At 67.0% G+C, this 56,607-nt stretch carries 57 protein-coding genes (1 of these 57 running past the window's edge); 19 read left to right on the top strand and 38 right to left on the bottom strand.

Annotated features, from left to right (window positions below):
• Positions 1-65: 65 nt before the first annotated feature.
• Complete coding sequence (locus P9A17_RS06955; protein WP_278037834.1) at positions 66-1,091, bottom strand: DUF3152 domain-containing protein; 1,026 nt, start codon at positions 1,089-1,091, stop codon at positions 66-68.
• Between the two features lie 236 nt (positions 1,092-1,327).
• Here P9A17_RS06955 and P9A17_RS06950 point away from each other — a divergent pair, with 236 nt between their 5' ends.
• Entirely contained in the window at positions 1,328-2,002 is a 675-nt protein-coding gene (locus P9A17_RS06950; protein ID WP_278037833.1) for a TetR/AcrR family transcriptional regulator, read from the top strand.
• A 70-nt stretch (positions 2,003-2,072) separates the two neighbouring features.
• Here the strand turns inward: P9A17_RS06950 and P9A17_RS06945 are convergent, their stop codons facing one another.
• Positions 2,073-2,327 (bottom strand): DUF3107 domain-containing protein, encoded by a 255-nt coding sequence (locus P9A17_RS06945; protein WP_278037832.1) that lies wholly within the window; start codon positions 2,325-2,327, stop codon positions 2,073-2,075.
• 255 nt (positions 2,328-2,582) lie between these two features.
• Here P9A17_RS06945 and P9A17_RS06940 point away from each other — a divergent pair, with 255 nt between their 5' ends.
• Entirely contained in the window at positions 2,583-3,377 is a 795-nt protein-coding gene (locus tag P9A17_RS06940) for a hypothetical protein (RefSeq protein WP_278037831.1), read from the top strand.
• A gap of 8 nt (positions 3,378-3,385) precedes the next feature.
• Here P9A17_RS06940 and P9A17_RS06935 read toward each other — a convergent pair whose 3' ends face one another.
• Positions 3,386-4,099 carry a ferritin-like fold-containing protein gene (locus P9A17_RS06935; protein ID WP_278037830.1) on the bottom strand — a complete coding sequence of 238 codons (714 nt, stop codon included), beginning with the start codon at positions 4,097-4,099 and terminating at the stop codon, positions 3,386-3,388.
• A gap of 256 nt (positions 4,100-4,355) precedes the next feature.
• On the opposite strand from P9A17_RS06935, the gene P9A17_RS06930 reads away from it, so the two are divergent.
• Entirely contained in the window at positions 4,356-5,849 is a 1,494-nt protein-coding gene (locus tag P9A17_RS06930; RefSeq protein ID WP_278037829.1) for a DEAD/DEAH box helicase, read from the top strand.
• A gap of 8 nt (positions 5,850-5,857) precedes the next feature.
• Positions 5,858-7,066: a hypothetical protein gene (locus P9A17_RS06925; RefSeq protein ID WP_278037828.1), complete on the top strand. Its 1,209-nt coding sequence runs from the start codon at positions 5,858-5,860 to the stop codon at positions 7,064-7,066.
• Here P9A17_RS06925 and P9A17_RS06920 read toward each other — a convergent pair.
• Positions 7,063-7,866 (bottom strand): AAA family ATPase, encoded by an 804-nt coding sequence (locus P9A17_RS06920; RefSeq protein ID WP_278037827.1) that lies wholly within the window; start codon positions 7,864-7,866, stop codon positions 7,063-7,065. The genes P9A17_RS06925 and P9A17_RS06920 overlap by 4 nt on opposite strands.
• 80 nt (positions 7,867-7,946) lie before the next feature.
• Here P9A17_RS06920 and P9A17_RS06915 point away from each other — a divergent pair, with 80 nt between their 5' ends.
• Genes P9A17_RS06915 through P9A17_RS06905 form a run of 3 tightly spaced genes read left to right on the top strand, consistent with a single transcriptional unit; the run spans position 7,947 to position 10,137 of the window.
• Positions 7,947-8,558, top strand: coding sequence for an acid phosphatase (locus tag P9A17_RS06915; protein WP_278037826.1), 612 nt, complete (start codon positions 7,947-7,949; stop codon positions 8,556-8,558).
• Positions 8,555-9,652, top strand: a complete 1,098-nt coding sequence (locus tag P9A17_RS06910) for an isochorismate synthase (RefSeq protein WP_278037825.1) — start codon at positions 8,555-8,557, stop codon at positions 9,650-9,652. The genes P9A17_RS06915 and P9A17_RS06910 overlap by 4 nt, the downstream gene beginning before the upstream one ends.
• Complete coding sequence (locus tag P9A17_RS06905; RefSeq protein ID WP_278037824.1) at positions 9,649-10,137, top strand: GNAT family N-acetyltransferase; 489 nt, start codon at positions 9,649-9,651, stop codon at positions 10,135-10,137. Before P9A17_RS06910 ends, P9A17_RS06905 begins: the two co-directional genes overlap by 4 nt.
• Here P9A17_RS06905 and P9A17_RS06900 read toward each other — a convergent pair.
• Both P9A17_RS06900 and aroQ read right to left on the bottom strand, forming a co-directional pair.
• A complete protein-coding gene (locus P9A17_RS06900) occupies positions 10,083-10,499 on the bottom strand; it encodes a hypothetical protein (RefSeq protein ID WP_278037823.1) in 417 nt (138 codons plus the stop codon). The two genes, P9A17_RS06905 and P9A17_RS06900, sit on opposite strands and share 55 nt — an antisense overlap.
• Positions 10,496-10,939 (bottom strand): type II 3-dehydroquinate dehydratase, encoded by a 444-nt coding sequence (gene aroQ, locus P9A17_RS06895; RefSeq protein WP_278037822.1) that lies wholly within the window; start codon positions 10,937-10,939, stop codon positions 10,496-10,498. Before aroQ ends, P9A17_RS06900 begins: the two co-directional genes overlap by 4 nt.
• 89 nt (positions 10,940-11,028) lie before the next feature.
• Between aroQ and P9A17_RS06890 the strand changes: the two genes are divergently transcribed.
• Both P9A17_RS06890 and whiB1 read left to right on the top strand, forming a co-directional pair.
• Complete coding sequence (locus tag P9A17_RS06890; protein ID WP_278037821.1) at positions 11,029-11,985, top strand: diacylglycerol kinase family protein; 957 nt, start codon at positions 11,029-11,031, stop codon at positions 11,983-11,985.
• Between the two features lie 279 nt (positions 11,986-12,264).
• Positions 12,265-12,519 (top strand): transcriptional regulator WhiB1, encoded by a 255-nt coding sequence (whiB1, locus tag P9A17_RS06885; RefSeq protein WP_260757742.1) that lies wholly within the window; start codon positions 12,265-12,267, stop codon positions 12,517-12,519.
• A 107-nt stretch (positions 12,520-12,626) separates the two neighbouring features.
• Here the strand turns inward: whiB1 and P9A17_RS06880 are convergent, their stop codons facing one another.
• The 4 genes from P9A17_RS06880 to P9A17_RS06865 all read right to left on the bottom strand — a co-directional run bounded on the left by P9A17_RS06880 (position 12,627) and on the right by P9A17_RS06865 (position 15,687).
• Positions 12,627-14,117, bottom strand: a complete 1,491-nt coding sequence (locus tag P9A17_RS06880) for a sensor histidine kinase (RefSeq protein WP_278037820.1) — start codon at positions 14,115-14,117, stop codon at positions 12,627-12,629.
• A gap of 40 nt (positions 14,118-14,157) precedes the next feature.
• Positions 14,158-14,373 carry a biotin/lipoyl-binding carrier protein gene (locus tag P9A17_RS06875; protein ID WP_024448589.1) on the bottom strand — a complete coding sequence of 72 codons (216 nt, stop codon included), beginning with the start codon at positions 14,371-14,373 and terminating at the stop codon, positions 14,158-14,160.
• Positions 14,374-14,722: 349 nt separating this feature from the next.
• Positions 14,723-15,025, bottom strand: a complete 303-nt coding sequence (rsrA, locus tag P9A17_RS06870; RefSeq protein WP_278037819.1) for a mycothiol system anti-sigma-R factor — start codon at positions 15,023-15,025, stop codon at positions 14,723-14,725.
• Positions 15,022-15,687: a sigma-70 family RNA polymerase sigma factor gene (locus tag P9A17_RS06865; protein WP_278038634.1), complete on the bottom strand. Its 666-nt coding sequence runs from the start codon at positions 15,685-15,687 to the stop codon at positions 15,022-15,024. Before P9A17_RS06865 ends, rsrA begins: the two co-directional genes overlap by 4 nt.
• Positions 15,688-15,924: 237 nt before the next feature.
• On the opposite strand from P9A17_RS06865, the gene ybaK reads away from it, so the two are divergent.
• Positions 15,925-16,416: a Cys-tRNA(Pro) deacylase gene (ybaK, locus tag P9A17_RS06860; protein WP_278037818.1), complete on the top strand. Its 492-nt coding sequence runs from the start codon at positions 15,925-15,927 to the stop codon at positions 16,414-16,416.
• A 9-nt stretch (positions 16,417-16,425) separates the two neighbouring features.
• Entirely contained in the window at positions 16,426-17,271 is an 846-nt protein-coding gene (locus P9A17_RS06855; RefSeq protein WP_278037817.1) for an NAD(P)-dependent oxidoreductase, read from the top strand.
• A 22-nt stretch (positions 17,272-17,293) separates the two neighbouring features.
• Here P9A17_RS06855 and P9A17_RS06850 read toward each other — a convergent pair whose 3' ends face one another.
• Positions 17,294-18,829 carry an aldehyde dehydrogenase family protein gene (locus P9A17_RS06850; protein ID WP_278037816.1) on the bottom strand — a complete coding sequence of 512 codons (1,536 nt, stop codon included), beginning with the start codon at positions 18,827-18,829 and terminating at the stop codon, positions 17,294-17,296.
• A gap of 57 nt (positions 18,830-18,886) precedes the next feature.
• Positions 18,887-19,609, bottom strand: coding sequence for a DUF2071 domain-containing protein (locus P9A17_RS06845; RefSeq protein ID WP_278037815.1), 723 nt, complete (start codon positions 19,607-19,609; stop codon positions 18,887-18,889).
• A gap of 25 nt (positions 19,610-19,634) precedes the next feature.
• Here P9A17_RS06845 and P9A17_RS06840 point away from each other — a divergent pair, with 25 nt between their 5' ends.
• Positions 19,635-20,405 carry a class I SAM-dependent methyltransferase gene (locus tag P9A17_RS06840; RefSeq protein WP_278037814.1) on the top strand — a complete coding sequence of 257 codons (771 nt, stop codon included), beginning with the start codon at positions 19,635-19,637 and terminating at the stop codon, positions 20,403-20,405.
• Here the strand turns inward: P9A17_RS06840 and P9A17_RS06835 are convergent.
• Positions 20,381-21,898 carry a methyltransferase gene (locus P9A17_RS06835; protein WP_278037813.1) on the bottom strand — a complete coding sequence of 506 codons (1,518 nt, stop codon included), beginning with the start codon at positions 21,896-21,898 and terminating at the stop codon, positions 20,381-20,383. The two genes, P9A17_RS06840 and P9A17_RS06835, sit on opposite strands and share 25 nt — an antisense overlap.
• The gene (locus P9A17_RS06830) at positions 21,895-22,662 is read right to left on the bottom strand and encodes an SOS response-associated peptidase (RefSeq protein ID WP_278037812.1); all 768 of its coding nucleotides are present in this window, start codon (positions 22,660-22,662) and stop codon (positions 21,895-21,897) included. Before P9A17_RS06830 ends, P9A17_RS06835 begins: the two co-directional genes overlap by 4 nt.
• Positions 22,663-22,698: 36 nt before the next feature.
• Between P9A17_RS06830 and aroA the strand changes: the two genes are divergently transcribed.
• From aroA to P9A17_RS06810, 4 genes are all read left to right on the top strand, one after another.
• Entirely contained in the window at positions 22,699-24,015 is a 1,317-nt protein-coding gene (gene aroA, locus P9A17_RS06825; protein ID WP_278037811.1) for a 3-phosphoshikimate 1-carboxyvinyltransferase, read from the top strand.
• The gene (gene rsgA / locus P9A17_RS06820) at positions 24,012-24,992 is read left to right on the top strand and encodes a ribosome small subunit-dependent GTPase A (RefSeq protein WP_278037810.1); all 981 of its coding nucleotides are present in this window, start codon (positions 24,012-24,014) and stop codon (positions 24,990-24,992) included. Before aroA ends, rsgA begins: the two co-directional genes overlap by 4 nt.
• Positions 24,993-25,113: 121 nt before the next feature.
• Positions 25,114-25,962 (top strand): aldo/keto reductase, encoded by an 849-nt coding sequence (locus tag P9A17_RS06815; RefSeq protein ID WP_278037809.1) that lies wholly within the window; start codon positions 25,114-25,116, stop codon positions 25,960-25,962.
• A gap of 137 nt (positions 25,963-26,099) precedes the next feature.
• Positions 26,100-27,359 (top strand): NADH:flavin oxidoreductase, encoded by a 1,260-nt coding sequence (locus P9A17_RS06810; RefSeq protein ID WP_278037808.1) that lies wholly within the window; start codon positions 26,100-26,102, stop codon positions 27,357-27,359.
• A 53-nt stretch (positions 27,360-27,412) separates the two neighbouring features.
• Here the strand turns inward: P9A17_RS06810 and P9A17_RS06805 are convergent, their stop codons facing one another.
• The 6 genes from P9A17_RS06805 to P9A17_RS06780 form a co-directional block, all read right to left on the bottom strand.
• Positions 27,413-28,669, bottom strand: coding sequence for a fatty acid desaturase (locus tag P9A17_RS06805; protein WP_278037807.1), 1,257 nt, complete (start codon positions 28,667-28,669; stop codon positions 27,413-27,415).
• A gap of 69 nt (positions 28,670-28,738) precedes the next feature.
• Positions 28,739-29,881 carry a ferredoxin reductase gene (locus P9A17_RS06800; protein WP_278037806.1) on the bottom strand — a complete coding sequence of 381 codons (1,143 nt, stop codon included), beginning with the start codon at positions 29,879-29,881 and terminating at the stop codon, positions 28,739-28,741.
• Between the two features lie 98 nt (positions 29,882-29,979).
• Positions 29,980-30,447: a hypothetical protein gene (locus P9A17_RS06795; protein WP_278038633.1), complete on the bottom strand. Its 468-nt coding sequence runs from the start codon at positions 30,445-30,447 to the stop codon at positions 29,980-29,982.
• Between the two features lie 74 nt (positions 30,448-30,521).
• Positions 30,522-31,343 carry a polyphosphate kinase 2 gene (gene ppk2, locus P9A17_RS06790; RefSeq protein ID WP_278037805.1) on the bottom strand — a complete coding sequence of 274 codons (822 nt, stop codon included), beginning with the start codon at positions 31,341-31,343 and terminating at the stop codon, positions 30,522-30,524.
• Positions 31,344-33,071, bottom strand: a complete 1,728-nt coding sequence (locus P9A17_RS06785) for a BCCT family transporter (RefSeq protein ID WP_278037804.1) — start codon at positions 33,069-33,071, stop codon at positions 31,344-31,346.
• A gap of 58 nt (positions 33,072-33,129) precedes the next feature.
• Positions 33,130-34,539 (bottom strand): wax ester/triacylglycerol synthase family O-acyltransferase, encoded by a 1,410-nt coding sequence (locus tag P9A17_RS06780; RefSeq protein ID WP_278037803.1) that lies wholly within the window; start codon positions 34,537-34,539, stop codon positions 33,130-33,132.
• A gap of 168 nt (positions 34,540-34,707) precedes the next feature.
• Between P9A17_RS06780 and P9A17_RS06775 the strand changes: the two genes are divergently transcribed.
• On the top strand, positions 34,708-35,238 hold the full coding sequence (locus tag P9A17_RS06775) for an Rv3235 family protein (protein WP_278037802.1): 531 nt from the start codon (positions 34,708-34,710) through the stop codon (positions 35,236-35,238).
• Here the strand turns inward: P9A17_RS06775 and secA are convergent, their stop codons facing one another.
• The 10 genes from secA to P9A17_RS06725 form a co-directional block, all read right to left on the bottom strand.
• Positions 35,239-38,040, bottom strand: coding sequence for a preprotein translocase subunit SecA (gene secA / locus P9A17_RS06770; protein ID WP_278037801.1), 2,802 nt, complete (start codon positions 38,038-38,040; stop codon positions 35,239-35,241).
• Positions 38,041-38,196: 156 nt separating this feature from the next.
• Complete coding sequence (gene raiA, locus P9A17_RS06765) at positions 38,197-38,880, bottom strand: ribosome-associated translation inhibitor RaiA (RefSeq protein ID WP_278037800.1); 684 nt, start codon at positions 38,878-38,880, stop codon at positions 38,197-38,199.
• Positions 38,881-39,167: 287 nt separating this feature from the next.
• Positions 39,168-39,791, bottom strand: coding sequence for a ComF family protein (locus P9A17_RS06760; protein WP_278037799.1), 624 nt, complete (start codon positions 39,789-39,791; stop codon positions 39,168-39,170).
• A 7-nt stretch (positions 39,792-39,798) separates the two neighbouring features.
• On the bottom strand, positions 39,799-40,698 hold the full coding sequence (locus P9A17_RS06755; RefSeq protein ID WP_278037798.1) for a hypothetical protein: 900 nt from the start codon (positions 40,696-40,698) through the stop codon (positions 39,799-39,801).
• Between the two features lie 116 nt (positions 40,699-40,814).
• Positions 40,815-41,219 (bottom strand): Rieske (2Fe-2S) protein, encoded by a 405-nt coding sequence (locus P9A17_RS06750; RefSeq protein WP_278037797.1) that lies wholly within the window; start codon positions 41,217-41,219, stop codon positions 40,815-40,817.
• A gap of 58 nt (positions 41,220-41,277) precedes the next feature.
• The gene (lpqB, locus tag P9A17_RS06745) at positions 41,278-43,014 is read right to left on the bottom strand and encodes an MtrAB system accessory lipoprotein LpqB (RefSeq protein WP_278038632.1); all 1,737 of its coding nucleotides are present in this window, start codon (positions 43,012-43,014) and stop codon (positions 41,278-41,280) included.
• A 17-nt stretch (positions 43,015-43,031) separates the two neighbouring features.
• The gene (mtrB, locus tag P9A17_RS06740) at positions 43,032-44,678 is read right to left on the bottom strand and encodes an MtrAB system histidine kinase MtrB (protein ID WP_278037796.1); all 1,647 of its coding nucleotides are present in this window, start codon (positions 44,676-44,678) and stop codon (positions 43,032-43,034) included.
• Between the two features lie 10 nt (positions 44,679-44,688).
• Positions 44,689-45,375, bottom strand: coding sequence for a two-component system response regulator MtrA (gene mtrA / locus P9A17_RS06735; RefSeq protein WP_024448556.1), 687 nt, complete (start codon positions 45,373-45,375; stop codon positions 44,689-44,691).
• Between the two features lie 53 nt (positions 45,376-45,428).
• On the bottom strand, positions 45,429-46,100 hold the full coding sequence (locus P9A17_RS06730) for a hypothetical protein (RefSeq protein ID WP_278037795.1): 672 nt from the start codon (positions 46,098-46,100) through the stop codon (positions 45,429-45,431).
• Positions 46,101-46,183: 83 nt separating this feature from the next.
• Positions 46,184-46,816, bottom strand: a complete 633-nt coding sequence (locus P9A17_RS06725) for a dTMP kinase (protein WP_278037794.1) — start codon at positions 46,814-46,816, stop codon at positions 46,184-46,186.
• Between the two features lie 99 nt (positions 46,817-46,915).
• On the opposite strand from P9A17_RS06725, the gene P9A17_RS06720 reads away from it, so the two are divergent.
• A complete protein-coding gene (locus tag P9A17_RS06720; RefSeq protein WP_278037793.1) occupies positions 46,916-49,267 on the top strand; it encodes an alpha/beta hydrolase fold domain-containing protein in 2,352 nt (783 codons plus the stop codon).
• On the opposite strand, the gene P9A17_RS06715 is transcribed toward P9A17_RS06720, so the two are convergent.
• Genes P9A17_RS06715 through ahcY form a run of 3 tightly spaced genes read right to left on the bottom strand, consistent with a single transcriptional unit; the run spans position 49,268 to position 51,643 of the window.
• On the bottom strand, positions 49,268-49,699 hold the full coding sequence (locus P9A17_RS06715) for a hypothetical protein (RefSeq protein ID WP_278037792.1): 432 nt from the start codon (positions 49,697-49,699) through the stop codon (positions 49,268-49,270).
• Entirely contained in the window at positions 49,699-50,145 is a 447-nt protein-coding gene (locus P9A17_RS06710) for a hypothetical protein (protein ID WP_278037791.1), read from the bottom strand. The genes P9A17_RS06715 and P9A17_RS06710 overlap by 1 nt, the downstream gene beginning before the upstream one ends.
• Positions 50,146-50,182: 37 nt before the next feature.
• On the bottom strand, positions 50,183-51,643 hold the full coding sequence (ahcY, locus tag P9A17_RS06705; RefSeq protein WP_278037790.1) for an adenosylhomocysteinase: 1,461 nt from the start codon (positions 51,641-51,643) through the stop codon (positions 50,183-50,185).
• Positions 51,644-51,938: 295 nt separating this feature from the next.
• Here ahcY and P9A17_RS06700 point away from each other — a divergent pair, with 295 nt between their 5' ends.
• The gene (locus P9A17_RS06700) at positions 51,939-53,189 is read left to right on the top strand and encodes an MFS transporter (RefSeq protein WP_278037789.1); all 1,251 of its coding nucleotides are present in this window, start codon (positions 51,939-51,941) and stop codon (positions 53,187-53,189) included.
• On the opposite strand, the gene P9A17_RS06695 is transcribed toward P9A17_RS06700, so the two are convergent.
• The 5 genes from P9A17_RS06695 to P9A17_RS06675 all read right to left on the bottom strand — a co-directional run.
• Positions 53,168-53,797: a TetR family transcriptional regulator gene (locus tag P9A17_RS06695; protein WP_278038631.1), complete on the bottom strand. Its 630-nt coding sequence runs from the start codon at positions 53,795-53,797 to the stop codon at positions 53,168-53,170. The genes P9A17_RS06700 and P9A17_RS06695 overlap by 22 nt on opposite strands.
• A 104-nt stretch (positions 53,798-53,901) precedes the next feature.
• A complete protein-coding gene (locus P9A17_RS06690; RefSeq protein ID WP_278037788.1) occupies positions 53,902-54,087 on the bottom strand; it encodes a rubredoxin in 186 nt (61 codons plus the stop codon).
• The gene (locus tag P9A17_RS06685) at positions 54,084-54,257 is read right to left on the bottom strand and encodes a rubredoxin (protein WP_278037787.1); all 174 of its coding nucleotides are present in this window, start codon (positions 54,255-54,257) and stop codon (positions 54,084-54,086) included. The genes P9A17_RS06690 and P9A17_RS06685 overlap by 4 nt, the downstream gene beginning before the upstream one ends.
• Positions 54,254-55,486, bottom strand: a complete 1,233-nt coding sequence (locus tag P9A17_RS06680; protein ID WP_278038630.1) for an alkane 1-monooxygenase — start codon at positions 55,484-55,486, stop codon at positions 54,254-54,256. The genes P9A17_RS06685 and P9A17_RS06680 overlap by 4 nt, the downstream gene beginning before the upstream one ends.
• Before the next feature lie 396 nt (positions 55,487-55,882).
• Positions 55,883-56,607: the 3' end of an amino acid permease gene (locus tag P9A17_RS06675; RefSeq protein WP_278037786.1), read on the bottom strand. It continues 757 nt past the right edge of the window; only the last 725 of its 1,482 coding nucleotides appear in the window; its start codon lies off the right edge, out of view; its stop codon occupies positions 55,883-55,885.

Genomic DNA, 56,607 nt, shown 5'->3' with positions numbered 1-56,607 from the left:
AGGTACGGGATTTGCGGCGCGTCAGCGTACAAACACGTGCGCTCGCGGTGCAGGTCTTGCGGAAATCAGGCGATCGGATACGGCCACGGATTGAAACGGCATGTCAGCCCGTCGGCCGTCACCGTGCCGGGGTCGAACTTCGCCGCATCGTTGTTGGCCGTGGAGAACGTCTGCTGCATCATGATCGGCGCCAGCGCGCCGTTCTCCAGGCACTGCTCGTGCCGGGCGTATCCCATGGCATGGCCGACCTCGTGGTTGATCACATACTGCCGATACGAGCCGATGTCCCCCTGGAACGGCACCGCGCCGCGAACCCAGCGCGCCTCGTTGAGGAACACCCGCGACTCCCCCTCGAACGCCGGGTTGTAGCAGGACGCCTCGAGCTGGATGTCGTAGCCGCAGCCGTCGCGGATCGTCATCGGTGACGTGAGCGACACCCGGAAATCGGGATCCACCCCTGATGCGGCGTCAACTCGCGTGAACGCGAACTCGGGGTTGTGCGTCCAGCTCTTCGGGTTGGTCAGCGTCTCATCGACCATCCGGGCGAAACCTTCGTCGCCGCCGAAGCTGGTCGTGTCGATGCCGTCCTCGACCTCGACGGTGTAGGTGAAGACCTTCGTGGTGCCCTGCCCGATCTGCGGGTAGCCGCCCGGCACGACATGCCAGGTGCGGGCGCCGGCCTCGGTGAACGCACCGCCTTGCGGCAGGATCCCCGTCGGCAGGCTCGCATCGAACTCCGTGAGCCCCTTGGGCGGTGCACCGACGATCGCAGTACTGGCCATGCCGATCGTCGGCGGCCCCTGCACTGGCCCTTCCTCATCGACGGCCGGCGGCGCGCTGGTGCCGGTGATCGTCTGATAGATGACGACCACGGTCAGCACCACCAGAAGCGGCAGTGCATACGCCCGCCATCCGTAGGTGGAGACGAAACGTCCGATCCAGGTCTGCTTGCGCCAGTGCGCGCGCTCGTCCCGGTTGGCGCGGACCCGGCCCGGCTGCTCGGCCAGCGGGTCCCGTTGCGCGCGAAGCGGCTCCCGCCACTCGTCATGCAGCACCGGTGCGCGGCTGTTCCCCGGGCGCCCCGGACCCACGTCCCCTCCTCGCGTGCGGGGGTCGTAGGTCACCGAGACAGGATGACACAGGTCAACAGAGTTGCTGCTCTGGCGCGCCACCGAAGCGGACTCCCAACTGCCACAGAACGCAGGTCCGAACGTCGCGGAGCGACGGGGCCAGCTGTCCTGCGGCGTATGGTCAGCCAACGGTAGTACTGTCATTCGAAGCGAATTCATGACGCCGGTCGCGCCGGTGAGTAGATCTCGAGGTTCTGATGAGGGAAGTCGCCAAGACGGCGCAGCGGCGCGGAGGCCAGCCGGCGAACGGCACCGGTTCCCCCGCCGTGGCCCGGCGCGGCAACCGTCTGCCGCGTGACGAGCGCCGTGGGCAGCTGCTGGCTGCCGCCAGCGAGGTTTTCGTCGATCGCGGCTATCACGCCGCAGGCATGGACGAGATCGCCGACCGCGCAGGCGTCAGTAAACCCGTTCTCTACCAACACTTCTCGTCCAAGGTCGAGCTGTACCTGGCCGTCCTGAACCGGCACGTCGACAATCTCGTCTCCGGTGTGCGGCAGGCGTTGCGGACCACCACCGACAACCGTCAGCGTGTCCGCGCAGCCGTGCAGGCGTTCTTCGACTTCATCGAGCACGACAGCCAGGGCTACCGGCTGATCTTCGAGAACGATTACGTGACCGAACCCCAGGTCGCCGCGCAGGTCAAGGTCGCGACCGAGTCCTGCACCGATGCGGTGTTCGACCTCATCAGCCACGATTCCGGGCTCGAGCCACACCGTGCGCGGATGATCGCCGTCGGGCTGGTCAGCATCAGTGTCGACTCGGCGCGGTACTGGCTCAACAACGAGCGCCCGATCGAGAAGGACGACGCCGTCGAAGGCACTGTGCAGTTCATCTGGGGCGGGTTGTCACACGTCCCCATGACGCGGTCCTGATCCCGCCAGTTCGCCGAAGCTGCGTTCCCGCAGCGCTTCTCGTGAGTACGCGCCGCGGGAACGCCGTCGGCTAGCCCTTCGTGACCTCAGCGCCCAGCGCGTTCACACCGAACCCGACGCGACGCGAATCGGCGGCACCGATCTCGACGTAGGCGATCCGCGCGGACTGCACGAGGAACCGTCGCCCCTTCTCGTCGGTGAGACCGAGGACGGCGGGTTCGCCACTCAGCGCGTCGGTGACCAACTTCTCCACCTCGGCCGGCGTCTGTGCGCTGGCGAAAACCAGCTCGCGCGGGCTGTCGGTGACACCGATCTTGACCTCCACGGTGAGAACCCTTCTGTTCGTGTGCTCGTCTACTCCAAGGAGGCTAGTGGACGTCGGCGAAATAGGCCGCCGCCGGGCGGCCTCGTACGCGGCCAGCGAACGGCGTCGTCGCGCACCCGCTGTCGCGGCCATAACAGCGCGGCGACCGAACCGAGTCCCGACCGTGACCGCGATGAAGGCGCGTCAGTCCCACTGGTCACTTCCGTCTCAGTAGCATCGGCCACGAAAACGGATTCAGGCAACTGGGAAAGTGGCATGAACAGGTCTTATACCGCGCAATCACCGTATTCTCTGACGCCGACGGAGCGCATCCGCACCCCGCGAGGCAGCGGCCGGCGCGGCAGCTACGGGACGGATCCAGACGGCTACGACGACCTGGACACCGACGCGCTGCCCCCGTACCCCGGCGACGGCTACGACGCCGCGGAGAATTACGACGACTACATCGACGAGGCCCGGCTCGACCGTCGGTGGATGTGGATCGGCGGCGTGGCAGGCGCGATCCTGTTCGTCGCCGTGATCACCGCCAGCATGATCCTGGGTGGCGGCGACAGCGGTTCGGTGTCGGCGACGGTCGCGTCCCCGCTGCCGACCTCCAGCGCACCCGAACCGTCAGCGGCGCCGGCCCCGCGCGCTGCCGCCCCGGCTGCCCCGTCCCTGCCCGCGGAGACGGTGACCACCGTGACCCCGAGCGCTGAGGCCCCCGTGGTCGCCGCGCCCGCCGCACCGGCTCCTGTGCTGCCTGCACCGCAGGCCGCGCCGCCGCCGGCAGCCGCCGTGCCCGGAACCGTCACCTACCGGATCACCGGCAATCGCGCACTGCTCGACCTCGTGACGGTGATCTACACCGACGCGCAGGGCGCACTGCAGACCGATGTGAACGCGGCGCTGCCGTGGACGAAGACGATCGTGCTGAACCCGGGCGTCTCGCTGAGCTCGGTGACCGCGACCAGCGTGTCGGGTCAGCTCAACTGCGCGATCCTCGACGCCAACGGTTCATTGATCGCCGTGCAGAACAACAACTCGATCATCACCAACTGCACGCGATAGGCCTGACGTCAGGCCAGGCCGAGTTCCTGCATGCGGCTGCTGTGGGTCTGCTGCAGCCGTTCGAAGAAGCCGGTCATCTGCGACAGTCCCCCGCCTGCCATGACCAGGTCGACGAGTTCGTCATGGTCGGCCAGGACGAACTGGGCCTGGGTGATCGCCTCGCCGAGCAGCCGCCGCGACCACAGCGCCAGCCGGTGGCGCTGACGGTCGCTGGCCGTCACCGCCGCCCGGACCTCGGCGACGACGAACTGCGAATGTCCCGTCTCGGCCAGCACCGAACGGACCACGTCGGCGACCTCGTCGGGCATCACGTCGGCGATCTCCAGATAGAAATCCGCGGCGAGCGCATCCCCGACATAGGTCTTGACCAGCGCCTCCAGCCATGTGCTCGGCGTGGTCAGGCGGTGATAGTTCTCCAGCGCGGACGCGTACTTCGTCATCGCCGGGACGATGTCGACACCGCGCCGCTCCAGCGCGTCGCGAAGCACCTCGTAGTGGTTCATCTCCGCGGCCGCCATGCTCGCCATGTTGATCCGGCCGTTCAGGTTGGGCGCCATCCTGGCTTCTTCGGTCAGCCGGTAGAACGCGGCGACTTCGCCGTAGGCGAGGAGCGCGAACAGCTCGTTGATGCCGTCGTGGCCGAGCGACACACGGGGTCCGTCCGCCCCCTCGGGCTCGCCCGCAGAAGCGGATGCAGCGGCCGCAGGCGGCGTCGAAGTCATGGCCCAACTCTAATGGCCACCCGCGGCGATGCCGCTTCTGAGCAGGCGACCAGCTACCATGGCGGTGGTGTCGGTGCGAATACCGACGGATCAACCCAGGTCACGCCGGCAGCTCTCGCCGCAGACACCTTGGAAATGTGCGTGCATGTAGGCGGCCCGCCCCCTCAGCGCAGGGCCCGGAAGTTCTCACTTCACAACTTCATGCGCGCGTGGAAACGCATGAGGATTGAATAGTGAAAGGCTTCGTTTACCGAGCATGACTCCCGTAACCCCGCATCCCACCCCGACATTCGCCGAACTCGGCGTCCGCGACGAGATCGTGCGCGCGCTCGCCGAGAAAGGCATCGAACACGCCTTCGCGATCCAGGAGCTGACACTGCCCCTGGCGCTGGCCGGCGACGACCTGATCGGCCAGGCCCGCACCGGCATGGGCAAGACCTTCGCCTTCGGCGTGCCGCTGCTGCACCGGATCAGCACCGACACCGAGCGTCCCCTGACCGGGATCCCGCGCGCCCTCGTCGTCGTCCCCACCCGCGAACTCTGTATCCAGGTGTACGAAGACCTCGTCGGCGCGTCGAAGTACCTCATGGCCGATGAGTCCCGCAAGCTGACCGTGACCTCGATCTACGGTGGACGCCCCTACGAGCCGCAGATCGAAGCGCTGCAGAAGGGCGTCGACGTCGTCGTCGGCACCCCCGGCCGCCTCCTCGACCTCGCCCAGCAGGGCCACCTGCAGCTCGGCGGGCTCTCGACGCTGGTCCTCGACGAGGCCGACGAGATGCTCGATCTGGGCTTCCTCCCCGACATCGAGCGGATCCTCAAGCAGATCCCGGACAAGCGTCAGGCGATGCTGTTCTCGGCGACCATGCCGGACCCCATCATCACGCTGGCCCGCACGTTCATGACCCAGCCGACGCACATTCGCGCGGAGGGCGTTCAAGGCTCGGCCACACACGACACCACCGAGCAGTTCGCCTACCGGGCGCACGCACTCGACAAGGTCGAGATGGTCAGCCGCATCCTGCAGGCCGAGGGCCGCGGCGCCACGATGATCTTCACCCGCACCAAGCGCACCGCCCAGAAGGTCGCCGACGAACTCGGCGAGCGCGGCTTCAAAGTCGGCGCAGTGCACGGCGACCTCGGCCAGGGAGCGCGCGAGAAGGCACTCAAGGCGTTCCGTACCGGCCAGGTCGACGTTCTGGTCGCCACCGACGTCGCGGCCCGCGGTATCGACATCGACGACATCACCCACGTCATCAACTTCCAGATCCCCGAGGACGAGCAGTCCTACGTGCACCGCATCGGCCGCACCGGCCGCGCCGGCAAGACCGGCATCGCCGTCACGCTCGTCGACTGGGACGAGCTTCCGCGCTGGACGATGATCGACAAAGCCCTCGGGCTGGAAACACCCGACCCCGCCGAGACGTACTCCAGCTCGCCGCACCTGTACGAAGAGCTGAAGATCCCGACCGACGCCGGAGGGTCGATCGGGAAGCCGAAGCGCACCGCCGACAAGGAGCCCCGCGAGCCGCGTGAGCCCCGCGAGGCGCGTGAGAAGCCCGCACGCAATCGCAACCGTCGGCGCACCCGTGGCGGCCAGTCCGTCAGCGGCCACGTCGAAGGGACGACCGAGCAGCCCGCATCCGAGGACACCGACGCCGGTGCCGAGACGACCGAGGGCGGTGCGCGTCCCGCGCGTCGTCGCCGTCGCCGCCGGCCGAGCAAGGCCGCGGCCGCAGGCACCAGCTAACGGCCCACGTGGTCAAACCCGAACGCCGCACTCGGGCGGACCTGATGGTGGCGGGGGCGATCGTCGTGGTCGTCGCCGTCGTAGCAGCCGTCGTGTGGTGGACCAGCGATGCCAGAGCCACCGTCAACCGTCCCGCCGCGGAGCCGGTGCCGAGCCTGAAACCTGCCATCTCCGTTCCCGATTCGCTCGAGCAGAAGTGGACCGCTCCGAGCGGGAAGACCACGCAGCCGCTCGTGGTCACCGGGGCAGTCGTCACCGGTGACGGCAACGGGATGGAGGGCCGAGACCCGGCCACCGGCGACGTCCTGTGGAGCTACACCCGCGACCTCGAGCTGTGCGGCGTCACCTACGTCTACAACTACGCGGTGGGCGTCTACCCCGATGTGCGCGGGTGCGGACAGGTCAGCACCGTCGACGCCAAGACCGGTCTTCGTGGCCCGTCGCGAACCAGCTACTCCGATCCCCGCGTCACGTTGTCGGGCGACGGCTCGACCGTGCTGTCGGCCGGTGAGACACGGTTGGAGATGTGGCGTTCCGACATGGTGCGGATGCTCAGCTACGGGGCTCTCGACGCGCCGATCAAACCCGGGGTGCCGGCGTCGCCGCTGTGCCGCTTCGTATCCGCGGGCGCGAGCTCCAGCTCGGTGTCGGTGTTGGAGGCCTGCGACAACCAGGATCTGCGTCTGACGCTGCTGCGTCCGTCCGACGAAGAAGACAGCCCCGAGGTGAAGTACGCGCAGCAGAACGGCGTGGCCGACGGCACCGGAGCCAGGGTCGTGGCGGTGACCGACACCTACACCGCGCTCTACGTCCCGACACCCAAGCCGCGGCTCGATGTCATCGACGACACCGGCGCGACGGTCGACACCACGATCGTCGACGGCCTTCCCTCGGCCGGGGCGACGGCCTCGCGGGCCGGCGATCTCATCACGTGGTGGACGGGCAACGCGCTGATGGTGTTCTCCGCCAACAACCTTCAGTACAAATACACCGTCGCGGCGTCGGGAGACGACGCACCGGTGGGGCCGGCCACTCTCATGGCCGGCAAGCTGCTCGTGCCCGTCACCACCGGCTACGACGTCTTCGACCCGGAGACGGGGACCGGCGACAAGCACATCGCGGTGCAGCGTCCCCCCGTGGACGGTCCCGTGGTGCCGGCAGTGGCCGGGTCGACGTTGCTCGAGCAGCGGGGCTCAGAACTCGTGGCCCTGGGTTAGACCTCGGGGGTGAACGTCGCCAGTGCTTTGCCGGTCTTCCAGTGCTTCAGCAGTGCCGAGGCGAACTCCCGGTAGGCCACCGCACCCTTGTTCTTGCGGCCGGTGAGCACCGATGCACCCGAGGCGCTGGCCTCGGCGAAGCGGACGGTGCGTGGGATCGGCGGGGCGAGCACCGGCAGGTTGTAGCGGTCGACCACGTCGAACAGCACGTCCCTGCTGTGTGTGGTGCGGGAGTCATAGAGCGTCGGCAACGCACCCAGCATCGTCAGATTCGGGTTGGTGATCGCCTGCACGTCGGACACCGTGCGCAGGAACTGACCCACGCCTCGGTGCGCGAGCGTCTCACACTGCAGCGGTACGACGACCTCGTCGGCGGCGGTCAGCCCATTGAGCGTCAGCACGCCCAGCGAGGGCGGGCAGTCGATGATCACGACGTCGAAGTCGGCACTCACTTTGTCGAGCGCCCGCTTGAGCGCGTGCTCGCGGCCGGCGCGCATCAGCAGCATCGCCTCGGCCCCGGCGAGGTCGATGTTGGCGGGCAGCAGTGTCATGCCTTCCGGCGTCTGGACCAGGGCCGCGTCGGGTTCCACGTCACCGAGAAGAACCTCGTGCACGGAGACCGGCAGTTTGTCCGGGTCGTGCCCCAGCGAGAAGGTCAGCGAGCCCTGCGGGTCGAGGTCGACAAGCAATACCTTCTTGCCCTGCTCGGTCATTGCTGCGCCCAACGACGCCACCGTCGTCGTTTTGGCAACTCCACCTTTTTGATTGGCGACCGCAAGTACCCGCGTCACAATCCACATCCTGACATTTGTTGTCCTCCCCTGTGCATCTTCGCCCGCACGCACCGAGGAATCTGCGGCGTACGGCAGAATCGAGCGTTGTGGGCCTTCTGCAGCACCGCCTGATCCTGCTCCGGCACGGCGAAACCGAGTGGTCGAAATCGGGCAAGCATACGAGCACGACCGAACTCGAGCTCACCGAGCATGGCCGTGTCCAGGCCGAGGCCGCCGCAGACACGCTGAAGCAGATGCAACTCGATGACCCGTACGTCATCAGCAGCCCCCGGATTCGCGCCAGGACCACCGCGGAATTGGCGGGTCTGACCGTCGACGAGATCAGCCCGTTGATCAGCGAATGGGATTACGGCGACTACGAAGGCACCACCACCGCCGACATCCGCAAGGCGGTACCCAACTGGCTGGTGTGGACGCACGGTTGTCCCGGCGGCGAGACCTCAGCGGAGGTCTGCGAACGCGCCGACCGTGCCATCGACGTGGCGTTGCAGCACATGGAATCCCGCGACGTCGTGTTCGTCGGACACGGGCACTTCTCCCGCTCGGTGATCACCCGGTGGATCGAGCAGCCCGTCTACGAGGGCATCCGGTTCGCGATGCCCGCCGCATCCATCGCGGTGTGCGGTTTCGAACACGGTGTCCGCCAGCTCAGCGCGCTCGCGCAGACCGGCCATCCCAATCCCGCCGTGTCGACGTGACGCGCGAACCCACGTTCGTCTTCGACGGCCCCGACGGGGCGGTCGTTGCTGACGGTGTGCACACCGCCTTCCCGCACATTGCCGAGGCACGAGCCGCCTTGGCTTCGCACAGCGCACCAATTGTGCTGGGCGCCTTGCCTTTCGACTTGACCCAGCCAGCTGCGCTCATCAGGCCGCAGTCGGTGCGGTTCACCGATGCGCTGCCGGAGTGGCCGCTGCGCGACCTGCCCACCGTGGAGGTCACCGAGACCACGCCCGACGCCGACGAGCACCGTCGGCGTATCCGAACCGCGCTGGCCCGGTTGGGCGATCCGGCCGACGACCTGCACAAGGTCGTACTTGCGCGCGCACTCCGGCTGACCGCCGACGGCAGGCTGGACGCCAGGACGGTGCTGCACCGACTGGCGGCCAAGGACGCGCAGGCCACCAAGTATCTCGTGGATCTATCGGCGGCGGGCGACGGTTACTCGGGAACCGTTCTGGTGGGGGCCAGCCCCGAGCTGCTGGTGGCCCGTCGCGGCCCGCAGATGTTCTGCCGTCCGTTCGCCGGTTCGGCCCCACGCCGGGCGGACCCCGACGAGGACGCGGCCGGCGGCGCGGCGCTGGCCGATTCGGCGAAGAACCGCCACGAGCACCAACTGGTGGTCGACGCGCTGCGCGCCGCACTCGAACCGTTGTGCACGGACCTGGAGATCGCCGAACGACCCGCCCTCAGCAAGACCGCCGCGGTCTGGCACCTGTACACCCCGATCTCCGGACGGGTTCGCGAAAAGTCAACCACCGCACTGGATCTCGCTGTCGCCCTGCATCCCACACCCGCGGTTGGCGGCTCCCCCACCGATCAGGCCGTCGCGTTGATCGACGACATCGAGGGCGACCGCGGCTTCTATGCCGGCACCGTGGGGTGGTGCGATCAGCGCGGCGACGGACGCTGGGTGGTGTCGATCCGGTGTGCGCAACTGTCCGCCGACCGGCGTACCGCCACGGCGCATTCCGGTGGCGGCATCGTCGCCGAATCCGATCCCGACGACGAAGTCGACGAGACCACCACGAAGTTCCGGACCATCCTGTCGGCGCTGGGAGTCGAATCATGAGTGAACACGTTCGCCCCGTCCGCCGCGGCGACGAGACCGAACTGTCGGCGATGATCCACGAGCTCGCCGAGTTCGAGCATGCCGCAGACGAGTGCACGGTGACCGAAAGTCAGCTGGCAGACGCGCTTTTCGGGCCGGACCCCACCGTCCGCGGACATCTGGTCGAGGTGGACGGGCAGGCTGCGGCGGCAGCGCTGTGGTTCCGCAACTTCTCCACGTGGGACGGTGTGGCCGGGATCTACCTTGAGGACCTGTTCGTCCGTCCCCAGTTCCGCAGACGTGGCCTCGCCCGCAAGCTTCTCGCCACCCTGGCCCACGAATGCGTCGAAAACGGCTACACGCGGCTGAGCTGGGCGGTCCTCGACTGGAACGTCAACGCGATCGCGCTGTACGACGCCGTCGGCGGGAAGCCGCAGAGCGAGTGGATCACCTACAGGGTGTCGGGACCCGAACTGTCGGATCTGGCGGCCGAGTCCGGCGCCTGAGTCAGCCACTGCAGTCCCGACGGGCTGAACAGACACGCCAGCACCGTAACGGCCACAGCCGCCACCACGACGGCGATCAGCAACCAGCCTGAAGTGAACACATACCAGGCCACCGGCAGCAGAATCAGGTTCGCGAACACGGCGATGCCACGCCCCCACCGGCGACCGGTGACCAGCGCCCAGCCCGACGCCGCCACACCCGAGCCCATGATCGCGAACCAGGCCGCGGTGCCGTAACCACTGATCGCGACCTCGTGATGCCCGGCGGCTTCCCGCACGACCAGCACGATCGCCATCACGATCGCCAGAACGCCTTCCAGAGCGGCGATTCCGCCCGCGACGCGAACCGGACGGGGCGTCACTCGGCGAGCCTGCTCACGAGGTACTCGACGGCCATCCGATAGCCCAGGGGCCCTGCGCCGGCCACCACCATGTCGGCGACGGCGGATACGTACGAATGGTGCCGGAACTCTTCGCGGGCGTGGATGTTGCTCAGGTGCACCTCGGCGACAGGCAGGTCGACCGACCGCAGCGCGTCCGCGATGGCCACGGAGGTGTGGCTGTATGCGGCGGGGTTGATGATGATGCCGACACAGTCGGTGCGCGCGGCCTGGATGGCGTCGACGAGCTCACCCTCGTGATTGCTCTGCATCGCGCGCACCTTGAGGTCATGCGCAGCGGCGGCCTCGGTCACGCTCGCCTCGATCTCGGCCAGCGTCGTCGAGCCGTACACCTCGGGTTGCCGGGTGCCCAGCAGGTTGAGGTTCGGGCCGTTGACGAGGAGCAGTCGGCGTTCGGTCACCGTTGTACGGTACCGGCGCAGTGTGTCGGAACGGCTGCTTGATCGCTCCATGAGCTGCTGCGCCTGCGGCCCCGTTAGGCTGGGGCCCCGTGCGTGCCGTGCTGATCGTCAACCCCAATGCGACCTCGACGACGCCTGCCGGGCGCGATCTGTTGGCCCACGCACTGGAAAGCCGCGTCCGCCTGACCGTCGCCCACACCGACCATCGAGGCCATGCCATCGAGATCGCACAGCGGGCCGCGCGCGACGGCGTCGACGTGCTGATCGTGCACGGCGGGGACGGCACGGTGAACGAGGTCGTCAACGGGATCCTCGGGGAATGCGGGCCCGGCACCGCCGGCCCGGCGGTGGGTGTGGTGCCCGGCGGTTCGGCGAACGTCTTCGCCCGCGCTCTCGGCATCAGCCCGGACCCGACGGAGGCGACCAACCAGCTCGTCGACCTGCTCGGCGACTACCGGCGCGGCGGGACCTGGCGGCGGATCGGCCTGATGGACTGCGGCGAACGCTGGGGTGTTTTCACCGCGGGCATGGGTGTCGACGGCGATGTCGTCGCCGCCGTCGAGGCGCAGCGCGAGAAGGGCCGCAAGGTCACCGCGTCCCGCTACGTCCGGGTCGCGATCCGTGAGGTGCTGGCCAGCGCGCGCAGGGAGCCGCATCTGACGCTGCATCTACCCGGCCAGGAGCCGGTTTCCGGCGTGCATTTCGCATTCGTGTCGAATTCCAGCCCCTGGACCTACGCCAATTCGCGGCCGGTGTGGACGAACCCGGACACGACCTTCGAGACGGGCCTGGGCGTGTTCGCGACGACCAGCATGAATGTCTGGGCGAATCTGGGCCTGGTACGGCAGATGAACTCGCGCAGGCCACGCCTGGAAGCCAAGCATCTGATCCGTGACGACAGCCTCGCCTGGCTCACGGTGAGCAGTGACACCCCCGTGGCCTGCCAGATCGACGGAGATTTCGTCGGCAAGCGCGAAAAGATGGAGTTCACCTCGGTGCCCGACGCTCTCGCCGTCGTCGCACCCGCGCGAAAATTCGGTAAATAAGAGGTTTGAACTGCGCAAACCGCGGTTACCAGGTCATTGCCAGGGCCGAATCAGGGCGCAGCTGGATTGAGTGTAGTACAACGGAGTTAGGGGTCCGGTAACGGTCCTAGGCAGTGACATTGCCCACGTGTTAACCAACTGCTATTGACATCTGTTCAGCCTGTGAAAGCATCTCATGCAACAGCGCAGAAACATTTGGTGCGCTTGCGTTAACAGCCGAAGTAAAGCTCGTGCGCCTTTGTCGCGCGCACACCTGATGATTAAGAGGAGTTAGATCTTATGGATTGGCGCCACAAGGCGGTCTGTCGCGACGAGGATCCGGAACTGTTCTTCCCCGTGGGGAACAGCGGCCCGGCCCTTGCCCAGATCGCTGACGCGAAGCTCGTCTGCAACCGCTGCCCCGTGACGGCGGACTGCCTGAGCTGGGCTTTGGAGTCCGGCCAGGATGCGGGCGTGTGGGGCGGCATGAGCGAGGACGAGCGTCGCGCCCTCAAGCGTCGCAATGCGCGGACCAAGGCCCGCACCGGAGTCTGAGCCCCGAACCGACTTAACAAAGTGACGGCCCCGACGAAAGTCGGGGCCGTCACTTTGTGTTCTGAATTACACCGAATTGCATTCGTTAGCGAAATTAGCCAGTGCGGTCAGTATTGGCTGACGCGAACGCGTCTACCGATCGGTACGCGCAGCACGACGTCCGTCCCGCCGTCGGCGCCGTCGTGCATCCCCAATGACCCGTCCAGCTCCGCCGACACCAGCGTGCGGACGATCTGAAGACCGAGCCGGTCCGACTTCTCCAGGCTGAATCCGTCAGGGAGACCGCGTCCGTCGTCGTGGACGATCACGTCGAGCCACCTCGCGGACCGCTGGGCGCGAATCGTCACGCAACCCTGCGGCGCCGTGGCGTCGAAGGCGTGCTCGATGGCGTTCTGCACGAGTTCGGTGATGACCATGATCAGCGCGGTCGCCCGGTCCGCGTCGAGGACACCGAGATCGCCGGCGCGATTGATGCGGATCGGGGAGTCGACGGCAGCGACGTCGTTCATGATCGGCAGGATGCGGTCGATCACCTCGTCGAGGTTGACCTCCTCGTCGACCGACATCGACAGTGCGTCGTGCACCAGAGCGATGGACGACACCCGTCGCACAGATTCCATCAGCGCTTCGCGCCCTTCAGGATTCGTCGTGCGGCGGGCCTGCAGGCGCAACAGCGCGGCGACGGTCTGAAGATTGTTCTTCACGCGGTGGTGGATCTCGCGGATCGTCGCGTCCTTTGACAGCAGCGCGCGGTCGCGGCGCTTCACCTCGGTGACATCCCGGATGAGGACGGCGGCACCCACACCCACCCCGTGCACCCCCAGCGGCAACGTGCGCAGCAGAACGGTGGCTCCGCCTGCATCCAGCTCCATGCGCATGCTCGAGCCGCCAGCGAGCGAATCACGGATGTGATTGGCCATCTCCTGGGCTTCGAAGGTGTCGGCGATCAGGGGTCGCGTGACGCTGACGAGGTTGTGGCCCTCGAGTTCGGCGGACAACCCCATGCGGTGATACGCCGAGATCGCGTTCGGGCTGGCGAACGCCACGACACCGGCCTCGTCGAGCCGGATGAAGCCGTCCCCGACGCGGGGGCTCGACCGCGACATCGCCAGATCACCCACGTTGGGGAAGGTGCCCTCGGACAGCATGTGCAGCAGGTCGCCGGCGCAGTCGACGTAGGCGGCCTCCAGCGGGCTGGCCTGCCGCGGCGCCAGGGACGTCTGATGGGTCAGGACGGCGACGACGTCGCTCTTGTACCGCACCGGGACGGCTTCGACGTTGAGACCGGGTGCGCCGAGTTCGCCCTCGACGGTGGCGCGGCCGATGGCACCGGAACGGAACGCGGCCGCGACGATCGGAAGGTCTTCGGACTCGGCGAGCGTGCCGACGGCATCGGCGAGCAGCACGGTTGGCGCGGTGTTGGGCCGCACCTGCGCGACGCACACCACCATGCCGTCGTCGCGGTGCACCCACATCAGGTAGTCGGCAAACGAGAGGTCGGCCAGCAGCTGCCATTCGCCGACGACAGCATGCAGGTGGTCGACCGCGTTTCCGGGCAGGATGGTGTGCTCGGCGAGCAGATCACCGAGGGTGGACATGGCTTACCGCGACGACAGGATTCGGGATCCGGGCGGGGCGCTAGCTGATGACGGCGATGAGGTCGCCGGCCTGGATGACGTCGCCGACGGACACGCTGACCTGGCTGACCGTCCCGGCGACCTCCGCAAGGACCGGGATCTCCATCTTCATCGACTCGAGCAGCACCAGGGTGTCGCCTTCACCGATCTGATCGCCTTCGTGAACCACGACCTCGAGCACACTGGCCACGATTTCCGCGCGAACATCCTCGGCCATCTTCACCCCACTCACTAACGCTGGTGCTGGACGCGTCTATCGAACCACACCGTTGCTACCGATGTCGCCGGTCACAGCCCGCGGCGAAATCGGTGTCGGCAAAGCATGCGACAATAGGGGCAACTCGGCCCGTTCAACGGGACGGTTCTGATCCGATACCCGACCAATACCGGAGGTACATCATGGCCAAGCGTGGCCGTAAGAAGCGTGACCGCAAGCACTCGAAGGCCAACCACGGCAAGCGGCCCAACGCAGGCTCGAAGTCAGTGGGCCGCTAGTCGGACCGCTCGACAAACAACCGCCCGGCACTCTGTGGAGTGGCCGGGCGGTTCTGTGTCTGCCGACAGCGTCAGCCCCGCCGGATGATGGTGGTTTGGCTGATCTGGATGCGTAGCCGCTCACGCAAGCTCTCAGGAGCCCGCTCGCCGCTGCACTTGGTGGCGATCAGATTCTTGATCTTCTCCTCGACGCCGTAATGCCGCAGGCACGTCGGGCACTCTTCGAGGTGGACCCTGAGCTTGTCGCGCGTCTCGACCGTGCATTCGCCGTCGAGCAGCGTCCACACCTCGGCTATGACAGCCGCACACTCGGGATGCTCGGGGTCGATCGGGCCTACCGGAGGGGTCCAGCGATCTTCGGTGGCGTCGCTCATGAGATGACCTCCTCCGCTGCATCGAGCTGCTCACCCCGGATGAAACCACGGTCACGGGCCACGCCGGCCAGCAACTCGCGCAGTTGACGCCTGCCGCGATGCAACCGCGACATCACCGTCCCGATCGGCGTATCCATGATTTCGGCGATCTCCTTGTAGGGGAAGCCCTCGACGTCGGCGTAGTACACCGCCATCCGGAACTCTTCCGGCAGCGCCTGTAGGGCTTCCTTGATTTCGTTGTCAGGCAACAGCTCCAACGCTTCGACCTCGGCCGACCGCAGCCCCGTCGAGGAGTGCTCGGCGTTGGCTGCCAGCTGCCAATCGGTGATCTCGTCGGTCGGATACTCCGACGGCTGGCGCTGCTTCTTGCGGTAGCTGTTGATGTAGGTGTTGGTCAGGATCCGGTACAGCCACGCCTTCAGGTTGGTGCCCTCGCGGAACGAGCGGAATCCCGAGTAGGCCTTGACCATCGTTTCCTGCAACAGGTCCTCGGCGTCGGCGGGGTTGCGCGTCATGCGCAGAGCGCCGCCGTAGAGCTGATCGAGCATCGGAATCGCATCGCGCTCGAAACGAGCGGTCAGCTCGGCGTCGGTCTCTTCGCGGACCGGAACCGCGTCTGCGTCCAGGGTGGCCTCAGGGGCCGACCCGTTGGTTTCGGTCATTCTGGGGAACACCGTCCCTTCCCTAACCCGCTCAGTAGCGGCATCACCGATCACGTCCAGCACGTGCACCGAACGCGACGGGGCCTCCATGGCCATCACTGGCACCATCAAATCCCCTTCTGTTGATCCTAAAGGTAGACACCGACTACTGACCCTGACCGGCCACGAAGGCCCATCACAGCTGTCGTGAACAACAGCGGTCACAGGGGTCGTTGTTCCCGCCCCTACGCTGAGCGGGTGGCACGCGCAGCAACCCCGGCGATCGCCGCCCTGGTGGCCGCCGGCGTCACCCACGACGTCGTGCAGTACAAGCACGACCCGCGTGCCGACTCGTTCGGCGACGAGGCGGTCAACGAGCTCGCGCAGGCCGGCGGTCTGGTCCCCGAACAGATCTTCAAGACGCTCGTCGTCGCGCTGCCCACAGGGCTCGCGGTGGCCGTGCTCCCCGTCCCGTCGAAGTTGTCGCTCAAAGCCGCGGCGGCGGCGCTGGGCGCGGCGAAGGCGTCGATGGCCGATCCGGCCGATGCGCAGCGCTCGTCGGGCTACGTCGTGGGCGGGATCTCCCCTCTCGGGCAGCGCCGGGCGCTGCCGACGGTCGTCGACGCATCGGCGCTGCGGTGGGACCGCGTGCTGTGCAGCGCTGGGAAGCGCGGCTGGGACGTCTCGCTCCACCCTGCCGACCTGGTGCGGCTGACCAATGCCGTCACCGCCGATATCTGCGCTGTCTAGTGTTGGGCCATGTCACTCGCGGGAAAGACCATGTTCATCTCAGGCGCCAGCCGCGGTATCGGGCTGGCGATCGCCAAGCGGGCCGCCGCGGACGGCGCCAACATCGCGCTGGTCGCCAAGACCGCCGAACCCCACCCGAAGCTGCCGGGAACCGTCTACACCGCGGCCAAGGAGATCGAGGAGGCCGGCGGTCAGGCGCTGCCCATCGTCGGTGACGTCCGCGACGGCGATTCGGTGGCGGCGGCGGTGGCCGCGGCCGTCGAACAGTTCGGCGCCATCGACATCTGCGTGAACAACGCCTCGGCGATCAACCTCGGCTCCATCGAAGATGTGCCGCTCAAGCGCTTCGACCTGATGAACGGCATCCAGGTGCGCGGCACCTACGCGGTGTCGCAGGCGTGCATCCCACACATGAAAGGGCGCGACAACCCGCACATTCTGACGTTGTCACCGCCGATCCTGCTCGAGTCGAAGTGGCTCAAGCCGACGCCGTACATGATGGCGAAGTTCGGGATGACGTTGTGCGCGTTGGGAATTGCCGAAGAACTTCGCGGCGCCGGGATCGCCTCCAACACCCTGTGGCCCCGCACCATGGTCGCTACCGCCGCCGTGCAGAACCTGCTGGGCGGGGACGAGTCGATGGCACGCTCCCGCAAGCCCGAGGTGTACTCCGATGCGGCGTACGCGATCCTGACCAAGCCGTCGAGCTACACGGGCAACACGCTGCTGTGCGAGGACGTGCTGCTGGAGTCCGGCGTCACCGACCTGTCGGTGTACGACTGCATCCCGGGCTCCGACCTCGGCGTGGATTTCTGGGTCGAGTCGGCCAATCCCCCGGGCTACACGGGCCCCTAGGTTTCGCCGCGCTTCGCCGCGGCTAGCGGCGTGGCGTGATCCCGAGACGGCGCCAGCCCCGACCGGCCGCCGCGCGGATGACGCCGGTGAACACCTTCGTCTTGCGGCGCGAGTACGGGTACCAGTTGATCTCGCGCGACTGCGTGGGGATACGCGGAGCGGTGATCGCTTGCGGGCGGCAGTATTTCAGGATCCCGTCGGGACCGCCGTTGCGGGAACCGACGCCCGAGTTCTTCCACCCCGGCATCGGCAACGCGAAGCTGAACCCGTTGGACAGGACGTCGTTGATGTTGACGGCGCCGGCTTCGAGGCGGCGTGCGATCCGTTCCCCGCGCGCGAGGTCAGCCGTCCACACGGACGCCGACAGACCGTAGGTGGAATCGTTGGCCAGCCGGATGGCTTCCTCCTCGTCGGCGACCTTGACCACGGGGAGGGTCGGGCCGAACGTCTCCTCGTTGACACACGCCATCGACTGGGTGACATCGGCGAGAACCGTTGGCTGGAAGAAGGTCCCGACGCCGGTGGGCTTGCCGCCGGTGGTGATGCGGGCCCCGTCGGCGACAGCGCCCTCGACGTGACGCTCGACGATGTCGCGCTGCGCCGATGTGGCCATCGCCCCGACATCGAAGCGGTAGCCGTCATCGTCCTGGCCCTGCCGCAGCCGACCGACTTCGTCGGTGAGCTTGCCGACGAACTCGTCGTACGCCGGGGCTTCGACGTACACGCGCTCGACGGATACGCACACCTGGCCGGAGTTGAACATCCCGCCCCACGCGATGCCGGCCGCCGCACGGTCGAGGTCGGCATCGGCGAGCACGATCGCGGGGTCCTTGCCGCCCAGCTCCAGCGAGCACGGGATCAGCCGCTCCGCGCACGCCACCGCGACCTTGCGGCCGGTTGCCGTCGATCCGGTGAAGTGCACGCAGTCGGAGTTCGCGATCACTGCGGCCCCGGTCTCGGCATACCCGGTGGTCAGTGAGAGTACTTGTGGTGCACCGATTTCCGACCAGCCGCGGGCGAACTCGACGGCGCTCAGCGGTGTGACCTCGGACGGTTTCAACAGCACCGCGGCGCCGGCGGCCAACGGAGCGACCCCGTCGAGTGCGACATTGAGCAGCGGGAAGTTCCAAGGGATGATCAGGCCGACGACAGGATAGGGCCGGTAGACGGTGGTCAGTCGCTTCACCTTGCCGAGCGGACTGTGGGACGCCGGGTGACGGTCGGCGAGGAAGCGCTCTGCGTTGCGCGCCCAGTACTTGAGCAGGTCGCCGCACAGCGGCGGTTCCATCGTCGCCTCGGTGCGGGGTTTGCCCGTTTCGGACTGCAGGACGTCGGCCAGGCGCTCGGCATTGTCGAGGATCCAGTCCTGCATCGCCAGGAGCCAGGGCTTGCGGCCGTCCGGGCCGAGTGCTTCCCATTCGGGTTGCGCGTCGCGCAGGGCGCGCGCCTTGGCGGCGACGGTGTCGGGTTCGTCGATCGGGACGGAGCCGGCGATGGTGCCGTCGGCGGGGTTGCGCACGGTGATGGTCGTGAGAGCACGCGCCTGCAGGTCGGTCATCTTCGCAGTATCGACCTATCCACGGCCCGGCGATCGAGTCTTTGGACTACTCGATTGTCATCGGACCACAGCAGGCCGGCCGAATCGGGCCGCGACGCCAGGTGAGAACAGGGGGCGCAGCATCGGACCCGACGTGGGAATGCTTGCCGCAGCAATGAGTTCGTCGTCGAGTTCGGTGATCTCGGCGCTGTGTAGCCGCCAGGTCGGATGGTCGTTGGGCACCCACCAGGTGCGGCCCGCTTTGCGGGTGTGGGCGCCCCAGCGTGCGGTCAGCCAGATTTCCAGAGGCGTCGGTTCGACGGGTTCGCCGACTGTCACGGTGACGTGGCTGCGCAGGCCGCGGCGCGGCCATCTCCGCGCGCTCACGTAGGAGATCTGCCCGGGCGACCGGGTGACGGTCATCTTGGCCCACGTGTACGGCACTCCCATTGCGATCCTGACCGCCGGTACCACGGCCAGCCGTTCGGTCTCCAGCGAGCAGAACAGCACACCGTGCCTGCCCGCGCTGTCGACGGAGTAGAGCCGCACGTTGGTTTCGGCGAAGGACCCGATGTACGGAAGACGAACGACTCCAGCCACTTTGGTGTAGTTCATGACGAACGGAACGAGCCCGACGTAGGTCTGGCGGTCGAACAGGTCGGGACGGGTGCCGACGGGGAAGAGGTGTTCGACGGCGGCAGGGTCGACGGGCCAGTGCAGGAAGGTCAGGTCGGCCCAGAACTGCGCGAACGTCACCGGGCGCGGCAACGGCGGCGCGAGAGCCGGGACGTCACTGTTCACCGAGTCATCGTGGCACGCTGGAGTCATGGCTTCGTCGACAATGTGGGCATCGGGACGCTACGACGCTGTCGGGGATCGCATCGCGCCGATCGCCGGCGAGGTGGTCGCCGCGGCCGCGAGGCGGGTGGCGTTGCAGGGCGCGGCGGTCGTCGACCTCGCATGCGGAACCGGCAGTGCGGCGTTGGCGGCCGCCGCCCGGGGCGCACGAGTGACAGGCGTGGACATCACCCCCGAGCTGGTGGCCATCGCCGCGCAGCGGGCCGGTGCCGAGGCGGTGGACTGGCGCACCGGCGACGCCGCCGACACCGGGCTCCCCGTGGCCTCCTTCGACGCGGCGGTATCGAACATGGGCATCATCTTCGTCGACCCCGAGCAGCAGGTTCCCGAGCTGAACCGGCTACTGAAACCTGATGCGGTGCTTGCTTTCTCGGCATGGGTGCGCACCGCCAGCAACCCGCTCTTCGACCCGGTCGTGGCCGTTCTGGGCGCCCCTCCCACGTCGACCTTCTCCCCCGATCAGTGGAGCGACCCCGAGATCCTCGCGGCCCGGTTGGGCCCGCACTTCGCCAACGTCGATGTCGAGCGAGGCGATCATCGCTGGGAATTCGCGTCGATGTCCGCCGCGCTGCATTGGCTACGCGCGGAATCACCGGTGCACGTCGAGACGTTCCGGCGGGCCGACCCCGATCAGCAGCAGCGGCTGGCCGCCGAGTTCGAGGCAACGTTGCGACCGTTTGAAGAACCCTCGGGCACAGTCGCTTTCACATCGCCCTATGTCGTGGTCTGCGCCTCGTAGAGGATGCCGCGACCGATCGCTTCCCGCACGACCGGCATCGCCGCGCCGGCGAGCGCGCCTGCGTCGACGCCGTGATGAGCCGCCAGCAGTTCGACGAGCGTCCCGAGTGGCACCTCGCCACGGCAACCGGCCAGAAGTGCGCGCGACACCTCGTCGACCCCGATGACGGCGGCAGGACCTCCGGGACGGCGTACGGCCGCGCCGACGCTCTGCCAGCCCTGTTCCCCGGGCAGTGACTGCTCTTCGAGGAACACCGGCGCAGTCGACAGCTTGGCGGCGAGCAGTTGCTCGTCGCTGGTGTCGTGCAGGTATTCGCGGCGCGCGAAGAAGGCCTCGACTTCGGGGCCCGTGAGCGCCTCGCCCGCTCCGGTGATCTCTTCGAGGATGTGTTCGGGTGGACGGTGTTCGCCGCGGCGGGGCGCGCGCAGCGTGATCATGCCCATGCCGACACCCGCAATCCCCTCGGCGTCGAACCAGTCGAGCCACCGACCGCCGCGCTGCGCGGCCTGCTCCGGCGTCTCCCCCGCATCCGAGGTCCACAGCGACACGTAGCTGATCGGATCCGCGAACTCGCGCTGCACCACCCAGGCGTGCAGTCCGCTACCCGCCAACCATCCGCGCACCCGCTCCTGCCAGTTCTCCGGGTCCCGCACGATCCAGTTCGCCATGATCTGCGCGGTGCCACCGGGTTCCAGGTGGTCGGCGGCTTGTTCGATGAGCTTCTGGCACAACGTGTCTCCGGCCATGCCCGAGTCGCGGTAAATGTAGTCCAGCGCGCCGGCGCCCACGACGAACGGCGGGTTGGACACGATGAGGTCGAACCGTTTACCGGCGACGGGCTCGAACATGCTGCCGCACCGCAGATCCCATGACATGCCGTTGAGGCGCGCGGTCGCCGCGGCCAGCGTCAGCGCGCGCTGATTGGTGTCGGTGGCGACGATCTCGTCGCAGTGGGCGTCCAGATGCAGGGCCTGGATACCGCAGCCGGTGCCGAGGTCGAGCGCGCGACGTACCGGGGCGCGGACGACGGCGTGCGCGAGGGAGACCGACGCGCCGCCGATGCCGAGCACGTGGTCGCGGCTGACGGGCCCGGCGCTCAGTGCCGCGTCCTGATCGGAGACGACGAGGAAGTCGCGGGCGCCGTCACTGGTCGGGCGGATGTCGAGGACGGCGCGCAATCCGTCCGCTGAGGCGCCTTCGACGACGCCATTGGCTGTCAGCTCGTCGATGCTCGTGCCGGGCAGCGCATGTGCCACGCGGTCGCGGGGTTCGTCGGTGCCGAGCAGGAACAGCCGCACGAGCGTGGCGAGGCGCTGCTGTTGCGGTGTGGCGCGGTCGGTGACGCGCAGCGCCGACCACCACAGTCCGCGGCTGAACGCCGCACCCGCGTCGGCGCCGAGAAGGTCCGCCACCCCGTCGGTGGTGTAGCCGGCCGAGCGCAGATCGGCCGCGAGCGCGTCGACGACCGCGCCCGCATGCAGCGGACCGCTCAAAGCAGCGTGCCTTGTTCGGCCTCCGGCGCCGCGGGCTCTATCAGTTCCGGCCCGTTGTTGCGAACGCTGTTCACGAGCTTGGACACCTCGCGGATCTCGATGCGGTCCAGATCGCCGTGGCCGCGCAGCAGGCCCTCGTCGATCGGCGCATCGGGGTCGAGCCAGCGATCCCAGTCCGGCGCACTGATGGTCAGCGGCATCCGATCGTGGATGTCCGACAGTTGAGCCGCCGCGTCGGTGGTGATGATCGTGCAGCTCAGCAGCGGCTTGCTGTCCTTGGGGGCATCTTTCGGCCGCCACGTGGTCCACAGCCCGGCCATGAACAACGGCTCACCATCGCCTGCGTACATGTAGAACGGCGTCTTGTTGCCCTTGGTGCCCTTCCACTCGTACCAGCCGTCCATCGGCACCAGGCACCGCTTGGCCTTCGCCGAGCTACGGAACGCCGGCGATGACGTCACCTTGTCCGAGCGGGCGTTGATCAGCAGCGGGCCGCTCTTCGTGTCGGGTCCGCCGTCCTCGGCCGTCTTGGCCCACGGCGGCACCAGACCCCACCGCATCAGCCGCACCCTCCGCGTCGACTCGTCATCGGGGTCGGTGTGGCGCTTCACGACGGTGGCGACAGTGGTCGTCGGCGCCACGTTGAAATTGGCACTGAAATTGGCCGACGGCGGATCTTTCTTCTCGGAGGTCGCTTCGTCGATCGCCTTGATCTTCTCGGCCAGCAGCGCCGGATCGGTCGTCACCGCGAATCGCCCGCACATGATCCCCATGGTGGCAGAAACTCCCGACAGGCAAGAATGGGAGCTGTGAGCACCTGGCCGGCCCCGTCGACCGCGACCCCTGTCCATGCGACCGTCACCGTGCCGGGCTCGAAGTCCCAGACCAACCGCGCGCTGGTCCTCGCCGCCCTGGCGGTGCGGGAGGGCACATCGCGAATCAGCGGGGCGCTCCGCAGCCGCGACACCGACCTGATGATCGCCGCGCTGCAGGCACTCGGTGTCTCCGTCGAGTCATCCGACACCGACAACACTGAGCTCACGGTCAGCGGGACGCTGGCGCCGAAGGCCGATACCCGCATCGACTGCGGACTCGCCGGAACCGTGCTGCGATTTCTCCCGCCCGTCGCCGCGTTGAGCACCGAGACAGTGACGTTCGACGGCGACGAACAGGCCCGCGCCCGGCCCATCGCTCCTCTGCTCGACGGCCTCCGAGGGCTCGGCGTGCCCGTCGACGGGGACAGCCTGCCGTTCGCGGTCCGCGGGGACGGGTCGGTGCGCGGCGGCACCGTCGAGATCGACGCATCGGGCTCGTCGCAGTTCGTGTCGGGTCTGCTGTTGTCGGGCGCCGCGTTCACCGACGGACTCACGGTCGTACACACCGGCGAATCGGTTCCGTCAGCCCCGCACATCGCGATGACGGTGTCGATGCTGCGTGATGCGGGAGTCCAGGTCGACGACTCGACACCCGAGCGCTGGCGGGTGACGCCGGGGGCGATCGCCGCGCGGCACTGGGCCATCGAGCCCGACCTGTCCAACTCCGTGCCGTTTCTCGCCGCCGCGGTGGTCAGCGGAGGCGCGGTGCGGATCACCGGATGGCCCGCCGTCAGCACCCAGCCGGCCGACACGATCCTGTCGATCCTGGAGAGCCTGGGGTCGGTGGTGCGCCGCGGGAGTTCGTATCTCGAAGTGCAGGGCACCGCGAACTACGAGGGCATCGATGTCGACCTGCGCGACGTCGGCGAACTCGCCCCGTCGGTCGCGGCAATGGCCGCGCTCGCCGCACCGGGTTCGGTGTCGCGGCTGCGCGGCATCGCGCATCTGCGTGGGCACGAGACCGACCGGCTGGCCGCCCTGAGCACGGAGCTCAACCGCCTCGGCGGGCAGTGCGAGGAAACCGACGACGGACTCGTCATCACCGCGCAGCTGATGCACGGCGGGACATGGCTCTCGTATGCCGACCATCGCATGGCGACAGCCGGTGCCATCGTCGGTCTGCGGGTGCCCGGCGTCGAGGTCGAGGACATCGGTACCACCGCGAAGACGCTCCCGGACTTTCCGCAGCTGTGGGCCGACATGCTGGGCGGTCAGGCGGACGACCCGCGGGCCAACGCTTGAGCAGACGCGAGTACGACGAGTCCGATGTCCGGGTGCGTCCCGGACGGGGCTCTCGGCCGCGGACGAAGACCCGTCCCGAACACGCCGATGCCGAGCAGGCGATGGTGGTGACGGTCGACCGGGGCCGGTGGGGGTGTGTGCTCGACGGCGATCCGCAGTGCCGCGTGACGGCCATGCGGGCGCGCGAGCTGGGCCGCACACCGATCGTCGTCGGCGATGACGTCGACGTCGTCGGCGATCTTTCCGGGCGCACCGACACGCTGGCCCGCATCGTGCGGCGCGGTGAGCGGCGAACAGTGTTGCGCCGCACCGCCGATGACACCGACCCCACCGAACGGGTTGTGGTGGCCAACGCCGACCAGCTGTTGATCGTCGTGGCTCTGGCCGACCCGCCGCCGCGCACCGGTCTGGTCGAGCGGGCGCTGATCGCCGCGTATGCCGGCGGACTGGTGCCGATCCTGTGCCTGACGAAAACCGACCTGGCTCCCGCGGAACCGTTTGCCGCGCAGTTCCGCGACCTCGACCTGACCATCACCACGGCGGGCCGCGACGATCCCCTTGAGGCCGTCGGGTCTCTGCTCGCCGACAAGGTCACCGCCCTGCTCGGACATTCGGGTGTCGGCAAGTCGACGTTGGTGAATCGTCTTGTCCCCGAAGCGGAGAGGGCCACCGGCGAGGTGACCGATGTCGGCAAGGGCAGGCACACCTCCACGCAGTCGGTGGCGCTGCCGCTGGCGCTCGGGGGCTGGGTGATCGACACCCCGGGCATCCGGTCGTTCGGGCTGGCGCACATCGAGCCCGATGACGTCGTGCTGGCGTTCTCCGATCTGGCCGACGCGATCGACGACTGCCCGCGCGGATGCGGGCACATGGGCCCGCCCGCCGATCCGGAGTGCGCGCTCGACGCGCTGACCGGCGCCGCGGAGGGCCGCGTGCACGCCGCTCGCAGACTCTTGTCGGCCCTGCGCGAAACCTGACCCCCGGCCCCGCGCGGGTCTGCACGACAGCGCACTCACAGCTCAACCGGGACAATGGACGCAGCGGGGGGTTTGCAGCGACTGCGTGCTGGGCACGCTCTCGCCGAGAAGGAGGAAGAACTTGACACAGGTACCCGCGATTGCATTGAACAACGGCACGAGTATTCCCCAGTTGGGGTTCGGCGTGTTCCAGATCCCGCCCGAGGACACGGCGGATTCGGTGAAGCAGGCCCTGGAGGTCGGCTACCGCCACATCGACACCGCGCAGATGTATCAGAACGAGAAGGGTGTCGGCGACGGCATCCGCGACTCGGGCATCGATCGCTCAGAGGTCTTCGTCACGAGCAAGCTCAACAACAGCTTCCACAAACCGGACGACGCCCGCCGCGCGTTCGACGACACGCTCAGCGCGCTCGGCTTCGACTACGTCGATCTGTTCCTGATCCACTGGCCACTGCCGACGCTGTACGACGGTGACTACGTATCGACGTGGAAGACGTTGGAGGAGTTCGCCAAGGACGGCCGCGCCCGCAGCATCGGCGTCTCCAACTTCCAAATTGGACACTTGCAGCGGCTGGCCGACGAGACCGGCACGGTGCCCGCGGTCAATCAGATCGAGGTGCACCCGTACTTCGCCAACGACGAGGTTCGCGCCTACGGCAACGAACATGGCATCGTGACGGAGGCGTGGTCGCCGATCGCGCAGGGCAAGGTGCTCGACGACCCGGTTGTCACGCGGATCGCCGAGTCGACCGGCAAGTCGCCCGCCCAGGTCGTGCTGCGCTGGCACATTCAGCGCGGTGACATCGTTTTCCCGAAATCGGTGACGCTGCAGCGCATCAAGGACAATTTTGCGCTGTTCGACTTCGAACTGGGCTCCGACGATTTCGACGCGATCTCCGGTCTCGACAAGGGTGAGGACGGACGCATTGGGCCGAATCCAAACACGTTCGACTACGTGCCCGACTGAATTTTCCCAGCAACGCAAAGCGCGCGTGTCCACCACTGGGCACGCGCGCTTTGCGTCGTTTCAGCTCCCGAGCGCCATATAATGTGATTGAATACACTTCAAAACGGCTGAACCGCAGTTTCGGGAGGCGCATACCTGTGGATGCAGTGCACGCCCACAAGGCGCTGCCGCGCAATGTCTTCGGAGAAGCCGCGATCGGTCCGGTCGTTGTCAGGAACCGTTTGATCCGCGCCGGCACCGGCGAATCCATGGCGGATCCTGGCGGACGGATCGGCCAGGATTACGTCGATCTGCACGAGAAGCTCGCGCGCGGCGGCGTCGGTCTGGCGTTCACCGGACACATCTACAGCCACCGCCGCGGACGCTATGGCGAATTACAGGCCGGGCTCGACACCGACGACGCGATACCGGGCTTCCGCCGCGTGACCGACGCCGTGCATCGCCACGGCGGCCGCATCTTCGCCCAGATCGCCCACGCCGGAAGCCAATCCATGTCGTTCGCGACGCAGCCACTGGCCCCCTCCCCCGTCGACAACGTGATGACGGGCCGCAAGGTGTCCGCGGCATCCGACGACGAAATCCACGAAACCATCGAGGCCTTCCAGTCCGCCGCACGACGCGCGGTCGAGGCGGGCTTCGACGGTGTTCATCTCCACGGCGCCAACGGCTACCTGGTCAGTCAGTTCCGGTCCCCGCTGACCAACCGGCGCGACGACCGGTGGGGTGGTTCGCAGGAGAACCGGGATCGCTTCGCGTGCGAGATCATTCGCGCGATCCGCGCCGAACTACCGCCCGACCGGGGATTGACGATGAAGGTCGGTCTCGCCGACCTCGTCGACGAACCGGGCGGCCTCGCGCTCGACGATGCCGTGGCCGGCGTATCGCGGTTCGTCGCAGCGGGACTCGACGGAGTCGAGATCTCGTCGAATCTGATGAGCGACTATGTCAGCGCGTCCATCAGGGGGTATGTCGCCGTGGGCCCGAAGGAGGCCGCACGCGATCTGCTGTTCCATCGGCTGCACCGGCAGGCGGAGCCGGAGGCGTATTTCCTGCCGTTCGCCGACGCGGTACGCGCCGAGGTCGACACGACGATCATCCTGGTCGGTGGCATCCGCAGACTGGCGACGATGGAGGCGCTGATCCGCGACGAGCGCGCCGATTTCCTGTCCATGGCACGACCATTCATCCGCGAGCCCGATCTTGCACTGCGACTGTCGCGCGGCGGCCAGACGTCACCGGCCTGTGTGTCGTGCAACATTTGCCTCATGCACGACGAGCACCACCCGTTGCAGTGCTGGCGTATACCGCGGGCCAACCTGTTACGGCACGCGCGCTACCGGTTCACCGGTGGGTTCAAAGGCAAAGGGACGGGACGCAAACCCACGGCCCACGAATGAAGTTACGTTGAGGGCGGGAGAGCGGACCCGCCCTCAACGAAAACCCTTGGGCGTCAGGCAGCCAACTCTGGGCGGCTGCTCGAAGCCTTCTGCGCACGCTTGGCGCGACGACGTGTCCGCACGGCGGCGATCGCGGACTTCAGCCCGCTGCGCTCGGCGGGCTCCAGCCCTTCGAACATCCGCTCGCTGCGCGTCTCCGGTGCATCGTCGCGGGTGTCGCTGAGGAACTTGTCCGGCAGCGACAGTTTCGCGATGGTGCGCCACGACTTTCCGTACTGCACCAGGAACTGCCCGGTGGTGTACGGCAGGTCGTACTTGTCGCAGATTTCGCGCACGCGCAGCGAGATCTCGTAGTACCGGTTGCTCGGCAGATCCGGGAACAGGTGGTGCTCGATCTGGTGGCACAGGTTGCCGCTCATGAAGCGCAACACCGGACCGTTCTCGAAGTTCGCACTGCCCAGCATCTGACGCAGATACCACTCGCCGCGCGTCTCGCCGACCATGTCGGTCTTGGTGAACTTCTCTGCGCCGTCAGGGAAATGGCCGCAGAAGATCACGGCGTTGGCCCAGACGTTGCGGATGACGTTCGCCACCGCGTTGGCCTTCATCGTCGACTTGAACGTCGCGCCCGGGGACAGCGAGGTCAGCGCGGGCCACAGGACGTAGTCCTTGGCGACCTGATGGCCGGCCTTGACCCCAAACTCCTTGACGCGCACCATCGTCGCCCTGCGGTCGTCGCGACCCTTGAAGATCTTGCCGAGCTCGAGGTGCTGCAACCCGACACCCCATTCGAAAGCCACGCACAGCAGGGTGTTGAAGAACAGGTTGCCCAGGTTCATCGGGGTCCAGCGTTGATCACGGGTAACGCGAATCACGCCATAGCCCACGTCGTCATCCATGCCGAGGATGTTCGTGTACTTGTGATGCATGAAGTTGTGGGTGAACCGCCAGTGCTTGGACGCCCCGCTCATGTCCCATTCCCACGAGGAGGAATGGATCTCGGGATCGTTCATCCAATCCCACTGGCCGTGCATGACGTTGTGGCCGATCTCCATGTTCTCGACGATCTTGGCCACGCCCAGCGTCGCCGTGCCCGCCCACCAGAATTTGCGCTTGGAGCTTCCCGCGAGCAGCAGCCGGCCTGCGATCTCGAGGCCGCGCTGAAATGCGATGGTGCGGCGGATGTAGCGCGCGTCGCGCGCGCCTCGGGAGTCCTCGATGTCCTGGCGGATCGCGTCGAGTTCGCGTGCCAGGTTCTCGATGTCCGCTTCTGTCAGATGCGTGAACTCGGGAACGTCTGTAATCGCCATGTTGTGGCCTCCTCTCGTCTACCTACGCTACCGTAACCTACGATCTCGTAGGTTACTACCCAGTAAAGCCTAAACGTCGAGCACGCAGTCGCCCGAAGCGGCGGATACGCACGTCTGCACCCGCGTCCCCGGTTCGTGCTCGACCCCAGTGCGCAGATCCCGCACGTGCCCTTCCACCAGGCCCACGACACATGACTGGCAGATGCCCATGCGGCAGCCGAACGGCATCCGCACGCCCGCATCCTCGCCGGCATCCATCAACGACGTCGCCGCGTCGACCGTCGCGGTACGTCCCGATCGCCGAAACTCGACGGTGCCGCCGCTGCCGTGGACCTTGGCCCGCGACACCGCGAACCGCTCCAGATGCAGACGGTCGACCGCACCGGCGGCGGTCCATGTGCGTTCGGCGTCCTCCAGCATCGCCTCGGGCCCGCAGGCCCACGTCTGACGTTCCCGCCAGTCCGGCACCGCCTCGGCGAGGCGTTCCAGATCGAGCCGGCCCTCGGTTCGGGTTGCCCGCAATTGCAGCCGGTAACCCTCGTGGCGGGTGGCGAGCTGCGACAGCTCCGAGGCGAACATCACATCCGATTCGGTGGGCGCCGAGTGCAGGTGTACGACATCACCGATCTGATCGCGCCGCGCCAGCGTCCGCAGCATCGACATCACCGGGGTGATCCCCGAACCGGCCGTCAGGAACAGCACCGACGCCGGAGCGGGATCCGGCATCACGAAGTTTCCTTGCGGCGCCGCAAGCCTCACGATCGTGCCAGGCTCAACCCCGCCGACCAGGTGCGTCGACAGGAACCCCTCGGGCATGGCCTTGACCGTGATGGTGATGGTGCGCGAACCCCTGCTGGTCACTGGACTGGAGGTGAGCGAGTAGGACCGCCACCGCCAGCGGCCCTCCATCAGCAGACCGATGCCGACGTACTGACCGGCTTCGTAGTCGAAGGAGAAACCCCAGCCCGGCTTGATGACCAACGTGGCTGAGTCGACAGTTTCGCGACGCACTTCGAGGACGCGACCGCGCAACTCACGTGCCGACCACAACGGGTTGGCGAGTTTGAGGTAGTCGTCGGGCAGCAGCGGGGTGGTGATCCGGCCCGCGATGGTCCGAAGGACATGCCATCCCGGCCGCTCTTTCGCGCCGGCGACGGTGGGCCGAACGGTGTCGGCGACCTTCGCGGTGGTCTTGACTGTCGTCTTGGCCATGACGGCTCCTGCCCGGCTTGCACATGATCGTGGCGTTCCCCAAGCCTAGTAGGGAACACTAACCTACGGTACCGTAACTTACGGTACCGTATCCAGCCCTAGAGCAGGTCAAGAAGAAATGGGAGCTCCTGTGGCGCGTACCACGCCAGGTCATGATCCTGCGCGTCACCGACCGTGAGATCGGCGTCCTCGTCACCCAGATCCGCGGAATCGATCACCTCGACCGCGGCCTCGACGGCCGACTCCGCGGCCGCATTGTCGACATACGCGGCGATCACCCGCCCGATCGCCAACTCCCCCGCGATCCGGACCACCGCGTCGTCGAGATCGGGCCGCAACGTCACGTCGTCGGCGTCGGCTTCGACAACGACCCGGCGCGACGGCAGCCCGCCGGAGGCCTCGTTCCCGAGGAGGCGCAGTGACGCCATCGCGGCTTCGCGCAATGCGACGTCGGCCAGCTCGTCGTCGTCACCCTCGGCATACGCCTCGCGCAACGTCGGCGTCACCGCGAACGCGGTCCCGTTGACGGGACGCAACGATCCGTCGGCGACCATCTGTTGCAGCATGGCCAGGGTTGCGGGGACGTAGACGCGCACGACGCGAGCCTAGTGCGCACACGAGGAGCAGTCCTACAGGAGCGCTATTCGGGGTCGCCCGTCAACGCGGCGACGTGATCATCCACATAGGTCGACAATTCCCGAGGCGGCCGCTGATAGTCACCGCTGAGCACCGGACGCTTGGGCAGCTTCACCTTCGGGGCGTCGACGTCGTAGTAGTCGATGGTCGACAGCAGGTGCGAGATCATGTTCAACCGCGCGTGCTTCTTGATATCGGATTCGACGACATACCAGGGGCTCAACGGAGTATCGGTGTGGACCATCATCTGGTCCTTGGCCCGCGAATAGTCTTCCCACCGGTACACCGACTCCAGATCCATCGGCGACAGCTTCCACCGCCGCACCGGATCGTTGAGCCTCGACTTGAAGCGGCGCAGCTGCTCGTCGTCGGACACCGAGAACCAGTACTTGCGCAGGATCACGCCGTCCTCGATCAGCATCTGCTCGAAAATCGGTGTCTGGCGCAGGAACAACGCATGTTCGGCCGGGGTGCAGAACCCCATCACCTTCTCCACGCCGGCCCGGTTGTACCAGGACCGGTCGAACAGCACGATCTCACCCTTGGCCGGCAGATGCTCGATGTAACGCTGGAAATACCACTGCCCACGTTCGCGGTCCGAGGGTGCGGGAAGTGCTGCGATCCGGGCGACGCGCGCACTCAGATATTCGGTGATCCGCTTGATGGTGCCGCCCTTACCGGCGGCATCGCGGCCCTCGAAGACGATGACGACACGTGCCCCGGTGACCCGCACCCACTCCTGAAGCTTCACCAATTCCGTTTGGAGGCGGAACAATTCGGCTTCGTAGACGTCGTTGGACAGCTTGTTCTTGGACTTCTTCGCCACCTAGTTCGCCTTGCCGGCGTCGCTGTTGGGGTCCTTCTCGATCGAGATGATGAAGTCGTCGCCGTGCTGGGTGACGCCCGAGATCACCGCTGTGTTGACGACCTCGGCGGCGTACTCGCGTCGCACCACCTTCGGGTCGTGCCGCAGGTCCTTCACCAAAGAGACTGCGAGCCCGACCATCACGAGAAGGAACGGCAGCGCTGCGATGATCGTGATGGTCTGCAGCCCGGTCAGCGCGTCCTCACCGCCGACGAGGAGCATCACCGCGGCCACCGCGCCGGTGGCGACACCCCAGAACACCACGGTGCTCCGGCTGGGGTGGATGGTGCCCTTCTGCGACAGCGAGCCCATCACGATCGACGCGGCGTCGGCGCCCGAGACGAAGAAGATCGCGACGAGCACCATCACGACGACGCTGGCGATGGTCGCGATCGGATACTGATCGAGCAGGGTGAACAGCTGCGCCTCCACACCACCTTCGCCGGCGAGGTCGGTTCCGTTCTGCTGCACGTTGATTGCGGCTCCGCCGAAGATGGCGAACCAGATCAGCGACACGACGCTTGGGACCAACAGCACGCCGCCGACGAACTGCCGGATGGTGCGGCCCCGCGAGATGCGGGCGATGAACATGCCGACGAACGGCGTCCACGACACCCACCACGCCCAGTAGAAGATCGTCCAGGACTGCAGCCAGGCATTGACGTCGGCGCCTTCGGCTCCGGTGCGCGCCGACATCATGTTCAGGTCGGCGAAGTAGCTGCCCAGTGATGTCGGCAGCAGGTTGAGGATGAAGACCGTCGGCCCGACGACGAAGACGAACAGCGCGAGCGCCAGCGCCAGCACCATGTTGATGTTCGACAACCACTGGATGCCGCGAGCGATGCCCGACACCGCCGACAACACGAAGCACACGGTCAGCACCGAGATGATGACGACGAGGATCGCATTGCCGGTCTCGCCGATGCCGGCGACGATCTGCAGGCCACTGCGGATCTGCAGCGCGCCGAGCCCGAGCGAGGCAGCCGACCCGAACAGCGTGGCGAAGATCGCCAGCATGTCGATGACCTTGCCCCACGCCCCGTTCGCCCGAGACCCGAGCAGCGGCTCGAACGCGGCGCTGATCAGTTGCAGACGGCCCTTGCGGTACACGCCGTAGGCGATCGCCAGGCCGACGACGGCGTAGATGGCCCACGGGTGCAGGGTCCAGTGGAACAGCGTGGTGGCCATCGCGTTCTGGACCGCCTCGGGGTTGCCCTCGGCGCCGGTGCCCGGCGGCGGTGTGGCGAAATGCGAGAGCGGTTCGGCGACACCGAAGAACATCAGGCCGATGCCCATGCCTGCGCTGAACATCATCGCGACCCAGGACACGCCGTTGAACTCCGGCTCCTCGTCGTCGCGGCCGAGCGGAATGGTGCCGTAACGGCCCAGCGCGAGATACAGCACGAACACCACGAAACCGGTGCTGGTGAGCGCGAACAGCCAACCGGTGTTGTCCATCACCCAGGTCAGCGCGGTGCTGGAGGCGTTCGCGAGCGACTCGGTGCTCAGGAAGCCCCACACCAGGAACGCGCAGGCGATGGCCGCGGTGACACCGAACACCACCCAGTCGATGCCACGCGATCTGGTGATTTCTTCTTCGACGACGGGAACGTCGAGCACTGGATGGGTGGCAGGTTCGACGGCGTCACTCGCGGGGACTGCGGTGACTTCGTCCTCAGATGTCGACATTCACATCATTCGACCCCTGCGGCGTGCCCTCGTCAAATCCCAAAGGGCTACGAAGAGGTCACTTTGCGGCTTCCACCAGTTCATCGAGGGCTTCGCGCAGCAGGCTGGGCAGCACTTCGACGTCGCTCATCGCGTCGCGGTCGGCGTTGATCCCGAAATAGAGCATGCCGTTGTAGGAGGTGACGCCGATGGCGAGCGTCTGGTTGTGCAGCAGTGGCGGCACCGCGTAGGTCTCCAGCAGTTTGGTGCCCGCGATGTACATCTGGCTCTGCGCGCCCGGCACATTCGTGACGAGCAGGTTGAACTGACGTGCCGAGAAGCTCGTGGCGACACGAATTCCCATGGCGTGCAACGTCGGTGGCGCGAAGCCCGACAGCGTGACGATGGTGCGGGCGTCAACGAGACTGGCCGCGGTGGGGTGCGATTCGGTGGCGTGCGAGATCTGCGACAGGCGCACGACGGCGTTGGCCTCGCCCACCGGAAGATCGACCAGGAACGGCGCCACTTCACTGATGGCCTGGCCGGGGCTCGACGAATCGATCTCGGCGTCGGGATAGACCGACATCGGCGCCATCGCCCGCACGGTCGTCGTCGCGGTGACGGGTTCGCCCCGGGACAGCAACCAGTTACGCAGCGCCCCGGCCACCATCGCCAGCACGACGTCGTTGACGTCGCAGTCGTAGCGGGCACGCACGATCCGGAACTCTTCGAGACTGCCCGACGCGACCGAGAACCGCCGGTTCCGCGACACGGTGGTGTTCAGCGGGCTGCTCGGCGCGGTGCCCCGGGCGACGGTCCGCGCGACGTCGGCGATGCGGCGGCCGAGGTCGACGATTTGGGCTGTGCTGGAAACAGTTTCGGTGATCGCGTTGCGCACGGCGGCGGCTTGCGCGGTCGGCCGCATGACCCACTCACCGAGCGCGCCGATCAGCAGCTGACGGTCGCTGGGTTCGCGACCGGGGATCCAGATGTCCTCCCCGAATTCGGGCGGCTTCTGGGTGCGGTCGGCGATGACGTGACCGATCTCCAGCGCCGTCATGCCGTTGACGAGCGCCTGGTGCGTCTTCGTGTAGATCGCGACGCGGTTCTTGGCCAGACCTTCGACGAGGGTCATCTCCCACAGGGGGCGTGACTTGTCGAGGGGCCGGGAGCCCAGGCGCGCGACGAGATCGTGCAGTTGCGCGTCGGTGCCCGGGGACGGCAGTGCCGAACGCCGGACGTGATAGGTGATGTCGAAGTCGCCGTCGTCCACCCACACGGGACGGGCAAGCCCGAGCGTGACCTCGCGGACCTTCTGCCGGTACCGCGGGATCTGCGGCAGGCGCCGCTCGACGGTCGCCAGCAGCGTCTCGTAGCTCAGCCCGTTGCGCGGTTTCCGCAGGATCTGCAGGGACCCGACGTACATCGGCGTCGAAGAGTTCTCCAGCCGGAAGAAGGACGAGTCGGCCGCCGACAATCTGTTCACCATGTGCGGCGCAACCCCCCTCGATCTTTCGTCAAAGAGTCAGACCCTGACACGTTATCCGTTGTTTCTGAGCTCCCGCAGAACGGGTGCTCTCCGGTGTCTGACATGCGTGCGATCATTGAGCGGTCTGCGACTCTCCAGCAGCGGCCCGTCAAACGCTGGAGATCAACCATGTCCTCTTCCCCCGTTCCGTCGGATGTGCCGTCGGCCGTGTTGCCCCCTGCGGCCTGGACGACCTCGCCGATCATCGATTACGAACCGGCCCCTCATCCGTTCACTCCGCGGCCGTGCCCGACGCCGTCCGGTGCTGCGCTGCACCGGCCGTCACCGCACACGCTGCGCGCCCCACGGCCGGCCGTCCAGGAGATTCCGCCGCCGCAGTCTGCGGTCGTGTTCGCCGAGTCTGCGCTGCGCAGGGTCATCGAGGTGATCGATCGGCGCAGGCCGATCTCGCAGTTGCGTCCGCTGATGACCCCGTTCCTCATCGACTGCGTCATCGCCCGGTCGTGCGCTCCACGCACCGGCAGCGCGGCGCTGCGCCGGGTGCGCGTCCGCTCGGTCCACGCTGTCGATGTGGCAGACGAGGTGACCGCCGCGGAGGTGTTCGCGTCCTTCACCCGAAGCGGCCGCGTCCATGCGGTCGCCGGGCGCATCGAACGCTACCGGGACAGCTGGCGGCTCGTCGCGCTGCAGATCGGGTGATCAACCACGCTTGGAGTGCCGGCCCGCCTTCTGCTGCTGGCGGGCGGCCTCGCGCCTCTCCTTGCGGGTGGTCCCGGTGGTCGGTGCGGCACCGCTGCGCTTGACCTCCACGCCCCCGTCTTCCGACGGACCGGAGTAGGTCAGGCGCTGCTGCTGGTCGTCGATGCCCTTCGCGCGCACGCCTGCAGCGGCGGGCCGTTCCTTGGTGGCCACGGCACCGGCCTGCTGCGCGGCGGCCGCCGCGAACTCGGCCAGCCCGGAGGGCGTCGCCTGCGCCGCCACCGCGGGGGCGGGCGCACGCTCGACCTGCACGTTGAACAGGAAGCCGACCGACTCCTCTTTCATGCCGTCGAGCATGCCGATGAACATGTCGTAGCCCTCGCGCGCGTACTCGACCTCGGGACGCTGCTGCGCCAGCCCGCGCAGGCCGATGCCCTCGCGCAGGTAATCCATCTCGTAGAGATGCTCGCGCCACTTGCGGTCGAGCACATTGAGAAGGACGTTGCGCTCCAGCTGCCGCATCGCGCCTTCGCCGGCGATCTCCTCGAGCTCGGCCTCACGCGCGGCGTACGCGCGCTTGGCGTCGGAGACCAGCGCGTCGAGAAGCTCGTCATGGGTCAGCTCGCCGGGCTCTCCGACGGCGTCGGAGTCGATCAGATCGTGGTGATCGATACTCACCGGGTAGAGCTGCTTGAGCCCTTCCCACAGCTTCTCCAGGTCCCAGTCCTCCGAGTAGCCCTCGGCAGTGGCGCCGTCCACGTACGCGGTGACGACGTCGACGAGCATCTTCTCGGCCTGCTCGGCCAGGTTCTCCCCTTCGAGGATGCGGCGGCGCTCGGCATAGATGACCTTGCGCTGCTGGTTCATCACCTCGTCGTACTTGAGAACTTCCTTGCGGATGTCGAAGTTCTGCTGCTCGACCTGGGTCTGCGCGCTCTTGATGGCGCGGGAGACCATCTTGGCCTCGATCGGCACGTCGTCGGGCAGGTTCAGGCGGGTCAGCAGCGTCTCCAGCGTCGCTCCGTTGAAGCGGCGCATCAGCTCGTCGGCCAGCGACAGATAGAAGCGGGACTCGCCCGGGTCGCCCTGACGACCGGAGCGACCGCGCAGCTGGTTGTCGATGCGGCGCGACTCGTGCCGTTCGGTGCCGAGCACATACAGACCACCCGCGGCGATCACGTCCTTGGCCTCGGCGGCAACCTGCTCCTTGATGTGGGGCAGATCTTCGTGCCAGGCCTGCTCGTACTCGTCGGCGGTCTCGATCGGGTCGAGCCCGCGCTGACGGAGACGACGGTCCAGCAGGTAGTCGACGTTGCCGCCGAGCACGACGTCGGTGCCGCGGCCGGCCATGTTGGTGGCGACGGTGATCGCGCCGAGCCGGCCGGCCTCGGCGATGATGCCGGCCTCCTGCTCGTGGTACTTCGCGTTGAGCACGTTGTGCGGGATGCGGCGCTTCTCGAACTGGCGGCTCAAGAACTCGGAGCGCTCGACGCTCGTCGTACCGATGAGGACCGGCTGGCCTTTCTCGTAGCGCTCGGCGACGTCGTCGACGACCGCGATGAACTTGGCTTCCTCGGTCTTGTAGATCAGGTCGGACTGGTCGGAGCGGATCATCGGCCGGTTCGTCGGAATCGGCACGACGCCCAACTTGTAGATCTCGTGCAGCTCGGCGGCCTCGGTCTCGGCGGTACCGGTCATGCCGGCGAGCTTGTCGTAGAGACGGAAGTAGTTCTGCAGCGTGATCGTGGCGACCGTCTGGTTCTCGGCCTTGATCTCGACCTGCTCCTTGGCCTCGATGGCCTGGTGCAGGCCCTCGTTGTAGCGGCGTCCGATCAGCACGCGGCCGGTGAAGTCGTCGACGATGAGGACCTCACCGTTGCGGACGATGTAGTGCTTGTCGCGCTCGAAGAGCTCCTTGGCCTTGATCGAGTTGTTCAGGTAGCTGATCAGCGGCGAGTTGGCGGCCTCGTAGAGGTTCTCGATACCGAGCTGGTCTTCGACGAACTCGACGCCGATCTCGTTGATGCCGACGACGCGCTTCTTGATGTCGACCTCGTAGTGCACGTCTTTCTCCATCAGCGGAGCAAGCCGGGCGAACTCGGTGTACCAGTTGGATCCGCCGTCGGCGGGGCCGGAGATGATCAGCGGGGTACGGGCTTCGTCGATGAGAATCGAGTCGACCTCGTCGACGATGGCGAAGTTGTGGCCGCGCTGCACGCAGTCTTCGAGGCGCAGAGCCATGTTGTCGCGCAGGTAGTCGAAGCCGAACTCGTTGTTGGTGCCGTACGTGATGTCGGCGGCGTACGCGGCGCGACGCTGCTCCGGCGTCAGCTGCGACAGGATGACGCCGACGTCCAGGCCGAGGAAGCGGTGGACGCGGCCCATCTGCTCGGCGTCGCGCTTGGCGAGGTAGTCGTTGACGGTGACGATGTGCATGCCCTTGCCGGACAGCGCGTTGAGGTAGGCGGGCAGCACGGCGGTCAGGGTCTTGCCCTCACCGGTTTTCATCTCCGCGACGTTGCCGAAGTGCAGCGCGGCGCCGCCCATGACCTGGACGTCGAAGTGACGCTGATTGAGCACCCGCCAGGCCGCTTCGCGAGCGACGGCGAACGCCTCGGGCATCAGATCGTCGAGGTCCTCTTTACCGACCTCCAGACGACCGCGGAACTCGTCGGTCTTGGCGCGCAGTTCGGCGTCGGAGAGCTTCTCCATGTCGTCGGACAGGGTGTTGACGTAGTCAGCCACCCCCTTGAGGCGCTTGACCATGCGGCCTTCGCCGATTCGGAGCAACTTCCCAAGCACGGTAAACCTTTTTCCCTCGTCTGTTCCTGTCGGATTCGGCATCACGACAGACGGAGCCCATCGTAGGCGACGTACCGAAATCGCTGGTTACATGCCGCGTCTACAACGCAAAATCCCCCGGGATGCCCCCGGGGGATGTCGCGTGCTCAGGCCGTCTCAGGCGAGTTTGATCAGCCCGTAGTCGTAGGCGTGTCGCCGGTAGACCACACACGGCCGGTCGCTCTCCTTGTCGTGGAACAGGAAGAAGTCGTGGCCCACGAGCTCCATCTCGTAGAGGGCGTCGTCGACGGTCATCGGGACGGCGCTGTGCTCCTTGGTGCGCACGATGCGGCCCGGCTCGTGGTCGTCGGTGGGCGCCTCTGCCGGGGCAGCGTCGGCGGCCACCCGGGCGAACGCGGCGTCGAGCCGGTCGAGGGCCGTCGCTTCGTGCAACGACACCGGTGTCTTGTCTCCGTAGTGGATCTTGCGGCGGTCCTTGCTCTTGCGGAGCCTGGCTTCGAGTTTGCTCACCGCGGATTCGAAGGCGGCGTAGAAACTGTCGGCGCACGCCTCACCGCGGACGACGGGCCCGCGGCCCTTCGCGGTGATCTCGACGTGCTGACAGTTCTTGCGTTGACGGCGGTTCTTCTCGTGGTCGAGTTCGACGTCGAAGAGGTAGATGGTGCGGTCGAATCGTTCCAGACGTGACAGCTTTTCGGCGACGTAGACGCGGAAATGATCGGGGACTTCGACGTTGCGGCCCTTGACCACAACTTCGGCGTTCGGGAGGTCGGTTGACTCGTTCGTGCTCTCCGGGTCAATCACCATCGTGCTGTCGGACCTGACGGAATGACTTGACATACTTGGCAACTCGATTCTCTCGCGTTCGCACGCTGTCGCGTGCCGGCCGGGAAGACATCGCGCCGACGAGGCATATGTGATCGCGCCGCTCGCCGGAGCAAGGTGTCGACTGATCACCTCCTACCGCTGACGCGATATCGGCGCCCTCATCCTGAGCGCCGCCGTGATTTGTTCACGGACGATTGGTGCCGACGGTAGTCGTTGTTCACCTGCCATGCCATAAATTCAGCCGACCTGTTTTCAGTTCTTCATGCGCGATTGATCTCGGGGTAATCGTCTTCAGGCGATCAGGCGTTCGCCAACGTCAGCACAGCGACGACGTCAGCCCCCGCGGTTTGCAGGACGCGGACGGACTCGGTGGCGGTGGCGCCGGTGGTCACGACGTCGTCGACGAGGACGACCTGGCCGGTAACGGGCCGGGCGAGGCGCACGCGACCTGCGACGTTGCGCTGGCGATTGGCGCTGGAGAGGCCGACGGAGTCCCGGGTGAACGCTTTGTAGCGCAGGACGGGCGCGACTTCCATCTGCGGTTGGGCGGCCAGTCGGGCGATGCGGGTGACGGGGTCGCCGCCGCGGCGGCGGGCTGCCGACCGCCTTGTCGGAGCAGGCACAAGCGCGAGCGGTGTGGCCAGGACGCCCCAGTCGAGCAGGTTGTCGATCGCGTGGTGGAGGGCTTCGGCGAGGGGGTGCTGCAGGTCGGAGCGGCCGTGCTCTTTGAGGGCGATGATCGCCTGGCGGCGCGGGCCGGCGTAGCGCCCGAGCGACAGGACGGGCACGCCGGGATCGAGCCGGGGCGTCACCAGGTGGGGTTCGTCTTTCTTCACGAGTAGGTCTTTGGCGCAGTCGGAGCACCAGGCGGTCGCGGCGGCGTCGCACCCGCCGCACTGCAGAGGAAGAACGAGATCAAGCACGGGTTCCTCAGCTCGCACGCCGAACGTGCGTCCAGGGCGGCAAAACGGCCGGATCCTCGCCCAGAGCGCACAGTCGCTGACGCCACACCGCCGCGAGCGTCGCGATGATCCCTCCCTCGGTGTCACTGGCGGTCACTCGAATGTCCGTCCAACCGAGCTGGGTCACCGCGTCATGCCGCCGGATGCCTTTGTTGAAGGCCTCCCGTGTCTGGCGGTGATGGTCACCCTCGTAATCGAGGGCGATCATCATGGCGTCCCAACCCATATCGAGCTCGGCGACCAAGCCACCGTGGTCGTCGTACACCGGGATCTGGGTCTGCGGTGGCGGGAAGCCATGGCTGATGACTGACAGCCGCAGATAGGTCTCCTGAGGCGACTCCGCGCCGGGGTCGACGAGATTCAGGGTTCTGCGGGCCTGCCGGATCCCGCGCCGGCCTTTGTGCCGATCGGCGAGCAATTCGACGTCGGCGATCTTCATCCGGGTCGCGCGGGCGAGCGCGTCGATCGCGGCGACCGCCGGCTTCGTCGGATAGCGGCAGGCAATGTCGAGGGCGGTCCGTTCCGGCGTCGTGACGCGGATCCCGCGCAGCGTCTGCACCTCGTCGTCAGCCACCCAATCGGACCACACATGCATGCCGCGGGGCGCTCTTCGGTTGTCCCACAACACTTCAGCAGGCGGGCCTGCGCTGACCCACCGGGATCTGTGAAGCGCCGCAGCCGAACGGCCGGCGACGATACCGTCGCGTCTCGTCCACAACCACGCGGCTTCGGCTTTCGAGACGGCAGTCGGCTCGGTTCCCGCAGACAGGTAGACGTCGGGATAGATCGCGACGAACCGCGTCCTCAACGCATGCCGTGACAGCCTGCCTTCGCGGAGCGCTTCGCTGCCGATGAACGGTTCCCCCATGGCAGGAGTGTGCCGAGAGCCACCGACACGACAGGCAGTCGCGCGTCGAACGTGCGCTCACGGCGCGGAAAAGCGCGAATGGCCGCCCTCACCGCACGCTCGGCGAGCGCGACTCCCTACTCCGCGACGATCGAACCTCCCTGCACGCTGATCGCCACCGGCTCCAACGGCTTCTTCGCCGGGCCGTTGACCACCGCGCCGTCGAGACTGAACTTGCTGCCGTGGCACGGGCAGTTGATCGTCCCGTCGGCAACCTCGTTGAGCAGGCAGCCGGTGTGCGTGCACACCGCCGAGAAGCCTTTGAAGTCGCCGGCGGCCGGTTGCGTCAGCACCACCTCGCCGACGATGACGCCCGACCCGACGGGGACGTCGGTCGTCGACGCCAACGCCTCCCCCGCCGGCGCCGCCGACGAACCAGAGTCCGATGAAGACTCCGAACCACGCGAACACGCCGCGACCGCAGCCGCCGCCAAGCCGACCCCCGCTCCGGCGAGCACCGTCTTCCTGGGAACCATCACCATGCCGAACACCTCTCCGTCGAGCCTCTGCCGGAGGGCTGTTCCGGCAGCACATTCAGTGTCAGCCCGGGAGTACCGGCACGGCGCCGGAAGCCATCAGCGGACGCACCTCGACCCATCCCGGGTCTTCTGCTGCCGAGCCGGACAGTTGCAGCACGCCCCGTCCGTCGGAGACGTACACCGCCGACGGGTTGGCGGCGACCGTCTCGACGGGCATGAGCAGGTTCCGGCTGGGTCCGTCGGAGTTGACCCCGTCGAGGTTGACGTACGACACGGGACTCTGCGCCTCCGTTCGCGTGACGACGATGTCGTCGCCGGTGCGCCACGACAGCGACACGGCGGTGTCACCGAGCCCGTAGCCGAGTCGGCGCGGATATGTCAGGGCGAAGCCGCCGTTGGGCGTCTGCTCGACGCCCGCGAGGATGACCTTGCCGTCGATCACCATTGCCGCTCGCGTCCCGTCGCGGGACAGCTGCAATTCGGCGATGCCACCCGGATAGCGCGTCAACACCGCGGTGGCATCGACGGGGATGCGCGCAGGCGCACCGGACGCGTCCTGGATGACACGCACCACGGTGTTGCCGTCGATGACGACCCACACCGCATCGTCGAGTGACCAGCTGGGCCGGCTCAGACTGCGGGCGTCCAAAGCTTGAGAAGCGTTGCCCCCCAACGGCCCAACCCAGAGCGATGCCGCCATGTCCGGGGCGCCGGGCCGCAGGATGACGATGGATGCGACGTCCTGACCCGATCGCGACAACGCCGCCGCGATCTGCCCGGGCATCTGCCCGAACGGGCCGGCAACCTTCGGCGCGCGCTGGCCATCCAGCCGCACCAGCGAGCCTCCGACCAAGGCGTGCAGGCCTGCGGCGGCGCCGTCGAGCGCGCCGGGGTCCGTCGCGGCCACGTCACCGGTGTCCCAGCCTTCGGCGAACCGGTCGTCGAGGGACGTACCGTCGGCGTTGATGACGTAGGGTCCGTTGATTCCCGACCGTGACAGCGTCCAAATGAGCTGCGCGGCAAGCAGTTGCCTGCTGTGCGGGTCGGTTGTCGAGAGGTTCTCCAGATCGATACGGGCGCCGCCGTAGCCCCGGCCGATCCCGGTCTTGCCGCCGTCGGCGCGCGTCACCGGGCCGCGCAGGCGCAGCGGCGGTCCCAGCAGGTTGCGCACCGTCCTGTCCATCTCCGGACGGGGCCCCGCGATCAGCTTGCTCACCAGCTCGGTGGCCAACTGGTCGGGTTCGGAGACCGCGACGTAGCGCGGGTCGGGCACCACCGTCTTGCCGGTCGGATCCGCGAAGTACAGCGTGTGCCGTTTGTAGGTGGCCTGAAACTGCTGCCAGTCCAGGAAGACTCCGTTGGGCAGGCTGTCGATGCGCCAGCCGCCGGTCGTCTTGATCAGCTCGATAGGTCCAGGGTCGGGCAGTGCGCCGGCACCTGTCTCGAAAACGCCCATGTCCGACAGTGATCCGAGGATGTCGGCGCGCATCGTCACCGTGACCCGTTCGGGTGTACGGGTTTCGACGAACACCACGTTGTCGATCAGCAGCGCACTACCGGCGTCGTCCCACGAACTCGATGCGGACTCGGTCAGGAACTGGCGCGCCGCGAGGTGCCGGTTCGCGGGATCGGCGGTGGCTTTGAGGAATTCGCGCAGCAGCACGTCGGGGTCCATGCCGGGGGTCGGCTTGGGCAGGCTCGGCGGGGCGGGCCGGTCGACGGTGCCGATCGCTTGGGGCGAGGAAGAATTCGGGACGCCGGCGCAGCCGGCGAGGACAAGCGCGAGCACGGCAAGCAATGCCGCGAGGCTGCGCGTCACACGCTTTCCCCTGCCGGCTCGCGAACACGGCGACTTGCGGGCGCCCCCGATACCTCGATCGGCTTGACCGGCAGCGGACTGCTGGTGACCTTGTGCCCGCGGACCAACGGAAGGGTCAGTCGGAAGCATGCGCCCTTGCCCGGTTCGCCCCACGCCTCGAGCCGACCCTGGTGCAGCCGGGCGTCTTCGATGCTGATCGCCAGGCCCAAACCTGTTCCGCCGGAACGTCGTACCCGAGACGGATCGGCGCGCCAGAATCGGCTGAACACGAGCTTCTCCTCGCCGGGGCGCAGGCCGACGCCGTAGTCGCGGACGGTGACGGCGACGGTGTCGACGTCGGCGGCCATCCGGATCCGGACGGGCTTGTGTTCGGCATGGTCGATGGCGTTGGCGATGAGGTTGCGCAGGATCCGTTCGACACGGCGCGGGTCGACCTCGGCGATGACATCTTCGGCGGGCACGTCGACGACCATGTCGACGCTGGCGGCATCGGCGAGGTGGCCGACATTGTCGAGGGCCTTCTGGACGATCGAGCGCAGATCAACTGCCTCGACCGCCAATTCGGCGACACCGGCGTCGTGGCGCGAGATTTCCAGCAGGTCGTTGAGCAGTGATTCGAACCGGTCGAGCTCGTTGACCATCAGCTCGGTCGAGCGCCGCAATGCGGGGTCGAGGTCCTCGGCGTGGTCGTGGATCAGGTCGGCGGCCATCCGCACGGTCGTCAGCGGGGTGCGCAGTTCGTGGCTGACGTCGGAGGTGAAACGGCGCTGAAGGTTTCCGAACTCTTCGAGCTGGGTGATCTGGCGCTGCAGGCTTTCGGCCATGTCGTTGAACGACACCGCCAGCCGGGCCATGTCGTCCTCACCACGGACGGGCATGCGCTCAGACAGATGCCCCTCGGCGAAGCGTTCGGCGATCCGAGACGCCGACCGCACGGGCAGCACGATCTGCCGCGCGACGAGCAGCGAGATCGCGGCCAGCAGGCCGAGCAGCACGATGCCCGCGGTGGCCATCGTGCCGCGCACCAAAGCGATCGTGGAGTCCTCGTTGTTCAGCGGAAAGATCAGGTACAGCTCAAGATTGGTGACGGGTGACGACGTCGGGCTGCCGATGATCAGCGCGGGCCCGGAGAAGCCGTCGGTGTGCACGGTCGCGTACTGGTAGCTGACCTGCCCGGCTTTGACGAAGTCGCGCAACGTGTTCGGGACCTGATCGATCGGTCCGGCGGCGGTCGCCGCGCGGGGGCCGTCCCCGGGGACCACGAGCACCGCGTCGAACGCGCCCGCGAGCACCGGTCCGGTGTCGGCTTTGCGGTCGATCAGAGTGTTGCGGGCCAGCTGCAGGCTGCTGTCCAGCGAGCGGGTTTCCTCACCGCCGACGATGCCGCTGACCGTGGTGCGTGCCCGTTCGATCTCCTCGGTCGCGGCACCCACCTTGACTTCGAGGATGCGGTCGGTGATCTGGCTCGTCAGCACGAAGCCCAGCACCAGGATGACGGCGAGCGAGAGGCCCAGCGTCAACGTCACGACACGCAGCTGCAGCGACCGTCGCCACGCGAGGCTCAGCGCACGACCAAGCGCACCCAGTCCGCGGACCAGCGGAGCTGATCGCCTGTGGATGCGCCGTCGTGAACCAAAGATCATCGTCGAGGGCCTATGGAGGTCCGGCCTTGTATCCCACTCCTCGAACGGTCAGCACCACCTGCGGGTTCTCCGGGTCCTTCTCTACCTTGGCCCGCAGACGCTGGACATGCACGTTCACCAAACGGGTGTCGGCGGGATGGCGGTAGCCCCACACCTGTTCGAGCAGCACATCACGAGTAAACACCTGGCGCGGTTTGCGTGCCAGCGCCACCAGCAGGTCGAACTCCAGCGGGGTCAGCGAGATCTGCTCGCCCTGCCGGGTGACCTTGTGGGCCGGGACGTCGATGTCGACGTCGGCGATGGAGAGCAGCTCAGCCGGTTCGTCCTCGTTGCGCCGCAGCCGGGCGCGCACGCGGGCGACCAGTTCCTTGGGCTTGAACGGCTTCATGACGTAGTCGTCGGCGCCGGACTCGAGGCCGAGGACCACGTCGACGGTGTCGGTCTTGGCGGTCAGCATGACGATCGGCACGCCGGAGTCGGCGCGCAGCACCCGGCACACGTCGATGCCGTTCATGCCGGGCAGCATGAGGTCCAACAGCACCAGGTCGGGCCGCAACTCGCGGACGGCGGTCAGCGCCTGGGTGCCGTCACCGATGACCGCGGTGTCGAAACCCTCCCCCCGCAGAACGATGGTGAGCATCTCGGCGAGCGAAGGGTCGTCGTCGACTACCAGGATCCTTTGCCTCATGGTGTCCATGGTGTCACCAGATGGCGATAAAACCCTGCTACCACACTGGGCGTTTTGCGTCTTTACCGGGATTCGTCGGGAATTAGCCCGATCACGTCGCGCTGCTCGGTGATGGACTGCATGACCTCGTAGCCGATCTGGCGGACGCTGGCGACGACCGGGTTCGCGCACAGCGGCTTGTCGCAGTCGCCCACCACCCAGCCGAGCGAGGCGCTGGATTCCAGCGCGTAATGCGCGGCTTCGGATTCGGGGTCGTGCGATTGACCGAGCGCGAGGACGAGTTGCTTGCGGGAGTACAGATGACCGTCGGTGTCGGTGACGACCGGGTTGGTCCACCAGTGCTCGAACGGGATGCGCGTCCCGCTGGAGATCCGGTCACCGCTGCGCGTGCGGATCGGCACGGGCGGATACATGGCCAGCTTGGGTACGAACTCGCCGGCGCCGTGGTGACGGCTGCGGATCCGCATCAACGTCAACGCCGCCGTCGAGCAGGTTGTCTTCGGGTTGGGCACACCGGCGGTGTCGACCCACGTCAGTTCGTCGTGCAGGCCGAGCTGATCGATGAGTCCAACTGAGGCGTCGCAGCGGTGCAGCAACCTGCCCAGGTGGCCGGCCAACGACTTCACCTCGGTGTGGTGGCCCTGGTCGAAGTGCTGGCTCGCGGCCTTGATGGACGACACTAGATCGTCGAGCTTCTGCAGCGGCGTGGCCTGTGTACGAGTAGAAACGAGCATCGCATCCCCCTCCGAAGCGACCCGTCGCCGAAGCGACCTTCCCCTGAGGCGGAGCTTAACTGCCGACGTGTCAATTCGCTCGGCTACGAACTTTTCAGCCGGCCCGCCAATTCGGCGGGGTCGACATCCTTGGGGACGACGGCCCAGGGGCCACCCCAGTGGGCGGCCGCCAGCTCGGCGTAGACCGCGTTGGTGCGCTGCTGCAGCCCGTCGTCACGCTCGTAGGCGTCGCGGGCCCGGTCGGCTTCCTTCGCGGCTCGGTCGACGGCTCGTTGCGCGGCGAGTTCTGTCGGAACATCCAGCAGCAGCTGCCAATCCGGGACGGGCAGCTGCAGTCGCCCGTACTCGAGGTCGCGCACCCAGGCGACGACCTCACCGTCGGCGTGCTGGTGTAGACGCGCCGCGCTGTAGGCCGCATTGGAGGCGACGTAGCGGTCGAGGATCACGACGGAGTGCGCGGAGGTCAACTGTGCGATGTCGTCGCGGGCGCCGGCGCGGTCCATCGCGAACAGCACCGCCATGGCGTAGACCGACTCGGCGAGGTCGCCGTGGTTGCCATGCAGCGCCTCTGCCGCGACGTCGGCATGCACCGACTGTCCGTAGCGCGGGAAGGCCAGGGTGGCGACGGAGCGACCGTCGGCCTCGAATGCGGCGCGCAGTCCGTTGGTCAGCGTCCGCTTCCCCGCGCCGTCCACACCTTCGATGACGATGAGCACCCGGCGAGCGTAATCCAGGTCGTCCTTAAGGACCGCAAGCAAACATTGACCGCGGCGGGTTCCGCGCTCATAGTTTGAAAAACACGGGGAGGTTCGAGGATGGGCAAAGGGGCGAATATCGCGGCGGCGGCCGGGGTCGGCGCGGCGGTGTTCATCGGCTTGGGATGCGGGGTGGCGTCAGCGTCCGAGACGGGTGACGCCGGCGGGACCGATTCGTCGGAGCAGCGCGACGCTGGCCCGGCCGCTACCACCAAGCGGAGCCGGGACGCCGCGGTCACCGAGTCCGAGGGGAACGTCGAAGACAAGCAAACCGACATCACCGCCGACGAGGAGGAGACCGACGACGAACCCGATGACCATGACACCGTGGTTGTCGACGTCGACGACGAGCCCGATGACACGGAACCGGACGCGGAACCCGACGACGTACCGGTCGACGACGTGCCCGAACCGCTGGCCGCCGCGACCATGTTGACCTCCACCGCCGCGTCGCGGCACGAGCTCGACGGAGAGCCCGCGGCCACGGCCGCCGTCGCCCAGAACGAGGTGGTCTACACCGACAAGCCCACCTTCTTCGATCAGGTCGTCGTCACGAGCCTCTACGTCATGCGCGGGATCTCGAGCTTCATCGGCGTCGACGTCTACGGTCTCATCGGCAAGGTGCTGGAGAACGACGACCCGCCCTGGTTCGTGAAGGGCGGCCTCGACGTCCGCCGCACGGAGTTCGAGGCGTCCGAAGACAGCACGTGGGATGTCTGGGAGTTCCACCCGCCCAACCCGACCGGCAAGACGGTCGTCGCCGTGCACGGCGGCGGGTTCATCGTCGAACCGCTCGTCACCCACTGGCTGGCGTACGCGAACATGGCGCGCGACACCGGCGCGACGGTGATCGTCCCGATGTATCCGCTCGCGAAGACCGAGGCCGGCACGGCCGTCAAGGTCGTTCCGGCGATGGCGCAGTTCCTCTCCGACCAGATCGACGCCTACGGCGCGGAGAACGTCAGCATCTACTCCGACTCGGCCGGCCCCACCCTGGCGTTGGCGGCGGTGCGTGAGCTCATTCGCGATGGGAAGCCGGTGCCGGCCAGCATGGTGCTGCTGTCGTTCGCACCCGACCTGTCGCTGTCGAACCCCGACATCTACGAGATCAACGATCCGATCATCGATGTGCGCAACCTCGACTTCTACACGCGCGAAAACCACTGGAGCGATGGCCTCGATCCGAAGGACCCGCTGCTGAGCCCGTTGTTCTTCGAAGACGAGGTGCTGGCCGCGCTGCCGCCGACGACGATCTATGTCGGCGAATTGGAGTACCTGCTGCCCGACACGCTGCTGTTGCAGGAGAAGTGGTCGGCGGCAGGCGGCACGGTGTCGACGGTCGTCGGCAGGGGCCAGTTCCACGACTGGGCGCTCGGCGGGCTGTCGTTCAACTCGGCGGGCCCGAAGGTGCGTCAGGACATCTACCGCCAGCTCGGCCTCAATGATGTTGCGCCAGGGCCGAAGACGATCACGACCGGTCCGCCCTCCTACAGTGACCGGCTGGTCGCCGACATTCTGCGGACCCTGAGGTGGCTCAACGAGGAGACCGGCATCAAAATCCTCAGTGGGGTCGTCTCGGCGTCGACGTTCACGACTCCCCCGCCGCAGCTGATGCGCGGACTCGACGTGACCGCACGGGAATTCAACGGCTGGACGGTGTGGCAGATCGCGTCGCCGGCCCCGACGGACGAGGTCGTTGTTGCCCTGCACGGCGGCGGCTTCGTCGACGAAGCCAACACCTTGCACTGGTCCGACTATGCGCAGACGGTCCGGGACACGGGCGCCACCGTTCTGGTGCCGATCTACCCGCTGGCGCCGCCGAAGGGCACGGGCACGGTGACGACGCTGGTGCCGCCGATGGCCGACTTCCTGTCGATGTTGATCGACGAGCACGGCGTCGACAATGTGAGCCTGTACGGGGACTCGTCCGGCGGCTCGTACGCGGTCCTGGTTGTGCAGGAGTTGTTGCGGCGCTGCCGATCTGACATCGCGTGCGTGGTGTCGGAATCACAGCCGTCGCGCATGGTGCTCGTCTCCCCCGCGCTGCATATCACGCTGCGCGGACCGCAGGTCGATGCGATCGATGACCCCATCCTGCCCAGGGACAAGCCCGGCGAGGGGCCACGCTACAACGGCGACCTCGACCTGGATGATCCTCTGGTGAACCCGATTTCGAGCGACGACTTGACGGGCCTGCCGCCGACGGCGATCTACATCGGCACCCAGGAGAAGCTGTATCCCGGCGCGATCGCGTTCCGCGACAAGGTGCTGTCGCAGGATCCGGCGGCGGACCTCACGGTGATCATCGGCGACGGGCAGCTGCACGGCTGGGCGCTCGGCGGCATCGTCGTGAACTCCCAAGCTCAGCTGTGGCGACCCAACGTGTATCGGCAGCTGGGCCTGCTGGCGTGATCAGTCGTCGATTGCGCTGATCACCAACAGGTTTCGTGCGGGATCCAGATAGCCGGTCGCCATCCACCCCGTGGTGCTCAGCGCACCGTCCAACTCCTCGCCCGTCAGGAATGGGCCGCCCGCGACTGCGGGACGCAGTTCGTCGGCGACCTCGGGAGCCTTGCCCTGCGCGGCGATCTTCAATGCTTCGAGCGCCTTCGTGGTCTGCGGTGCCAGCGTGACGACGGCGTCGATCCAGTACGTCGTCGGACCCGGCGCACCGCCGGTCGCGGAGTCCCACGTCACCCAACTGACCGTCAACGGTTCACCGATCGCAGGGAACCGTTCCGTCAAAGGTGCGGTGTCGGTGCGTATTTCACGATCGGCCACCGGGGCATCCGGCGCGCACGCCACCAGCAGCCCGCACAGCAACAGCGCCGCGGGGCGGGTCATCAGCCGGCGACGCTGGACTGCAGGACGACGGTGTTGACCGGCGGATCCAGGAAAGCCCTTGTGCTGCGGCGCGGGCCGCCGAAAAAGATGTTGAGCTCGACGCCGGTCAGAAACGGTCCGGGTGGCAGGTCGGGTTCGAGGACCTTCTGCACGGCGGGGCGATGGCCGAGGTCCTCGGCGCTGTACTTGTCGACGAGTCCGGTCATTGTCTCGGGCGTCACCTCGACGACCGCGTCGATCCACTGCAGGCTCAACTTGGTCGTCTGGTCGTCGGAGTTGTCCCAGGCGATCCACGACGCCGACACCGGAGTTCCCAACGCGGGGAACGTTTTTGCGAGTTCGGCGGTGTCGTGGCTGATCTGCAGCGCCGGCCCTGTGACGTTGGGCTCTGCCCCGTCGACCTCGTCGGACGCCGGCTGGCCCTGACACGCGGTCAGGGCCAGCACGAGTCCGAAAAGTACTGCTGTTGAGCGTTTTACCACGTCAGTAGCGGTAGTGCTCCGGCTTGTACGGGCCCTCGACGTCGACGCCGATGTACTCGGCCTGGTCCTTCGAGAGCCTGGTCAGCGTGCCACCGAGCGCCTCGACGTGGATCTTGGCGACCTTCTCGTCGAGGTGCTTGGCGAGGCGGTAGACCTCGTTGTCGTACTCGTCGTTCTTGGTCCACAGCTCGATCTGCGCGATGACCTGGTTGGAGAAGCTGTTGCTCATCACGAACGACGGGTGGCCGGTCGCGTTGCCCAGGTTCAGCAGACGTCCCTCGGACAGCACGATGATCGACTTGCCCGAGTCGCCGAAGGTCCATTCGTCCACCTGCGGCTTGATGTTGATGCGGGTGGCACCGGAACGCTCCAGGGCGGCCATGTCGATCTCGTTGTCGAAGTGGCCGATGTTGCCCAGGATGGCGTGATCCTTCATCGACTTCATGTGGTCGAGGGTGATGATGTCCTTGTTGCCGGTCGACGTGATGACGATGTCGGCGTCGCCGATCGCCTGCTCGACGGTCACGACGTCATACCCGTCCATCAGCGCCTGCAGCGCGTTGATCGGGTCGATCTCGGTGACCTGCACGCGTCCACCCTGACCGGCCAGCGACTCGGCGCAACCCTTGCCCACGTCGCCGTAACCGGCGATGAGCACCTTCTTGCCACCGATGAGCGCATCGGTGCCGCGGTTGATGCCGTCGATCAGCGAGTGACGGGTGCCGTACTTGTTGTCGAACTTGCTCTTGGTGACGGAGTCGTTGACGTTGATCGCGGGGAACGACAGCTCACCGGCGGCGGCGAACTGGTACAGGCGCAGGACACCGGTGGTGGTCTCCTCGGTGACACCCTTGACCGACGCGGCGATCTTGGACCACTTCGTCTTGTCCTTCTCGAAGCCGGCCTTCACCAGCGCCAGGAAGACCTTCCACTCGGCCGAGTCGTCGTCCTCGGCGGGCGGGACGACGCCGGCCTTCTCGTACTGCGCGCCGCGCAGCACGAGCATGGTGGCGTCGCCGCCGTCGTCGAGGATCATGTTGGCCGGCTCGCCCTCCCAGGTGAGCATCTGCTCGGCAGCCCACCAGTACTCCTCGAGCGTCTCGCCCTTCCACGCGAACACCGGGGTGCCCTTGGGCTCCTCCGGGGTTCCGTTCGGGCCGACGACGACAGCCGCGGCGGCATGGTCCTGCGTGGAGAAGATGTTGCAGGACGCCCAGCGGACCTCGGCGCCCAGGCTGGTCAGCGTTTCGATCAGCACCGCGGTCTGCACGGTCATGTGCAGCGAGCCGGAGATCCGCGCGCCCTTGAGCGGCTGGACGTCGGCGTATTCACGGCGAAGCGCCATCAGGCCGGGCATCTCGTGCTCGGCGAGGCGGATCTCCTTGCGGCCGAACTCGGCCTCGTTCAGGTCCCGGACCTTGTAATCGATGCCGTTGCGGACATCGGCGGTCAGAGCAGTCATAAATAGAGCCCCTTTTGTTCTCAACCAGCTTTGTGGTTCGTCAGTTGCGTGTGAACGGATGTGCAGCGACAACATCCGAGCAGACGCCTACCAGCCTGCGGGCTCGCGGGACAGGCGCTGTGCGCTCTGCCGGCCAGGGGCGTCCTCTACACCGTAGCGCCTCGGGGATCGCCTTTTCATGTCGCCGTCCCGTCACCGCAGGTTGCTGAAGATTCACAGCGCTTCAGCAGGCGCGTCCCGGTTTGCGGAAACCAGCGCGCCGGGTATGGCACCCGAGCCGATCGGAGGTGGGCTGATGGACGAACGCGCCGCCTCCGTGGGTCGGCGGTCCTTGCTCAGCTTGGCACTGCTGAACTTCTTCCTGGCCGACGCCCGCGACGGCCTCGGCCCTTTTCTCGACGCGTTCCTCGCCACACGGGGATGGTCGCCGGTCGCGTTGGGCGCCATCGCCACTGTGGGAGGTCTCATCGGCCTGGTGGCCACGCCACTGTTCGGAGCGCTGGTCGACCGATCTCGTTCCAAGCGGGCGCTGGTCGCGGTTCCGGTGATCGTCGTGACGGCCGTTGCGCTCGCCACGCTGATCGCACCCAACCCGGTTGTCGTGTGGGTAGGCCAGGTCGGCACCGCCGTCGTCGGCGCGGTGATCGGTCCGGCTCTCATGGGTCTCACCCTCGGCGTCGTGGGCGAGCGCCTCTTCGGGATCCAGGTGTCACGGAACGAAGTCTGGAACCACGCGGGCAATGTCGTCTCGCTGATCGCCATCTTCGTGCTCGTCTCGATGTACGGCGAGCACGCGATCATCGGGCTCATGTTGCTGACCGCGGTAGGCGCCGTCGCGGCGGCTGCAGCCATCGATCCCGCCCGCATCGATCACGCTGCCGCTCGCGGTCTGGCCGAGGCCTCGCCCGACACTCGACCGACGGGTCTGCGGACGGTGCTGTCCACGACTCCGGGGCTGATGCTTTTCGGCATCGTGCTGTTGATGTTCCATTTCGGCAACGCACCTATCAGCAGGCTCGTCGCGCAGGACTTCGCCATCGAGCTGGGCACGCCCTTTCGGACGACGGCCATCATCACCGGCGTCGCGCAGGTGTCGATGATCGTCGTGGCCTTGGTGGCGCCGATTCTCATCCGGCGATTCGGGTTGACGGCCGTCGTCGTGACCGGGCTGTGTGCGCTACCGGTTCGCGGACTGATCGCCGGCACCGAGTCACAGTTCTGGGCCATCTTCCCTGTCCAGATCCTCGACGGGGTCGGCGCGGGGTTGATCGGAATTACCACGCCTATTGCCGCCGAGCTGCTGCTGGCGGGGTCCGGGCGCTTCAACGCGGGAGTCGCTGCGTTGATGACGATCCAGGGTGTGGGCGCGTCGCTGAGCAACGTGATCGCCGGCGCCGTGGTCGAGGCGTACGGCTATCAGGCTTCGCATCTGCTCAGCGGGGTCGTCGCGGTGGTGGCGGTCGCCGCGTTTCTTCGCTGGCGGCGTCTGATCGTCCGCACGCAACCCGACGATCCCGTCGAACCTCAGCTTTCGATGACTCCGTAGCGCTCGGCGAACGGCGTCATCAAGCGGGCCAGGTCGCGGGCCACATCGTGGTCAGCTTCCGGCGGCATCGAGATGTAGCTCATCGCGAGCCGCACGATGGCCCTGGCCAGCACGCCGGCATCCTCTTCGCTGCAGCGCACCCAGCTGCTCATGAACGTCTCGGTGAGCCGCGCCGAGCAGTGGTTGATGATGGGCGCGCTGTCGGTGGTGATCAGCTGAAGCAGGTCGGGCTTGGACGTGCCGGTCAGCAGCGAGATCACGAGCGGGTCGGCCGCGGATTCGTGGAAGAAGTCCCGGAAGCCCTGCAGGAACGCGGCGTAGACGTCACCGACGTTGCTGTTGATCGACGTGTGGATCTGGTCGACGAGGCGGTCGGCCAGGCGCATCGCATACCCCTGCGCCAGGCCCTGCCGTGACCCGAATTCGTTGTAGATGGTCTGGCGGCTGATGCCGGCGGCCTTGGCGACATCCGACAGCGTGATCTGCGACCAGTCGCGGATCAGCAGCATCTCGCGCATGCCGTCGAGGATCGAGTCGCGCAGCAGCACGCGCGACGCCTCGGCGTAGGTGATGCGCTTGTCGTTGGGGCCGCTCACACGCGCGACAATAACGGTTGCCCGCGGCGGACTTGCACCGCGAGCGCGCGTGTCTGCACGCTGCTGCTCGGCGTGTCCCGTGCCTTCGCGCTCGCTCGTCGGGATCGACAGTGCGGTCACGGCCGCGCCACCTCGACCATCTCGAAGTCGGTCTTGGCAGCGCCACAGTCCGGGCAGCTCCAGTCCTCGGGGATGTCATCCCACCGGGTGCCCGGGGCGATGCCGTCCTCGGGCCAGCCCTTGGCTTCGTCGTATTCGAATCCGCACTGCACGCAGACGAACAGCTTGTAGTCGTCGGTCATTTCTTCACTCCCATTTCTTCGAAGTCGAGCTTCTCGCGCACCGCGCAGTCGGGGCAGCACCAGTCGTCGGGCACGTCGGCCCATGCTGTGCCGGCCGGAAAGCCTTCGCGCGGTTCACCTTTGGTCTCGTCGTAGACGTAATCGCAGCCGGGGCAGCGATAGACGGTCATGCACCGGCCCTCTTCGCCTCGCGCGAGCGCTCGTCGGCGTACCGCGCCGTGACCTTGTCGCGCATCCGCGGATGGACGTTGACCCGGCTGATGTCGCCGTCATAGTGGTCGAGCACTCGGTGGTCCATCACCTTGCGCCACACCGGCGGGAAGTACGTCAGGCCGATCATCGACGCGTACCCGCTGGGCAGGTTCGGCGCGCCGTCCATGCTGCGCAGCGTTTGGTAGCGACGGGTCGGGTTGGCGTGGTGATCGCTGTGGCGCTGCAGGTGGTACAGGAACAGGTTCGTGACGATGTGATCGGAGTTCCAGCTGTGCACCGGCGCGCATCGCTCGTAGCGACCGTTGTCGAGCTTCTGCCTCAAGAGTCCGTAATGCTCAAGGTAATTCACGGTTTCCAGCAGCGTGAAGCCGAAGATCGCCGAGATCAGGATGTACGGGATCAACTGCAGGCCGAAGACCGCGAGCAGCGCGCCGTAGAGCACCATCGACATCGCCCACGCGTTGAGCACGTCGTTGGACCAGTGCCACGTGCTCTTTCCCGCACGTTCCAGCCGCTTGGCTTCCAGCTCCCACGAGGACTTCAGGCTTCCGAACACGCTGCGCGGCAGGAATTCCCAAAACGTCTCACCGAAGCGCGCCGACGCCGGATCTTCCGGCGTGGCAACGCGGACGTGGTGGCCGCGGTTGTGCTCGATGTAGAAGTGGCCGTAAACGGTCTGCGCGAGCGTGATTTTCGCGAGCCAACGCTCCAATGATTCTTTCTTGTGGCCCATTTCGTGCGCGGTGTTGATTCCCACGCCACCGAGCAGACCGACTGACAGCGCCAGCCCGATCTTGGCCGGCCAGGCCAGGCCGCCATCGAACCCGAGCCAGCTGAGATCCGACGCCGTGAACAGGTAGGCGCCGAAGATGACGCTCGCGTACTGGAACGGGATGTAGAGGTAGGTGCAGTAGCGGTAGTACTTGTCGTTCTCGAGGCGCTCCATCACCTCGTCGGGCGGATTCTGGCCGTCGGGGCCGAAGAACCGGTCCAGGGCGGGCAGCAGGATGTAGAGCAGGATCGGGCCGATCCAGAACGGCACCTGCGCGACGGCGTGCCAACTGAACTGATTGAACGCCCACACCAGCGGCAGCATGACGAACAGCGCCGTGGGGGCGATGAGGCCCATCAGCCACAGGTAGCGCTTCCTGTCGCGCCACTGCTCGACGTGTGGGGCCCCGGACATTTCTTGCGTGGTCACCTCGATGCCTCCTTGCTGTGAGTGCGGTCACCCATTGCAGTTGACTATAGCGAGCATTTTGTCACTCGTCTAGACAGCAAGTGGCGTTTTGTAAAAAGCACTGGTCCGAGCTTTGCAGCTTCGCACCGCGAAGGCGCGTGTTTGCACGGTGCCGTGCGGTGTGTTGTGTGCAATTTCGCGCGCTCGGGGTCAGCGAGAGCGCTGGTAGCGCCCGGGACAGTCGAAGTCGGCAGCGCTTGGATAGCGAAGTCGCCGGTGAGATGGGCACAAACACGCACGCTCGGAGTCAGCGAGAGCGCGCAGGATGCCAAGAATTACGGCGCGGCGGCGTGCAAACACGCGCGCTCGCGGTGCAGGCCTGCCCCTCGAGAACGGGAGTGACTAGACCTGGGAGCGCTTGCCCACGAGGGAATGCCTACGGCCGTAGAGGAAGTACACGACCACACCGATGGCCATCCAGATGGTGAATCGGATCCACGTCAACCCGGTCAGGTTCAGCATCAGCCACACGCACGCGATGATCGACAGGATCGGCAGCACCGGAACCCACGGCGTCCGGAAGCCGCGCTTCAAGTCGGGCCGGGTGCGGCGCAGCACGATGACGCCGGCCGACACGAGCACGAACGCGAACAGCGTGCCGATGTTGACCATCTCTTCGAGCTTGTCGATCGGGAACACCGTCGCAGTGACCGCGACGACGAATCCGACGATCAGCGTGATGCGCACCGGCGTGCCGTGGTCGTTGGTCTTGGCGAGCTGACGCGGCAGCAGGCCGTCGCGCGACATCGCGAACAGCACCCGCGTCTGTCCCAGCACCAGCACGATGACGACCGTCGTCAGGCCCGCAAGCGCACCGATGGAGATGACCTTCGCCGCCCAGTCCACACCGTTGAGGGAGAAGGCCGTCGCCAGGTTCGCGGTTTCGGCTTCGCGCAGTTCCTTGTAGCTGACCATTCCGGTCAGCACCACGGCGACCGCGACGTAGAGGACGGTCACGATGCCCAGCGATGCGAGGATGCCGCGGGGCACGTTGCGCTGGGGGTCTTTCGTCTCTTCGGCTGTCGTCGCGACGATGTCGAATCCGATGAACGCGAAGAACACGATCG

Source organism: Mycobacterium sp. 236(2023) (genome assembly GCF_029623955.1).
Classification (GTDB): domain Bacteria; phylum Actinomycetota; class Actinomycetes; order Mycobacteriales; family Mycobacteriaceae; genus Mycobacterium.
The sequence above is the reverse complement of the archived record's forward strand: the minus strand, read 5'-3'. Positions and strand labels throughout refer to the sequence as shown.

Bases quoted from the DNA above. Each gene is read 5' to 3' on its own strand.
- mtrB (WP_278037796.1), bottom strand. From the start codon at position 44,678: ATGATCTTTGGTTCACGACGGCGCATCCACAGGCGATCAGCTCCGCTG.
- P9A17_RS06780 (WP_278037803.1), bottom strand. From the start codon at position 34,539: ATGGTGAACAGATTGTCGGCGGCCGACTCGTCCTTCTTCCGGCTGGAG.
- raiA (WP_278037800.1), bottom strand. From the start codon at position 38,880: ATGTCAAGTCATTCCGTCAGGTCCGACAGCACGATGGTGATTGACCCG.
- P9A17_RS06840 (WP_278037814.1), top strand. From the start codon at position 19,635: ATGGCTTCGTCGACAATGTGGGCATCGGGACGCTACGACGCTGTCGGG.
- P9A17_RS06950 (WP_278037833.1), top strand. From the start codon at position 1,328: ATGAGGGAAGTCGCCAAGACGGCGCAGCGGCGCGGAGGCCAGCCGGCG.
- P9A17_RS06750 (WP_278037797.1), bottom strand. From the start codon at position 41,219: ATGGTGATGGTTCCCAGGAAGACGGTGCTCGCCGGAGCGGGGGTCGGC.
- P9A17_RS06875 (WP_024448589.1), bottom strand. From the start codon at position 14,373: ATGGCCGAGGATGTTCGCGCGGAAATCGTGGCCAGTGTGCTCGAGGTC.
- P9A17_RS06755 (WP_278037798.1), bottom strand. From the start codon at position 40,698: ATGGGGGAACCGTTCATCGGCAGCGAAGCGCTCCGCGAAGGCAGGCTG.
- mtrA (WP_024448556.1), bottom strand. From the start codon at position 45,375: ATGGACACCATGAGGCAAAGGATCCTGGTAGTCGACGACGACCCTTCG.
- P9A17_RS06680 (WP_278038630.1), bottom strand. From the start codon at position 55,486: ATGTCCGGGGCCCCACACGTCGAGCAGTGGCGCGACAGGAAGCGCTAC.
- P9A17_RS06700 (WP_278037789.1), top strand. From the start codon at position 51,939: ATGGACGAACGCGCCGCCTCCGTGGGTCGGCGGTCCTTGCTCAGCTTG.
- aroA (WP_278037811.1), top strand. From the start codon at position 22,699: ATGGGAGCTGTGAGCACCTGGCCGGCCCCGTCGACCGCGACCCCTGTC.
- P9A17_RS06905 (WP_278037824.1), top strand. From the start codon at position 9,649: ATGAGTGAACACGTTCGCCCCGTCCGCCGCGGCGACGAGACCGAACTG.
- rsrA (WP_278037819.1), bottom strand. From the start codon at position 15,025: ATGAGCGACGCCACCGAAGATCGCTGGACCCCTCCGGTAGGCCCGATC.
- whiB1 (WP_260757742.1), top strand. From the start codon at position 12,265: ATGGATTGGCGCCACAAGGCGGTCTGTCGCGACGAGGATCCGGAACTG.
- P9A17_RS06800 (WP_278037806.1), bottom strand. From the start codon at position 29,881: ATGGCCAAGACGACAGTCAAGACCACCGCGAAGGTCGCCGACACCGTT.
- P9A17_RS06920 (WP_278037827.1), bottom strand. From the start codon at position 7,866: ATGTGGATTGTGACGCGGGTACTTGCGGTCGCCAATCAAAAAGGTGGA.
- P9A17_RS06940 (WP_278037831.1), top strand. From the start codon at position 2,583: ATGAACAGGTCTTATACCGCGCAATCACCGTATTCTCTGACGCCGACG.
- P9A17_RS06720 (WP_278037793.1), top strand. From the start codon at position 46,916: ATGGGCAAAGGGGCGAATATCGCGGCGGCGGCCGGGGTCGGCGCGGCG.
- P9A17_RS06935 (WP_278037830.1), bottom strand. From the start codon at position 4,099: ATGACTTCGACGCCGCCTGCGGCCGCTGCATCCGCTTCTGCGGGCGAG.
- P9A17_RS06865 (WP_278038634.1), bottom strand. From the start codon at position 15,687: ATGACCGAAACCAACGGGTCGGCCCCTGAGGCCACCCTGGACGCAGAC.
- P9A17_RS06795 (WP_278038633.1), bottom strand. From the start codon at position 30,447: ATGCTGCAACAGATGGTCGCCGACGGATCGTTGCGTCCCGTCAACGGG.
- P9A17_RS06830 (WP_278037812.1), bottom strand. From the start codon at position 22,662: ATGTGCGGGCGATTCGCGGTGACGACCGATCCGGCGCTGCTGGCCGAG.
- P9A17_RS06805 (WP_278037807.1), bottom strand. From the start codon at position 28,669: ATGGCGATTACAGACGTTCCCGAGTTCACGCATCTGACAGAAGCGGAC.
- P9A17_RS06930 (WP_278037829.1), top strand. From the start codon at position 4,356: ATGACTCCCGTAACCCCGCATCCCACCCCGACATTCGCCGAACTCGGC.
- P9A17_RS06855 (WP_278037817.1), top strand. From the start codon at position 16,426: ATGTCACTCGCGGGAAAGACCATGTTCATCTCAGGCGCCAGCCGCGGT.
- P9A17_RS06690 (WP_278037788.1), bottom strand. From the start codon at position 54,087: ATGACCGACGACTACAAGCTGTTCGTCTGCGTGCAGTGCGGATTCGAA.
- P9A17_RS06685 (WP_278037787.1), bottom strand. From the start codon at position 54,257: ATGACCGTCTATCGCTGCCCCGGCTGCGATTACGTCTACGACGAGACC.
- ahcY (WP_278037790.1), bottom strand. From the start codon at position 51,643: ATGACTGCTCTGACCGCCGATGTCCGCAACGGCATCGATTACAAGGTC.
- P9A17_RS06880 (WP_278037820.1), bottom strand. From the start codon at position 14,117: ATGTCCACCCTCGGTGATCTGCTCGCCGAGCACACCATCCTGCCCGGA.
- P9A17_RS06730 (WP_278037795.1), bottom strand. From the start codon at position 46,100: ATGCTCGTTTCTACTCGTACACAGGCCACGCCGCTGCAGAAGCTCGAC.
- P9A17_RS06775 (WP_278037802.1), top strand. From the start codon at position 34,708: ATGTCCTCTTCCCCCGTTCCGTCGGATGTGCCGTCGGCCGTGTTGCCC.
- P9A17_RS06785 (WP_278037804.1), bottom strand. From the start codon at position 33,071: ATGTCGACATCTGAGGACGAAGTCACCGCAGTCCCCGCGAGTGACGCC.
- P9A17_RS06850 (WP_278037816.1), bottom strand. From the start codon at position 18,829: ATGACCGACCTGCAGGCGCGTGCTCTCACGACCATCACCGTGCGCAAC.
- P9A17_RS06715 (WP_278037792.1), bottom strand. From the start codon at position 49,699: ATGACCCGCCCCGCGGCGCTGTTGCTGTGCGGGCTGCTGGTGGCGTGC.